Raw genomic sequence first — 55559 nt, forward strand, 5'->3', positions numbered from 1 at the left:
CGCCGACGGCGTCGGGCGGGCACACCATCGCCACCGCATCGACGACCTCAGGGGTGAGCACCTTCGCGGCCTCCACGGCGCCGCCCCTCGCGAACGCGTCCACCAGCGCCCCGTCCGGGATCGCCCCGGCGGCAAGGTATTCGGTGGTCGCTGGGTCGAACGCCGACAGCAGCTCTGCCACCTGGGTGCGAGCCGCCTGCATGTCGTCGGTGATGAACGCGGTGACCACCGCGGAAATCCGAAAGTCCTCCCGCGGGCGTCCGTTCTCGGCGAGTGTGGCCTCCACCCGCTGCACGGTGTCGGCCAGGTATGTGCGCGACGAGCCGGCGCTGAGGCAGACTCCGTCGGCGTAGCGGGCGGCGGTGTCGACCATCCGCGGTCGCACGGCCATGATGTCCAGCGCGGGCGGCGCGGCCAACGGGTTCAACGTGTAGTGCTCGAACCGGAACCCGGGGAAGTCGGCGGTCACCTCGTCGCCGGCCAGCGCGGCCGTGAGCGCACGGTGCAGCGCGATCGTCGACCCGATCGGCTTGTCGACCGACCTGCCGAGCCTGGCGATCATGTCCGGCACCCCGGTCCCGATGGCCGCCCGAACCCGGCCCGGCGCGATTTCGGCCAGCGAGGCCAGCTCCATCGCGGCCACGCCGGGGTGCCGCCCGGCGGCGCTGATCCCCATCAGGACCACTTCGAGCCGCTCGGTCTCCCGCAGGTACAGGGTCGCGGGCACCACCGCGTCGTGCGCGCAGATGTGTTCGGCGTACCAGAGGCCGTCGAACCCGCATTCGTCGGCGGCGCGGACGGCCGGGAGGTCGGCAAGGATCGAGCCGAATCCGGTAAACGACAGGCTGACTCGCACGGTCCGACCCCATCTCTTCCTGCCAGCTCCGCCGGATCGGGCCGGCGGTCCGGTCAACGTAACTCCGTCTGTGACACGATGTCAACGTTTATGTTGTACGTAATGTCCGAATGTGGGAGACTCTGCGGGTGACGACGCGACAGAGCGATCTGCAGGCGCGGCGGCGCGAGCACCGGCGCAACGCGCGACGGCGGCTACTGGACGCCGCCCATCGCCTCTTGGAGAGCCAGCCCTGGGCCGAGATCTCGCTGGACGACATCACCTCTGCGGCCGAGGTTGCCCGGACCGCCTTTTACCGGCATTTCGAGGATCGTCAGCATCTGCTGATGGCGATGCTCGACGACGTCGGGCTCGAGTTGGGTCACGTCGCCGACGAGTGGATGGCCGATCACGATGACCCGGCCGCCGATCTTCGGCGCAGCCTGGCCGACCTGACCGAAATCTTCGTCGAGCATGGCCGGCTCATCCAGGCCATCTCGGATACCGCGAGGTACGACCCGGAGATCAGCGAGCTGTATTCCGCGCTGGCGGAGGGACTTGTCACGGCAACCGCGCGCCGGATCGCAGCGGACATCGCGGCGGGTCGCAGCCACATTCCCCAGCCCCACGAGGTGGCGCGGGCCCTGACGTGGATGAACGAGCGCTACCTGCTGGCGTCGTTCGGGCAGCGGCCGTTCGCCGATCCCGCCGCTGCCACCGAAGCGCTGACCACCATCTGGATCAGCACGCTCTACCGGCAATCGTCGTGAGCCCACGGCTGCTGGTCCACGGCGGGTGTGTCTTTGATCCGGTCTCGGGGACGGCGGCCCCCGCCGATGTGGTCATCGAGGGTGCGCACATCGCGGAGGTGGGTCCGGGGCTGGACGGCGACACCGCACTGGACGCCACCGGACACCTGGTGGTGCCGGGCTTCATCGACTGCCACGTCCATGTCACGCTCGACGACGTCGACGTGCTGCGACTGATCCAAAGCCCGTTCTCGCTCAGGTTCTTTCACGCAGTGCGCAACCTGCGACTGACACTGCACGCGGGGGTGACCACCGTCCGCGACGCGGCCGGCGCCGACCTCGGCGTCAAACAAGCGGTGGCCACCGGGCTGATCGACGGACCCGATCTGCAGATCGCGATCGGGATGCTCAGCCAGACCGGCGGTCACGCCGACGAATGGATGCCGTCCGGGGAATGCGTGCACGCCCTGTGGCCGCCGTATCCCGGCTGCCCGTCGACGATCGTCGACGGCGCCGACGAGATGCGCCGCAAGGTCCGCGAATTGATCCGGGCCGGCGCCGATGTCATCAAGGTCGCCACCACCGGCGGGGTGATCAGCCCGCGCAGCGACCCCCGCCGAGCGCACCTCAACGCCGAAGAGCTTGCGGTGATGATGGCCGAGGCGCGAGCCGCGCGAGTCCACGTGATGGCGCACGCCCACGGCACCGACGGCGTCAAGAATGCGGTGCGGTGCGGCGTTCGCTCCATCGAGCACGGGGTGTACCTCGACGAGGACGCCGTCGCGATGATGGCTGACAATGGAACCTGGCTGGTGCCAACGTTATCCGCACCGCGTGCCATCCTGCGGCTGGCGCAGGCCGGGGCCGGCGTCACCGAGGCCACCCGGACCAAGGTGGCCGACGTGGTCGAGGCACACGACGCATCGTTGCGGCTTGCGCACGCGGCCGGGGTGCGCATCGCGATGGGCACCGACGCCGGGATCGCACCGCACGGGAACAACCTCGCCGAGCTCGAACTGATGCACGACCAGGGGCTCTCGGCGGTCGACGCGTTGCGCACGGCGACGACGTCAGCCGCCGAATTACTGGGCGCCGCCGATGAGATCGGCGAGTTGGCGCCCGGCAAGCGCGCCGACCTGGTGCTGTTGGAGGGCACCGACATCGGCGTGCGCGGCCTGTCCGAGCGGGTGCGGGCGGTCATCCACCGCGGCAGCGTGCATCTGGACACGATCCGGATTGCCGAGTACGCGTGAGCGAGGAGATTCGCCGGCGGTGGCTGCGCGGCGAAGCGGTCGCGGCAGCGACCGTGGTCCGGACGTGGGATTCCGCGCCCCGGCCGCCCGGCGCGATCATGTTTGTCGCCGAGGACGGTTCGGTCATCGGCAACGTGTCCGGCGGATGCGTCGAATCAGCAGTGTACGAAACGGCGCGCCGGGTGCTTGCCGACGGCGTGCCGGTGCTGCAGCGCTTCGGATTGGCCGACAACATCTTTGAGGCCGGCCTCACCTGTGGCGGCACCCTCGAGGTCTTCATCGAGCGGATCACCCACGACAGCTACCCGGAATTCGGCGAGGTCATCGGCGCCCAGCGGGAGCAGATCGTCGTCGCGACCACCATCCGGGCGGCGGACGCAGCCCAGGTGGGCCGGCGACTGATTGCCCGGCCCGGTTCGATCAGCGGATCGCTGGGCTCGGCGCGCATCGACGCGGATGTGGTGCGGACACTGCGCGAAACGCTACCCCCCGCGGTGCTGTGCTACCGCCCACCGGGCGGCGGTCTCGATGACGAGATCGAGATCTTCATGTCCGCGCAGCGCGCGCCGGCCCGGATGATCATCTTCGGGGCGATCGACTTCGCAGCGGCAACCGCGGGCATCGGCGCATTTCTGGGTTATCACGTCACCGTCTGCGACGCCAGAGCGGTATTCGCCACGCCCGCAAGGTTTCCCGATGCCGACGACATCGTGGTGCAGTGGCCGCACCGTTATCTGCGGGCGGAGCGGGAGGCCGGTCGCGTTGACGGTCGCACCATCCTGGTGGTGTTGACCCACGACCCGAAATTCGATGTCCCGTTGCTCGAGCTCGCCCTGCGTGACGAGGGCTGGGCAGAACGACCGGCGTATGTCGGCGCGATCGGCTCCCGGCAGACGCACGCTGACCGTACCGCTCGGTTGCGTGAAACCGGGTTGACCGAACAGCAACTCGCCCGGCTGCGGGCGCCGATCGGCCTTCACCTCGGTGCGATCACGCCCGAGGAGACGGCCGTGTCGATCGCTGCGGAGATCATCGCGGATCGCCGGGGCGGGTCCGGCTGCCGCCTGACCGGGACTGCCGCGGCCATTCACCCGTCGGCAGGACCGTCGCACAATGCCCTGCCGGGCCACCCGGGTGAACATGGTGCTGTGCTACCGCGCGAATATACGCAATCTGTATCCGACTTTGTCCTGGTCGATGCAATGGTGCTGTCCAATCCCTAGTGTCTATCGACATATCGATTCGTAGGTCAGAAGGACGGCATCATGAGTTTCGACGACGTATTGCGCTGGGACGGCGAATTGACGGTGACCCGTCACGACCCCGAAACCGGCACGTCCTTCGTCATCCGGGTGGACTCGACGCGGTTAGGCCAGGCCGCCGGCGGCACCCGCGCGGCGCAGTATCCGTCGCTCGCCGGCGCCCTGGATGACGCCGGGAAACTCGCCGGAGCAATGACACTGAAAATGGCGGTGAGCGGGCTTCCGATGGGCGGCGGCAAATCCGTGATCGCGCTTCCGGCGCCGCGCAAAGACATCGACCCGGCAACCTGGCAGCGGATCCTGCGGCTGCATGCCGAGAACATCGACCGGCTCAACGGCACCTACTGGACCGGGCCCGACGTCAACACCAACTCTGCCGACATGGATACCCTCAACGAGACCACCGAATTCGTGTTCGGCCGCTCAGCAGACCGCGGCGGCGCAGGGTCCAGCGCCGCCAACACCGCGCTCGGGGTGTTCGAAGCCATGAAGGCCACCGCCGCGCATGCCAGTCTCGGCGCCCTCGATGGACTCACCATTCTGATCCAGGGACTCGGTGCGGTCGGCGGCCGGCTGGCCCTGTTCGCCTCGGACGCCGGTGCCCGACTATTGGTTTCCGACACCGACCGTCAGCGGCTGGCCTGGGCTCGTGAATTCGGTTGCATCGTCGTAACTCCCGAAGAGGTGTCGACCACGCCGACCGACATCTTCGCCCCGTGCGCAATGGGCGGCGTCATCGACAGCGCAACCGCCACGCGGTTGCCGACCTCCGCGGTTGTGGGCGCGGCGAACAACATCCTCGCTGACGAGGGAGCCGGTGCGATTCTGCGCGAACGCGGCATCCTGTATGCGCCCGACTTCGTCACGAATGCCGGCGGCGCCTTCCACCTTGTCGGGCGCGAAGTGCTCGGGTGGGACGACGACACGGTTGCCCAGCACACCGGTCGAATCGGCGACACCCTGATCGAGGTCTACGCGATCAGCGCAGCCGAGGACATCACCACCGACGCCGCCGCGCAGCTGCTGGCCCGTCGCCGGGCTGACGAATCAAAACCAGTCGGCCGGTAGGCCGTTCCACTCCTCGAACACCAGCCAGGTCCGGGTCGACCGGATGCCCGCCATGCCGTGCAGTCGCTCCAGCACGACCGTGCGCAGTGTCGCATTGTCCGGGGCGCGCACCACCACGAGCACGTCGAAGTCGCCACCGACCAGGGTGAACCGCTCGACGAATTGCAGCGTCTTCAACTGTGCGGACAGGCCGCGCCAAGCGTCCTGTTGAATGGACAACGCGATCACCGCCGACGTCGCAAAGCCGGCTCTCTCCAGGTTGATTCGTGCGGTGAACCCTTCGATGATTCCCCGTTGTTCGAGCCGCTCGATCCGCGAGTACACGTGGGTGCGCGAGATGTGGGTGCGCTTGGCCAATTCCAGCATCGACACCCGGCCGTCCTTGACCAGTTCCCGGATCAGCCGCCGGTCCAGGTCATCCAGCTGGACCGGTGCTGTGGTGTCGTCGTCCATGTGTTCGCCGCCTCGCCCCATTCGATCGGTTCTGTGAACAGTATGCATGCAGAATCCCACGATCCAAGCCAATACATCGCCAAGAATCGGCGTGGTGGTGCATCGATGGCCCTAGATCCGCAGCATTAGGAGGGCAACTAGGCGAATCAGGAGGCAGTGGTGACGGTGGTCGAGCAGGTCGGCACGACCTACGCGAACTTTCTGCCGGCCGACGCTCCCGTGCAGTACCTCGACCCGGCAGGCCAGCCGACCGGCAGCCCCGCGAGATACCCTCGTCCGTCCGACCAGCGACTGGTCGGCATGTACCGAAACATGGTGCTGGGGCGTCGTTTTGACGAGCAGGCGACGGCGCTGACCAAGCAGGGCCGGCTGGCGGTGTATCCGTCCGCGCGAGGCCAGGAGGCCTGTCAGGTCGCTGCCGCAATGTCGCTGCGGGACGAGGATTGGCTGTTCCCGACCTACCGCGATTCGATGGCGTTGGTCACCCGGGGGGTGGATCCCGTCGAGATCCTCAGCATGCTGGCTGGTGACTGGCACTGCGGCTACGACCCGGCACGCCTCCGCACTGCGCCGCAGTGCACACCGCTGGCCACTCAGCTCCTGCACGCGACCGGGCTGGCGCACGGCCAGACCCGCAAAGGCACCGACGCCGTGGTGCTGGCGCTCTGCGGAGACGGCGCGACCAGCGAGGGCGATTTCCACGAAGCGCTGAACTTCGCGGCGGTCTTCGGTGCGCCGGTGATCTTCCTGGTACAGAACAACGGGTTCGCGATCAGTGTGCCTCTGGCGCGCCAGACGGTGGCACCGTCGTTGGCGCATAAGGGGATCGGATACGGAATCGGCAGTGAGCAGGTCGACGGCAACGATCCGGTCGCGATGCTCGCGGTGATGGACGAAGCGCGCAACTACGTGCTGGACGGCAACGGCCCCGTCATCGTCGAAGCGCACACCTACCGGGTCGAGGGGCACACCAATGCCGATGACCCGACCCGGTACCGGACCAACGACGAAGTGGCGCACTGGCGCACCAGGGACCCCATCGCCCGGCTCGACACCTACCTGCGCGCCGACGGCCTCATCGACGACGCGCACGTCAACGCCGTCGCCGCCGAGGCCGAAGAGCGCGCCGCGGCGCTACGAGCAGGGATGAACACCGAACGGCTCACCGACGCCGACGACCTCTTCCGGCACGTGTTCGCCGAACCGAGCAGTCAACTGCGCGAACAACAACGGCAGCTGCGAGCCGAATTGGCCGCCGAGGCCGGGGAGGGCTCACCGGCATGACCATGCTCACCATGGCGCAGGCCCTCAACACCGCCTTGCGTGATGCACTCGGCGACGACGAATCGGTGTTGGTCTTCGGCGAAGATGTCGGCGAGCTCGGCGGAGTGTTTCGGGTCACCGACGGCCTGGCCAAAGCATTCGGCAGGGATCGGTGCTTCGACACCCCGTTGGCCGAATCGGGGATCATCGGGTTCGCCATCGGCTTGGCGATGGCCGGTTTCCGGCCGGTGGTGGAGATGCAGTTCGACGCCTTCGCCTACCCGGCGTTCGAGCAGATCGTGTCCCATGTCGCCAAGCTCAGAAACCGCACCAGGGGAGCACTGTCGGCTCCGATGGTGATCCGGATACCGTTCGCCGGCGGTATCGGCGGGGTCGAGCACCACTGCGATTCCAGTGAGGCGTACTACGCGCACACCCCCGGGCTCAAAGTTGTTGCCCCGGCTTCGGTCGCAGACGCCTACAGCCTGTTGCGGCAGGCCATCGACGACCCCGATCCGGTGGTGTTCCTGGAACCGAAGCGACTGTACTTCTGCCGCGCCGACGTCGACCTCGAGCGCGGCGCCCCGATCGGACGAGCGCGAGTCCTCCGGGCGGGGCGCGACGCCACGATCGTCGCGTACGGCCCTGCGGTCGATCCGGCGCTGGCGGCCGCAGCCGCGGCCGCCGACGACGGGCGCGACATCGAAGTAATCGACTTGCGATCAATCGTTCCGTTCGACGACGAGACCGTCGCGGCATCGGTACGCAAGACCGGGCGATGCATCGTGGTGCACGAGTCCCAAGGATTCGCCGGCGTGGGAGCCGAGATTGTGGCCCGCGTGCAGGAACGCTGCTTCCACTACCTGGAGGCGCCGATGCTGCGCATCTGCGGATTCGACATCCCCTACCCGCCACCGAAACTCGAGCGATTTCACCTGCCCGGATGCGATCGGATTCTCGACGCGCTCGACCGTTTGCAGTGGGATGACCGCATCGAGATCGTCGCCTGAAGGAAAAGGAGTAAATCCGTGCTCACTGCAATCGGATCGTTAACGTTGATGCTAGTGCTCGTGCTGCTCCCGCTACTCATCCCAGCGCTCGTCACCATCGGACACGCCGTCGGCGCCGTACGGTTCCGCGAACCTCAAATCAGTCCCGCGGCGGAAACGGCGCCTTAGTGACCGACCAGACGTTTCTGCTTCCCGACCTCGGCGAGGGCTTGACGGACGCCGTCATCGCGGAGTGGCGAGTAAAGGTCGGCGACGCCGTGACGGTCGACCAGGTAATCGTCGAGGTCGAAACCGCCAAAGCGGCCGTCGAGGTACCGGTCCCGTTCGCGGGCACCGTGATTGAACTGCACGGCGAGGTCGGTTCGACTCTGGCCGTGGGCACTCCATTGATCACCGTGCGCGCCGAGGAGCGGGCCGGCTCGGGCAATGTACTAATCGGCTACGGGACCCACGAACCCGATCGTCCTCGTCGACGCCGCACGCCGGCGGTCGCGACGAAGGTGATCTCACCAGTGGTCCGTAAGTTAGCCCGCGACAACGGTGTTGACGTCACAAGCCTGCCAGGCACCGGCTTCGGCGGCGTCATCACTCGAGCAGACGTCGAACGCTCCCTCACCCAGCCCGAAACCAGCAGTCACGACGAACACCGCACCCCAATCACCGGCGTGCGCAAAGCCATTGCCGATAAACTCTCGACCAGCCGTCGGGAGATTCCCGATGCCACCACGTGGGTCGACGTCGATGCCACCGCGTTGCTGGACGCCAGACAGTGCATCCAGGACGCGGTGGCGCGCAAGGTCAGCCTGCTGGCCCTGCTGGCCCGGTTCGCCGTCGCGGCGCTGCGGCAGTTCCCCGAACTGAACTCATCGGTCGACACCGCGGCCACGGAAGTCGTTCGCTACCGGCACGTCAACCTCGGAATCGCGGCTCAAACCCCGCGTGGACTGATGGTGCCCGTTATCGAAAACGCCGACCAGCTTGACCTACTGAGGCTCTCGGATGTATTGACCGAAACAACGGCGATGGCCCGAGACGGCAAACTGCCACCCGCCCGGCTGACCGGGGGGACATTCACCCTGAACAATTACGGCGTCTTCGGAGTCGACGGATCCGCCCCGATCATCAACCATCCCGAAGCAGCACTCGTGGGTATCGGCCGGATCATCGACCGGCCGTGGGTGGTCGAGGGCGAAGTGACCGTGCGGAAAATGACGCAAGTGTCGCTGAGCTTCGATCACCGGGTTTGCGACGGCGGCACGGCCGGCGGATTCCTGCGGCTGTTCGCCGATTTCATCGAGAACCCGATCGCGGCGCTGGCGCGGTTGTGATGACTGATTCCGACGTGCTGATTCTCGGCGGCGGTTCCGCCGGCTACGCCTGCGCGTTACGGGCCAGCCAGCTGGGGCTCTCCGTGACCCTGATCGAGGCCGACCAGGTTGGTGGCACCTGTTTGCACCGCGGCTGCATTCCCACCAAAGCGCTGCTGCATACCGCTGAAGTCGCTGACGTGACCCGCGCCGCCGAATGTTTCGGTGTGCACGCAATTTTGGCCGGCATCGACATGGCGGCAGTGCACGACTACAAACAGTCGGTGGTCAACCGGCTACATACCGGACTGACCGGGCTGATCGATCGCCGCGGCATCACCGTCGTGCCCGGTATGGGCCGCTACGTCGGTAACCGCACCGTCGTCGTCGATGGCATTTCCTACACCGGGGGCGTGGTGGTGCTTGCCACCGGTTCGGCTCCCCGAGGCATCGCGAACATCCCGATCGGTGACCGGATCATCGACAGCGATCACGCCCTGCAGCTATCCGAAATCCCACGGACCGCGATCGTGCTCGGCGGGGGCGTGATTGGCGTCGAGTTCGCCAGCATGTGGGCGTCATTCGGCACAGCAGTGACGGTCCTTGAAACCATGCCTAGGTTGCTGCCGGGCGAGGATGAGTGGACCTCGAAGACGCTCGGACGGGCTTTGCACCGGCGGCGTATCACCGTCAAGACCGGCGCCACCGTCATCGGGGCAACGCAGAACGACGGTGGGGTAGCAGTGGAATTGGCTGATGGCGAGGTCATCGAGGCCGAGGTGCTGTTGGTCGCTGTCGGCCGTGAGCCCAGAGCGGCCGGGTTCGCCGAGGCCGGAATCGACATGGATCGCGGGTGTGTGACGGTCGATCATCGACTGGCGACCAACCATGCCGACGTTTACGCGGTCGGCGACCTGGTGGCCGGCCTGCAGTTGGCGCATCGCGGATTCGCGCACGGCATCTACGTCGCCGAGCAGATCGCCGGCCAAAACTCGGTGCTGACGCCGGATTATCTGATTCCGCGGGTGACCTACTCACACCCGCAGGTCGCCTCGGTTGGACTCACCGAGGCGACGGCGCGCGAGCAATACGGTGACGTCACCACACTTGTCTATGACCTCGGCGGCAACGGCAAGAGCCAGATCCTGCGAACGTCGGGCGGAGTCAAGGTGATTCGACGCGGCTCAGCTTCGGGCTGCGGGCCCGTGGTCGGGGTGCACATGGTGGGTGATCGCGTCGGCGAGCTGATCGGAGAGGCTCAGCTGATGGTTGGCTGGGAAGCATTGCCGACGGACGTTGCACCGCTTGTGCATGCCCATCCCACCCAGAACGAGGCGCTGGGCGAGGCGATGCTGGCATTGGCCGGCTCGCCGCTGCATGCCTAGCGCGTTGAGGCTCATTCGGCGAACAGCGCCATCGACGCGGTGAATGTATGCAACGAGTTGCCCCCCCTCAGCGTTGATTGGGTGTCGTGTTGCCGGATGTTCGTTTGGCGACCCGGGGGAGCGTCGGATTCTGTTGGCAGCGCCGCCCTACTGAGCTATCCCGGGCCCGTACGCATGCCCACCATCTGTGCAGCACGAAGCAGTTCGTCGTCGTACGCGACAAGGACATCCGCGCCGACGCGCATGGCGACCGTGAGGTGGATGGCATCAAGCGTGCGTAATCTGCCTGGCGCATTCGGAGCATCGTCGACGTCGGTCGAGTCCAATGCCACCAGGTTCACCAACGACAAGAAATCCTCTGCCGCGTCGATACCGATCTCTGGTTGGCGGTTGGCCTGGCAGAGGATTTCGGTCCGCAACAGAGCCGACGACACGATCGTGTGCCCCTGCTTCGCCAACCGATCGAGGTATTGCTGGGTATGCCGGGTCAGGGGCGCGATATCGGGATCTGGTGCAATTGTCAAGACCCGCAGCGCGGCCGAGGTATCCAGGTAGGCGATCACTCGCCCCGCATCTCAGACAGCACATCGAGCGCGTCGCGTTCTGACCGAGACGCGCGGATGTCGGAGAACCGCCTGGCCCTGCCCGGCCGCGCCACGCGCACCCTGCCGGCCGCGACCAGACGTTCATAGGGAGTCGCGGCGGGCGGGATCAGCACCGCCACAACTTCGCCATGGTTGGTCACCTCGATGACCTGGCCGTTCTTGACGTCATCGAGGATCTGTGACGAGTTGTTGCGGAGCTCGCGGTGCGCAATCCTTCGCACGACACACCTCCCTTCATCACGCGTAGCAATCGTAGCAGTCATCACCTTGGCTCGCGCTCAGTCAGGTAGCCCGCACCGCCGAGTGCCGCCGAACTCTGCTCGACCCGACCCGAACACGGTTGTCTGGGATGCTGAGCGAAGAGCGGAGCCACCGTTCGTCCCGCAATGCAGGGAGGCGCATGTACAGGTTTATCGCGATCGTCGCCCTCGGTGTTGTCGCCGTGCTCGCGGGCGTGGCCATGGAGGTCACCTCGTGGGCATGGTTGTGGTTGGCGCTACCGGCCGCGCTGTTGTTCGCCGTCGGCCTTTACGACCTGGTCCAGCCCTGGCATTCGGTGTTGCGCAACTACCCCGTCCTGGGGCACATGCGGTATCTGTTGGAGGCGCTTCGGCCCGAGTTGCAGCAGTACTTCATCGAACGCAACTTCGACGGGCGCCCCTATGACCGCGAGCGGCGATCGATCATCTATGAACGCGCCAAGGGCATCCACGGCGAGCAGGCCTACGGCACCGAGCGCGACATCGAGGAGGTGGGCTATGAGCACCTCGCGCACTCCGTGGCGCCGGTACCCGTGCCCGATGAGCCTCCTCGCGTGCTGGTGGGCGGGCCCGACTGCGGCCGCCCCTACTCGATGGCGTTGCTCAACGTCTCGGCGATGAGCTTCGGTGCGTTGTCGGCCAACGCCATTCGCGCGCTGAACAAGGGTGCGGCGCTGGGAGGGTTCGCGCACGACACCGGGGAGGGCGGCCTGACCCCCTACCATCTGGAAAACGGTGGAGACCTGGTGTGGGAGATCGGGTCGGGCTACTTCGGCGCCCGCACCCCCGATGGTCATTTCGATCCGCGGCAATTCGCCGACAAGGCCTCGCATCCGAACGTCAAGTGCGTGTCACTCAAACTCAGTCAGGGCGCCAAGCCCGGGGTGGGCGGTGTCTTGCCGGCCGCGAAAGTCAGCGACGAGATCGCCCGCTACCGCGGTGTTCCGGCCCACGAGAAGTGCGTCAGCCCCGCCTTCCACTCCGCCTTTTCCACGCCCCGCGAGCTGATCCGGTTCATCGCCCGCATGCGCGAGCTCGCCGATGGCAAACCGACGGGTTTCAAACTGTGTGTCGGCACCCGCATCGACATTCTGGCGATCTGCAAGGCGATGCTCGACGAGGGCACGACCCCGGATTTCATCATCGTCGACGGCGCCGAAGGTGGCACCGCGGCTGCGCCCCTGGAGTACGAAGACCACGTCGGCATGCCGCTCACCGATGGGCTGATGACTGTGCACAACGTGCTGGTCGGCACCGGTTTGCGAGACAGGATCAAGCTCGCCGCCAGCGGAAAGGTCGCCGGCGCCACCGACATCGTCAAACGACTCATTCAGGGTGCCGACTACACCAACGCTGCGCGCGCCATGATGATGGCCGCCGGCTGCATCCAGGCCCAGCGCTGTCATACCAACACCTGCCCGGTTGGCGTGGCGACCCAAGACCCCAAGCGGGCGCGGGCGCTGAACGTTGCGGACAAGAGCCTGCGCGTGCAGCGCTACCAGGAGGCGACGGTCAAGCAGGCGATGCAGATGATGGCCTCGCTGGGCGCCCACCAACCCGACGAACTCGCACCGCACATGCTGCGCAAGCGCATCGCTCCGTCCATCGTTCGGTCCTATGCAGAGTTGTACGAGTGGCTCGAACCCGGCCAGCTTCTCTCCGAGCCTCCCGAGTCGTGGGCCGCAGCCTGGTCGGCATCGAGTGCCGACACGTTCGTGCCCGCGGTGTCCACGTGACGCATAGGTCAACATGCTCGCACCGGTCGGTCTGACCCTTGATGTCCGACCAATCCAAGGTCCACGTGCCGCGGGCGACTAAGAAGGTCAAACGCGTTCCCATTCGGCGAACAGCGCCATCGACGCGGTGAAGGTGTGTAAGGCGTTGCGCCCGGCGATCGGGCCGATCTCCCCGCCGGCGAAGAACCCGGCCAGCGGAATCCCGCCCAGTAGGTCGGCGATCGTCGACGCATCGTGATCGGGGACGCCGAACATCCGCCGCCCGCGTCCGGTGCAGGTGAACAACAATCCGCCCACGGGACGCCCGGGGAGCTGCACCAGAGCCCGCTCGACGGTCTGGTGCAGGTCGTTATTGGCCCCTGCCGCGTCTCGGACCTGGAACTGCACAGTGGCGCCGACCTCGACCAGCTCGCCGACCTCGATCGCCCCGCTGGCCGGATCGGCGCCGAGCAGGCCGCGGATCAAAAAGTCACCCTGGCCGGGCGCCGCCAGGTGCTCGTCGCCGACGATCCCGATCCCCAGGCCGGTGCTGACCAGCTCTTGCTCGTCGCGCGGCAGCCCCTCGACGATCTCCTGCAACCGCTGCAGCGGCGTCCGGCCGCCCAGCTCGGTGATCACGTCGTCTTGGGCGGCGGTGACGATGTAGGGGTGACCGATCGGCCGGCAGCCCTGCGACACGACCGGGACCGCCAGCGCGCCGGGTAGCCGCACGCCGACCAGCCCGGCGGTCAGCACGTCGCGGTCGCGGAACAGGCGGGTCTCGCCGGGTCCCCGCCCGCCGCTGACCACTCCGCCCACGACGGAAGTGCCCGGCAGGTCGGCATTGAGGTGCTCGATGAGCAGATCTGCCGGGAACGTGTAGGGGTCGGGCAGCAGCAGATGCAAATCCGTTGCGGACCGGTCGAATTGGTAACCGGCGAGCAGCGCACCCGAGCCGGTGCGCACGAAGTCCAGCTCGAACGTTTCGGCGGGCAGCTCAGACGCCAGCCACACCACTACCGCGGGCTGGTCCTCCATCTCGTGGCGGCCGGCGACCACCGTCTGGGCCACGCACCCGATCAGCGCGGGCGGCGCCAGCGTCTCCTGCACCGCGGCCAAGACATCAGCGGCCTTGTCGGTGTGGGATCGCGAGGCGAGTAGCACGGCCAGCGACGGCGCCGCACCACCTAGCTCGTCGCGTGCCTGTGCCGCGGCTCGCACCGCGGCCTGCCGCGCGTCGGGCACGATGGAAACCCCGACTCCGATTCGCATCCCCCCATGATGCGCCGTCCGCGGCTAAGCGGTGGTCATGGTCGGTTCGGGGACGACAATGATGAGAGTGTTCTCAGCACAACGGGAGTTCATGGCGTACGGCCCGTCGTATTGGGCCGTCATCGCTGTGTTCGCGCTCGGCGCAGCGCTACTTGTCTGGGTCGGGCGCTCGCAGACCGAATCGCAAGCCCGGCGTCTGGGCCGCATCCTTGCGGCGGTGACGGCCGCGATATACGGCGCAATGCTGGTCTATTCACTGCTGCCGCCCACCATCAGCGAGTCGGTACCACTTCGCCTGACCGATCTCGCGACCATCGCGGCGGTCTGCGCGTTGTGGTCGCAGCGAGATTGGGCCTACGCACTCACCTACTACTGGGGCCTCACCTTGAGCACACAGGCGTTGATCTCACCGGTGCTGAAGAGTCCGGACTTCCCCAACTACGAGTTTCTCGCTTTTTGGGCGATTCACCTGCTTGTCGTCTGGGCGGCCATCTATCTCACGTGGGGCCGGAGAAAGCGGCCCACGTGGCGCAGCTACCGCTTTGTAGTGGTCGTCACGGTTGTTTGGGCAGCAGCTACCTTCACCTTCAACAGCATCGCGGGAACCAATTACGGCTTCCTGAACGGAAAACCGCACACCGCGTCCCTATTGGACGTATTGGGCCCGTGGCCGGTGTATGTGTTGAGTGCAGCGCTGCTCATACTCGTCGTGTGGGCTCTGATGACCTGGCCCTGGGAACGAACACAACGCTTGGTTCAGCTCCCGAGCGGTCGCTTCGCACGGTGGCGTAACCGCCTTACGTGAAGTGTGGTCGCGTGGTCGCGACTACCTGTCGGGGTCAGGCGCTTAAATGCATTCATGGTCTTTGCGGTTGTAATACAGGTGTATCTCGCCTGGCGTTTATATCCCTACTGATATAACATGGACATCGATCTGAAGCCCATCAGATGGCTCGGTACAACTCGTGATGACCTCCGCCAGCAACGTCCGTCCATCCGGTACGAGTTCGGCCAGCAGCGCCGTCGGTCCCGGTACGTACGAGATACGAGTGCAGGATGCCGACGGCATTGCGCGGCTTATGTACGTCGCCAAGTTCCACAACACGATTTGCATCCTTCACGTCTTCACGAAGAAGTCGCAGAAGACACCGAAGACGGATATCGACCTCGCCAGGAAGCGCTATCGAGAGGCAAGAGATGGCTGACAGCGTGTTCTACGATCTCGCTGAGACCCCAGAGGAGGCGGCCAACCTCACCGCGCGCGGCATGCTCATGATCGCGCTCGAGCAGCGGATCAGGGAAGAAGGTTGGACGCAGACCGACGCTGCCGCGCGTCTTCATGTGACCCAGCCCCGAGTTTCGGACCTCCTCAACGGGAAGATCAGCAAGTTCAGCCTCGACGCGCTGGTCAACATGCTCCAACCAGTTGGCCTGACACTCGATGTCCGACCGGTTGAACGTCCACCGGTACGGGCAGCGAAGAAAGCCAAAGGCCTCCCTGCGAATCGTCCAACCCGGACCGTGTCGAGCAAGCGCAAAGCGCTCAGCGCGCACTGACCAATGGCCGTAACCCCGACGCAGACGGTGGCATTGAAAAGTCGCTCATAGGCGGGCATTTCGCATAGTGGTCCGGCAACGTAACTAGTGTGACAGACGTGACCAAAATCAACCCGTGAGTGCGTCTATGCGGTAGCGGCTAACAGTCCACGGCGGAGTGTCGCGGATGGGCGTGATGGTGACCGTGATGCGGTCCTTGCCGGCCGTGAGCGACTCAGGTGCCAGGAACGTGTCCTCGAGCCAACGGTGCAAGGTGTTGCTGCGCGGCTGTAACCAGATCCCGGCGGGCATTCCGTCGATGGCAACGTCTGCTGCTTGATAGGCGGTTGCTTGGTCCGACGTGCGGCGCAGCAGGACACCGTGGTTGTCCGGACGGATTTGGGCGTCGAATGTGATCGGCGACAGTGTGGTTCGAACTAACCCGGCAACGGGGCGGGTGTCGTCGCTTCCCTCGTACGTGCTGACCAGCAATCGATCGGTGGCGCCGTCGTCGGTGTAGATGTGCAGGATTCGGCTCACCGGATCGCTGGGGTAGACATCGTCACTGAGCGTGGTGGTGTCGTTCGGGTGGGTGTAGAGGAATGCCGTTGAGCTGTAATTGGGTTGAACCATGTTGCGTTTGCCGTGCTCAATGCCGAATCGCAGTGCGGAGTGGTAGCCGATGGCGTCGGCGAACATGAGCCGATAAGCGGCGACACAGTAGCCGGCGCATCCGCCGGTGGCCGTGCGTTGATCGGGTTGGCCGGTGAATGGGGCGCTGAACCGCGTGCCGCCCTTGAAGTACCAGCCGCCCTCGTAGAAGTCCTCGGTGCCGGTGCCATACCACTGCGGAGACGCCGAACCGTCGGTGTACACGCGTTCGGCTCCTTCGAGAAAGTACGGGGCGTCAGCGCTGAACGCCGTTTGGATCCCCGAACCACTCATGGTCTGGCTGACGCCGACGAACTTGCCGTGACCCTGTTCATCGGCGAACACCCAATCCTGATCGGGCAGCGTCGCACCGGCATGCGAGCGTGCGGTGAAGTAGCCGGCGCGTCCGCGCTCGAGCGCGGGTGCCCATTGCGGGTCGGGTGTGGTCACGACGTCGCTGTCGATCCCCGACACGGGGTCGCCGGTCGTGTTGACCAGCCTGATGTGGGCGGTGCGGGCGAACGGCATGGGCCACCACTCCGACAACGACAACGACCCCGTGGGTTGTGGGACCGCGGCAAACATCAGCGATTGCACGGTCGTGACGCCCAGTCCGGCGCCGAAGAATTCGCCAACTGGCGAGTCGACCATGGTTTGGCCGTCGAACTCGATCTGAAGCCGCACGCCGGCCAGATCCGTCGACTCCGACAGTTGCAGCCGCAGCGCCGAAATCGTGCCCGGCCCAGTGGATTCCGCGATCATCGATGCGGCATTGGCGGGGAGCTCGATGAGCCGATTGGTATGTGTTGCGGTAGCTGGTGCTGGTTTGGGGTCGAGGGTGCCCGCGGCCCGGAGGGTCGCAAGCACATCGAGCGCGGGATCGGCAGCCGAGAAAGTGGTGACATCGTCGGCGGTGGAAAACCGGCGATAGTCGACGTGGTAGTACTCCAAATTCGATGCGACGCTGATCCGCATCGACTTTCGGTACGGCATCGGCACCTTGATGTACACGCCGCCCGGCGACTGCGCAGCGTTTGCCACCAGCGGCCACACGAATGGCGCACCCAGCGCGCCATCGACCACCGATTGCAGTGGCGCGTCGATTACCGTCTGCCCATCCAGCTCGATGCGCAGCGTGCCGATCGCGCGCACATCGCCGCCGTCGCGGGTGAACCAGATCGAATCCACCTCTCCGGCACCGCGATCCTCGGCGATGACGCAGCCGGCACCACCGGATGCCAAACATCCGCCGGTGCCGTTTCGGTTACCGGTGGAAATATCGAAATCGCCGCCGCTTCGGTCGAAGCTCGACACCTGCAGTGTCTGTGTGTCGTCGCTGAGGTACGGCAACCGATCCAGTCGGCGATAGGTGTCCCAGCCCACCAGCCTTTCGCTGGGTGTTGCGATAACCGGCTCGGCAGGCGCTGGGGCTGCGGCAACAACACCGGTCACCCCGAGCAGCAGTAATGCGACGATCGCAGACAACGCCCGACCAGCCACCGGCACAGCACCAAAGGCTACGGATCCGGGGGATTATCTGTCTGCGATTCCCGCCGCGGAGGGCTTCGGCAGACTGGTCCTCATGCAGATCCCATTCGCCGATGCGGTGCTCAACCGGTTGGGCCGCCGCGAGGCCGGGCTCGAAGTCATCGAGGAGATCGAGGACGAGGCCGTCGACACCCCCGATGCCGCTGACCTGCTGTCGGCCGAGCCGGCGCTGCTGCTGCAACGGATGGAAAACCGGCTCATCCGCCACCACCTGGCCAACCCGGAGGTGTTGAGTATCGAGGAGCTGCGCCGGCTGCGCTACATCCTCAACTTCGCCCGGCTCGCCGATTTCGAACCGGGAGCCGCAGGCCCGGGCGGCAGCCGCGGGCGCGGCGACGTCTCGGTGGGCGCCGAAGTCGGGCCGTGGCTGTCTCGGGTCGCCGACACGCTGTACGGGCCGCTGCGCGAGGAGCCGGATCCGATCACCGCGCTGCAGACGGCGCGCGAGGCGCTGGCGGCGCTGGCCGCGGACCAGGACGATCAGCGCTGCGTGCTGATCGAGCGGCACGGCAATGACTTCTCCGCCGCGGAATTGGACGCCGAGGTCGGCTACAAGAAACTCGTCACGGTTCTCGGCGGCGGCGGAGGTTCGGGTTTCGTCTACATCGGCGGCATGGAGCGGCTGCTGGAGGCCGGCCAGGTGCCCGATTACATGATCGGCGCGTCGTTTGGCTCGATCTTGGCCAGCCTGGTGAGCCGGGAGCTGCCAGTGCCGGTCGAGGAGTACATCGCGTGGGGCAAAACAGTGTCCTACCGTGCCATCCTCGGACCGGAGCGGCTGCGCCGCCGCCACGGCCTGGCCGGCATGTTCGCACTGCGCTTCGACCATTTCGCCCACGCCATGCTCACCCGCGAGGACGGTGAACGGATGCGCATGTCGGACTTGGCAATTCCGTTCGACGCCGTGATCGCCGGGGTGCGCCGCCAGCCGTATTCGGCGCTGCCGGCACGGTTTCGCCGTCCCGAATTGGCCGCACTGCAGTTGCGGTCGCTGCCGTTTCGCCCGATCGGTATCGGCGCGCAGGTGGCTGCCCGGATGTGGCAGGTGGCCGCCTTCATCGACTTGCGCGTCGTCAAGCCGATCATCATCGGCGCCGACGAGCCGGAGCGCGACTTCGACGTCCTCGACGCGGCGTCGTTCTCGTCGGCCATTCCCGGTGTGCTGCACCACGAAACCAGCAACCCGCGGATGATCCCGATCCTCGACGCCCTCTGCGAAGAAAAGGACGTCGCGGCTCTGGTCGACGGCGGCACGGCCAGCAATGTCCCGATCGAACTGGCGTGGAAGCGGGTGCGCGACGGACGACTGGGCACCCGTAATGCGTGCTACTTGGCGTTCGATTGTTTTCACCCGCAATGGGATCCGCGACACCTGTGGCTGGTGCCGATCACTCAGGCGATCCAGTTGCAGATGGTGCGCACTGTGCCGTACGCCGATCACCTCGTTCGTTTCTCGCCGACGCTGTCGCCGGCGAACCTGGCGCCCTCTGCCGCGGCCATCGACCGAGCGTGCCGGTGGGGACGCAACAGTGTCGAGGAGGCGATCCCGGTGACGACGGCGCTGTTGGAGCCGACGTGGTGGGAGGGCGACGGCCCGCCCGCTGCTGGGACCGCGACGCGTGCCAGGTCGGTGGCGTCGCCGATGAGCGCGGTCATGGCTGCGATTCAGGCTCCTTCCAGCCGCTTCGCGCGCTGGCGAGACCGCCTGACGTGACCATGATGGCCCCACCAGGCTGGACGCTTCCTGGTAGCGCTACCGTTCTTCCCACAACGCCGGCAGGCTTCCGCGAAATGTCAACGCAGCGCGTGCGGGAAGGACGCATGTACCGGTTCATCACGTTCGCCGTTCTCGGTATCGTCGCAGCGCTCGCCGGTGTGGCCACGGCGCTCATCTCGTGGGCGTGGTTGGCGTTGGCGCTGCCCGCGGCACTGTTGTTCGCTGTCGGGGTTTACGACCTGATCCAGCCGTGGCATTCGGTTTTGCGCAACTACCCGGTGCTGGGGCACATGCGCTATCTGCTGGAGGCACTTCGGCCCGAATTGCAGCAGTACTTCATCGAGCGCAACTTCGACGGCCGCCCCTATGACCGCGAACGGCGCTCGATCATCTACGAACGCGCCAAGGGCACCCACGGCGAGCAGGCATTCGGCACCGAACGCGACATCGAGGAAGTGGGCTATGAGCACCTCGCGCATTCGGTGGCGCCGGCGCCGCTGCCCGACGAGCCCCCGCGCGTGCGGGTCGGCGGCCCGGACTGCAGCCGCCCCTACTCGATGGCGCTGCTCAACGTCTCGGCAATGAGCTTCGGCGCGTTGTCGGCCAACGCGATTCGCGCGTTGAACAAAGGGGCCGCGCTGGGCGGGTTCGCCCACGACACCGGGGAGGGTGGTCTGACTCCCTATCACCTGGAAAACGGTGGGGATCTGGTCTGGGAGATCGGCTCGGGATATTTCGGGGCCCGCACCGCTGACGGCCATTTCGATCCGCAGCAGTTCGCCGACAAGGCCGCCCACCCCCACGTCAAATGCGTGTCCCTCAAACTCAGTCAGGGCGCCAAGCCCGGGATCGGCGGTGTGTTGCCGGCGCCGAAGGTCAGCGACGAGATCGCCGCCTACCGCGGTGTTCCGGCGCACCAGAAGTGCGTCAGCCCCGCCTTCCACTCGGCGTTTTCCACTCCCCGTGAGCTGATTCGGTTTATCGCCCGCATGCGTGAGCTCGCCGACGGCAAACCGACGGGTTTCAAACTGTGCGTGGGCACCCGCACTGACATCCTGGCGCTCTGTAAGGCGATGCTCGCCGAGGGAACAGCCCCGGATTTCATCATCGTCGACGGCGCCGAGGGCGGCACCGCGGCCGCGCCCCTGGAATACGAAGACCACGTCGGGTTGCCGCTCACCGACGGGTTGATGACGGTGCATAACGCGTTGGTGGGCACCGGCTTGCGCGACAAGATCAAGCTGGGCGCCAGCGGAAAAGTCGCCGGTGCCACCGACGTTGTCAAACGGCTCATCCAGGGCGCCGACTACACCAATGCTGCGCGCGCCATGATGATGGCCGTCGGCTGCATCCAGGCGCAGCGCTGTCACACCAACACCTGCCCCGTCGGCGTGGCGACCCAAGATCCCAAGCGGGCGCGGGCGCTGAATGTGGCCGACAAGAGCGTGCGCGCGCAGCGCTATCAGCAGGCGACCGTGCATCAGGCGATGCAGATGATCGCCTCCCTCGGCGCCCACGGGCCCGACGAACTCGCACCGCACATGCTGCGCAAGCGAATCGCCCCGTCCATCGTGCGCTCCTACGCCGAACTCTATGAGTGGCTCGAACCCGGCCAGCTGCTTTCCGAGCCCCCCGAAACGTGGGCCGCGGCCTGGTCGGCGGCCAGTGCCGACACGTTCGTGCCGACCGTGCGCAGTTGACGCAGGTTCGGGGTTGTTCATAACAGACCTGTTATGATAAAGGGGTGAGTTCCTACGGTGGGGATCTGATCCGCGAGGCGCGTCGGCGGGCCGGGCTGACCCAAGCCGAGTTGGCGACGCGGGCCGAGACGTCCCAGCCGGGAATTGCGCGTTGGGAGTCCGGCCGCACGGCGGTAAGCCTCGATGACGTGCTTCGCCTGGTGCGGCTGTGCGGCTTCGACCTCGAGGTCATGCTGGTGGCGCGCGACGACAGCGACATGGCTCAGGCGGCGCGGCTCGCCGACCTCACTGGCCAGCAACGCCTGGATCGGCACACGCGATTAGCGCGGCAGCTGAGGGCAGTGCGCGGCTGACATGGAACTCGATCTGGCCCGGCTGTTGGAGGTACTCGACCGACACCACGTGGTCTACGTGCTAATCGGGGGGCTCGCGGCGGTCTACCACGGCTCTCCGTTTCCGACAGAGGATATGGACATTGCGCCGGACACCGATCGGGCGAACTTGTCCCGACTGATTTCCGCACTCGCTGAGCTCGGTGCACGAGTGCGCACGGAGTCTGTGCCGGCGGGTCTGCCGTTCTCCGTCGATGTCGATTCATTGGCGGCCGTGCAGATGTGGAATCTCACGACCACTGCCGGTGATCTCGATCTGTCGTTCACACCGGCAGGGACTGATGGTTATGCAGATCTGCGAAAGGACGCGATCGTGGTGGAGCTGTACGGGGTGTCGGTTCCGGTCGCCTCGCTGGCCGACGTCGTTCGGTCGAAACAAGCGGCGAACCGTCCTAAGGATCAGCGTGTGCTTCCCACGCTCCGCAAGCTCCTTGCCCGGCGGGCCTAATCGGCGTACAGATCAAGCTCGTTACAGTCCGAGCGCGGCGCGCAGCCGACCGACGTCCATGCTGCCGCGGCTCGCCGCACCGGCCGGAAAACTGTCGAGCAGCTTGATCAGGTCGCCGCGCCGGGTCGGGTCGTCGGCGGCCTGCCGCGGGGTGTGGCCGCTGAGCGCGGGGATGGGCTGATCGAGCCACTTGGTCTCGTAGTCGCGGATGTATTCGTCGAGGGCGGCTGCTACCTGAGGATCGTCAGGATCAAGTCCGTCCTCATCGGTATCTGGCAACAGCTTGGCCAGATCAAGCTCCCGGGTGTCGTCGAGCACCGACATCGCCGGGTCGAGACGTGCCAGCGTGGCCAGCACGCGGTCCATCCGCTTCTCACTGTTGGTCTCGACCCGCAGTGCGTCGCCGTCGAGCAACAACGTAGCCCGAATCCGTTGTGTCCCATGAGTAGTGATGTGCTCGAACCACCGCAGTTCGTCACGATCGGCCCTGTCGTAGGTGTCGTCGAGCGTGGCCTCGATCCCGGCGGGGTCGCCGATGCGCACGGTGGCCTCGCACAGCGCCAGCGGATCGCCCTCGGTGTTGGTCAGCGTCGGTGGCGCGAACCGCCGGCTCAACTGCGCCACCAGCTCTACCGGGTCGGGCTCGCTGTCGAGTAGCTCGATCAGTGCGTCGCGCTCATGCAGCGCAACGGGTTCCAGCCCGCCGAAGATTTGCATGCTGTCTCCGGCTGGCACCACCCGCATGCATACCAGCTGCCCTGGTTTCAGCTGGCGGCTGGCCGTCCGCTCCCGCACCTCGTGGGTGTCGCCGGTACGCACGTCGCGCACGGTGAGGCCCTGCCCCGGGTGCACCTGCTCGATCTCGAAGACAGACCGTTCCGCCAGCAGCCATTGCTCGGCCAGCGCCCGCTCGTCGTCGGGCAGCAGTGACCCGCGCAACTCCAGGAACTCCGCGAACGCGCCGCCCTCGAAGAGCACGGCGTCGAGCACCAGCGGATCGCCCAGTATGTCCGGGTCGTCGTCGTATCGGAAGCGTTCATAGCTCACCTCGACCAGCAGGTCGTCCCAGCCGCAGAGCAGCGCGTGCTGGATGGCTTTGGCGTATAACCAGCTGGCGCGCTCGACCAGTGGCAGCTCTTCGTGTCCGAGATGGCATTTCTTGTACTTGCGGCCAGAACCGCACCAGCACAGTTCGTTTCGACCAAGATCGCGGCGGGACTCAGCGCGGTAGCGCTGTAGCAGTTCCACCAGCGGGTGGTCCGGCTCGGCGCCGGCTCGGCGCAGCAACGCCAACCCGCGCTCGGCGTCGCCGCGATCGGAGGCAATGCGTGCCAGATCGAGCAACGGCAACGGCCACTCGACATCCATCGACTCGGCGGCCAACAGCTCGCGTTCGGCAGCGTCGATGTCGCCGAGCCGCTCCAGCGCCACCGCGCGCAGCCAGCGCCACGCCACCCGCGCCGCGGGCGGCACCTTAGGTTCCAGCAACTCCGCGAACACGCCCAGCGCCGCTGCCCGGTCGCGGCTGTTCCCGACCGTCTCGTCCAGCAGCACCTCCGCCAGCTCCGGGTCGACAAGTACGCTTCCGAGCTCACCCACCAGACCGGCGGCCCGGTCGAGTTCTGGGCCCGCCACGCTTTCCCGAGCTGCGGTCAGCGCGCCCTCCAGCGGCTCGCCCTCGCTGGCGGTAACCACCAGCAACAGCGACACCTCGCTGTACAGCTTGATCAGCGTGTACAACGCGAATGCGTCGTCGGGGTCGAGTTCGTGTCGCTCAGCGAGCCGCGCACTCCCGCGTTCGAAATCCCAACGCCTGAAATCGAATCCACCGGGCGCGAGCCACTCGCCGCGAAGCGCTAGACCGTGGTCGTCGATGATCTCGCTCAGCGGCGGCGACGGCTCGGTGAACAGCACCGGATCCGCAACGCACGCCGTCCACACCGCCATGTCGACGAACGTGGGCTCGTCAGCGTCCAGCGTTGCCGCCAATGCCGGGCCGGCCGCGGTCGGCCCGACCGCCGTGAGTCGCTCGAGCGCAAGACCCTCTGCGGTCAGCCGCACCCCGACCAGGTCTCCGTCGGCCGCCCCCAGCGCCGCCAGCGTGCCCGCCTCCAGCAGCAGCACCGGAGACGCGTCGGCCACCTCGACCGGGATATCGCGCTGCTCGAGCAACTCATCGTCGTAATCGGCCACCACCAGCTGTGCTGTCGACCCGTCGACGAACCTCCGGTACTGCGTGTAGTCGCACAATTCGGTAATCGCGCCCAGGTCCGGGGTCACCGTGAGTATGTCGTAGGCGGTCTCGTCGGCGCCGAGCCGGTGGGTAAAGACTCGCCCGGCGAGCACCGTCGGCAGCCATACCCAGCGATCATCGACCAACTGCTTTGTCGGCCACTGCATTTCCATGTAAGCCGGCTTCGGTAGGTCCGGCTCGGCCACGCCGGCTTCCCGCAGCCGTTGCGCAAGCTCGTCGGTGTGCAAGGGACCGTGCTCGACCAGAATTCGTTCCAGGCCCGGGACCGGGTCGACCGTCTCCGTCACGGCGACCACCCTATGCCGTGCTGACCGGGTCGCGCACTCCATCGCCGGGCACGCACAGTGGGTGACTGGATCGTGTCGGCACCTAGGCCACAGACTCTGCCTAGTCGACGCGAAATCTCCCGACCGCGTCGCAAGGGTTCAGGGGAACGGCGTGGGTAATAGGGCGAACGTCATCATCGTCAACGATCAGGATTGGCAGCTTTATTACTCGCACTGGGCGGGCTGCCGCATGTTGGACGCGCTGGTCGCCGGGCCGGCGTTCGCGGTGCGGTATGCGCAGTCGCTACGGCGCTGCCCCAAGAATGAGTGTGCTCGCCGCGGTATGGCGCGACTATGCGATCGGTTGGGCCTACGACGGAAGCGCTGAACTGGCTGGATATGTCGGAGCCGATCTGCCGCGGCAGGCGCGGGACGGGCTACCCGAGCTGCGACTCGCCCGCGACCGAAATGCACTGTGTCATCTGGTTTCCCTAGTGGATGCGGATGGCAGACTTCGGCTTTGGCCGCTGTGGTGGCATCTCAGTCAGGCATGGCATGGGCCCGCTCTGATAGAGAGGCTGCCCGGCTGCGGCGTGGATCCGCGACCGGGTGTTTCAGAGCTTCTCGGACAGTCCGGCAGGGCAGGTTCTCAAACTCGCCGAACTGTTGGCCCCTGTCAAACCCGGTCTGGTGGTCAGCGACGACGCTGTGTCCGATTGCGCGGTTCGTCCGCGGACGGCCGAGTGGGCGCGCTTCGTCGAGGCGTGCCGTTCGTTGCGAAGCGGTCGCGCTGAGTCGGCCTGAAACCGGTGCAACGGGATCGAGCATCTCCGCATCATGATGCAGAGATGCTAGGATTTGGCGTGCGCACCACTATTGACCTCCCAGCGGACCTGCACAAACAGGCGCTCGCGATTGCGCGGGACACCCGCCGTAGCCTGAGTGAAACGGTCGCCGACCTCATCCGACGCGGCCTCAAAGCCGGCAGCACCACCGCGACCGCCACAGACCCCAGGACCGGGTTGCCTCTGGTGAGCGTCGGGACCGTGGTGACTTCCGAGGACGTGCGCTCCTTGGAGGATGAAGAGTGACTGCGCTGCTCGACGCGAACGTGCTCATCGCACTGGTCGTCAACGAGCACGTGCATCACGACCCGGCCGCGGAATGGTTATCGGCATCCGGCACAGGATTTGCGACGTGCCCGATCACACAAGGAAGCCTGGTCCGATTCCTGCTGCGCAATGGGCAATCCGCAGCAGCCGCGCGAGATGTCGTCAGCGCAGTCGAGAGTGCGGACCGTCACGAATTTTGGCCTGACAATATTTCTTTCGGCGACGTCGAGTTCGGTGGCGTGGTCGGCCACCGGCAGGTCACCGATGCTTACCTGGCTCAGCTCGCACGAAGTTGGGAAGGGCAACTGGCCACTCTCGATAGCGGGCTGGCACACCTGCACAGCGATGTCGCGGTACTTATCCCCACCGCGTTTTGATGCCCAGTTTGCCGCTGAAAGTCGCGTGGTCGCCGATGCGTCAGTACGTGCCACCGTCGGCGCCGCGCCCGGCGTGCTCACGCCACTTGCGCCAGCCACGCTGCGCAGCGAACGCGCCGACGACGGCGGTCACGCACCACACCGCTATCGCCGCATAGGCCAACGGCGCTGACCGATCCGCAATCGAGGCCCCCAGCGCGGTGTAGACGAACGCCCGCGGCACCGAGCCGATAAACGCCCCGACGGCCATCTGCCACAACGGAACTCCGAACGCCCCGAATGCATAGGAGGCGAGCGCGTCCGAGATCCCGGGGATGAAGCGCTGGCCGACGACGGCCCACAATCCGCGTCGTTCGATCAGCGCGTCGACGCGGTCGGCGCGTGTCGTTCCCAGCAGAGCCCGTGCGCTTTCTCGTCCAGCCCGGCGACCAACCAGGCTCGCGACGATCGCGGTCCCGACCGTCGCGCCCAGCGTCACGAACACACCGGCCACCGGACCGAACAGCACCCCGCTGCCCGCGGCCAGCACCGGGCCGGGCACGAACAACGCGCCAAGGACCGCCGATGCCAGCACATAGGTTAGCGGCGCCGCCGGCCCCGTCGCCGAGACCGCGCGCCGCATCTCCTCCACATCGATGACTCGCTTGACCGCTACGAGGTAGAACAGCACCAGGAGGAAGACCGCGAACACGGCGAGACGCACGATGTGGGGTCGCCGCGATGTCAGGGCGGAGGTGTCGTCCATGGTGACCGTGATTCTTCCGCATCGACGTCGGCGAGCGCGCAAAGCCGTCGCAACTGTCCTGCTTACCCTCGCCACGGCGTCCTCAGGCTGTACCGCGCACCCAACGGTAAGCGGCACGGACGCCACGCAGGCGCCGAACACCGCTCCCACTCACGACTTCCCGACAGTCGCCAAGCTGATCAACGATGCGATTGCGGCTGAGCGGCTGCCCGGTGGGGTGGTGGTGATCGGACACGCCGGCAACGTCGTCTTCCATCGGGCTTTTGGCTCACGCAAGCTTGCCGGCGAACCGGGGCTGGACGGATCGCCCGCACCTGCCGAGCCGATGACCGAGGACACAATCTTCGACCTCGCATCGCTGACCAAGCCGCTGGCAACGGCGACTGCGGTCATGCAGCTGCACGAACAAGGCAAGGTCGCGTTCGACGATCCCGTGCAGAAGTATTTGCCTGACTTCAACACGGCGAACGATCCGCGGCGCGCACAGGTGACGCTTCGCATGTTGCTGACCCACACATCGGGCGAACCGATCGACGTCAATCTCACAGACCCATGGGGATTGGATCGAGCGGATAGGCCAGAGGGCATTCATCGTGCGCTCACCACGCCGCTGCAGTCGGTTCCGGGTGAGGCCTTCGGTTACTCGGACATCAACTTCATTCTGCTGGGCGCGCTGCTCGAGAAACTCACCGGTGAGCCGGAAGATGTTTACGTTCAACGCCACGTATTTGGGCCGCTGGGCATGGCAGACACCCGCTATCGTCCACCCGCCGACCTGTTGCCGCGCATCGCGCCGACTGCGATGGACGACGGCCATCTGCTTCGGGGTACCGTGCATGACCCGACGGCGCGCCGCATGGGCGGAGTGGCCGGCAACGCCGGAGTTTTCTCGACGGCCCACGATGTCAGCGTCTACGCGCAGGCGCTGCTGGATCGGCTTGCGAACCGCCCCAGCGCTTTCCCGCTGACACAGGCGACTCTGGAGTTGATGACGACTCCGCAGCAGCCCGGGCACACGACCCGACAAGTCGACGCAGCCAACGCTGCTTTCCGGCAAGCCCGGAACTATCCAGCGATCAAGGGGCAGAACCTGTTCGGCCTCGGCTGGGATATCGACACGCCCTACTCCATGCCGCGCGGCACGATCTTTCCCATCGGCAGCTTTGGCAATACCGGCTTTACCGGAACCTCGCTGTGGATCGATCCAGGCTCAGACACCTACGTGGTCCTGCTCTCGAACGCAATCCATCTGCGCGGCAGTACACCGATCTCGGATCTACGCGGCGAGGTGGCGACGGCGGCAGCCCAGGCCCTCGGCCTGACGTAGGGTCGGAGCGTGGCGAGAACCGATAACGACACCTGGGAGATCACTGAGAGCGTGGGCGCGACGGCGCTGGGCGTGGCGGCGGCGCGCGCGGCGGAAACCGAGAGCGACGACCCGCTGATCAGTGATCCGTTTGCGCGGGTTTTCCTGGATACCGTCGGCGACGGGGTGTGGAATTGGTATTCCGCGCCGGAGTTGCCAGCCGAGGTCGTGGAAGCCGAACCCGAGTTGCCGCTGCGGCAGCAGGGCTTGGTCAACTATTTCGCTTCGCGGACCAAGTTTTTCGACACGTTCTTCCTCGAAGCCACTAGTGCGGGCATTCGCCAAGTGGTGATCCTGGCCGCCGGTTTGGACTCGCGGGCCTGGCGGTTGCCGTGGCCGGACGGCACGACCGTCTACGAGCTCGACCAGCCCAGGGTGCTGGACTTCAAATCGTCGACGCTGGCCCAGCACGGCGCGCAGCCGACCTGCAGTCGGGTCGGTGTCCCGGTGGACCTGCGCCACGATTGGCCAACCGCGTTGCAGCAGGCCGGTTTCGAGGCATCGGCGCCGAGCGCCTGGTCGGTTGAGGGGCTTTTGATGTACTTGCCGGCCGCGGCGCAAGACCTGCTATTTGCCCGCGTTCAAGAGCTCACGGCCGTAGGCAGCCGGATCGGCGTCGAAGCGCTCGCACCCAACTTCGCCGACCCCGACGCGATTGCGCAACGACGTGAGCGGATGGAGCGCGTCCAGGCGTTGATGGCCAAGGCGGATCCGCAGCGTGAGGTTCCGCGCAGCGACAAGCTGTGGTACTTCGAGGAACGCGAAGACGTTGGCGACTGGTTGCGCAGCCACGGCTGGGAAGCGACCGTGACGCCGACCGAAGAGTTGCTGGCCGGCTATGGCCGCGAACCTGCCAAGGACCTCGAGCAGGCCGCTCCGTGGAACTTGTTCGTGTCTGCGCAGCGGGCCTCGTGAACGACGGTGCGCCCACACGCCTCGGCACTACGGCCGCTGAGGCGATGGCCCTGCTCATCGAGGCGGTGGAGCAAATCCCTTCGGAGAGTTGGGATCAGCCGTCCAATCTCGATGGCTGGAGTATCCGGGACTTGGTGGGTCACGTCACTGGCAGTGCAGCCAAGATCGTGACGCTGGTCGAGGGCGAGGAGGTGTGGCAGTCGCCCTCCCAGCCGGATGACTGGACTTTAGAGGACCCGGCAGCGCGGCTTCGCGAGCTGGCTGGCCGGTTGCAGGACATCTTGCCAGGCGCGGACCTGGAGGCGACGCGGCCGTCGCCGCAGGGCGAGGTGCCGCTGCACCGCGCGCTGGCTTTCCCCGTAGCCGACCTGGCGATGCATAGCTGGGATGTGTACCGCTCACAGGGACGACTGATCGAGCTGCCGGACGGAGTGTTGGGGTTCTGCCGCCAATTGGTGGACTCGGTGCCCGACGAGATGATGCGACTTCCGGGCAGGTTCGGGCCGGCCCAACCCGCGCCCGAGGATGCGACACCGACTACCCGGCTGATGGCTTTTCTCGGGCGCTCGGTCGATCTCGGCTGACAAGTGGCGCTACCGCTTAACAGGTCTCGGTCCTCCGGCACCGCGAAATCGGTACCCACGGCGACCGACCCTGGCGATCGTGGTGTTACACGATCAGCACGCGCAGGTCGCGCGGCGCGGAGCCAGAATCTTGTCCGAGAATGTGGAACGCCGTCCGCATCGCGGCGTCGCCCTGACTGATATAGCGCGCCGCTCGCGCCAAGCCTGGGCCATCGTGGGTTTGCGTTGCCGAGATGCAGTACGGAAGCCCGAGATCGTAGTTAACAGCTGCCCGTTGCAGCGCGTTGGTCAGCACCGGCTCCGGGCTCGGCAGCTGTCGATGCAGATTCGCGACGGCGCCCACGGCGTTTTGGCAGGCCGCGCCGGTCCCGGGGATGTCGTGTTCAGCTGCGGCCGCGGCGATGTTGTTTCGAGCGGTGACCAGATCGTTGATCGACCGCTCGGATTCGGCGAGCCATGCGCCCATCGTCACGCGAACCGGCGGAGCCGATGCGCTCGACAGCGGGGTCGCAGCGCTTTCCGTTGAAACCGGTTGCCCAGTCGACCATCTGTACAGCATCCACGCCGACACCGCGACGGTGACGATCAACAACACGACGCTTCCCGTCGTCGCGATCTGTTGATCGCGTTGATACCTACTCGTGGCGTGAAGACTGGCTGTGGCCATGGCTGGCTTCCCTAGCTTTTTCGGCACGGTTGATCGCGGGGCGAAGACCTGCCCTCCTGCCGGGGTTCGACCGGCCAGGATCTACGACCGCGTGCTGTGCGTACCCACTCCTTCGGCGGCTAATCCTCGTATGTTCAATAAGCGGCTGGTCACATCAATCACAGGCGTACCTAGAAGTTGAGGTGTCCGTTATGCCCGCCTTTGAGCGACAAAGCGTTGCCGGCCTTCGTTTGTCGCTGATAGCCGGGCCCTCTCAAACAGCGTCATTTGCCATAACCGGTGTGGCTGGTAAGACGCCAGTGTCACGAGTGTCAGAAGTGTCAGCTTCGCCACTCGTCCGACCACGTGCGACGCCGGTTTGTCGCTGCGAGGCGGGCGCTTCGCCGATACCAACCCACGCGGTGACCTGTGTGACAGATGTTACGTTTGCAACCGTTTTCGCAAACCCGTTGCGCGGATCGCTCGCCGCTCGATTGCAGCGCGTACCGAAGCCTCGGTCCCGACCACGCGCACCTTTCGTTTCGCGCGAGTCAGCGCGGTGTAGAAAAGCTCCCGAGTCAACAACCGCGACTCCTCCGAGGGCATCAGAACTGTCACCTCGTCGGCCTGGCTGCCTTGGGATTTGTGGATGGTCATCGCGTGCATGGTCTCGACGTCGGACAGTCGGCTGGTCGAAAAGTCCAGTGGCCCCGCGGCACTGGCGATGACGGCGCGCATGCCATCAGGGCTCGCGACCACCACACCAATTTCCCCGTTGTAGACCCGCAGCCCGTAGTCGTTGGCGGTCACCAGCAGCGGGCGTCCGGCGTACCACTCCGACCAGGGCGGCAGGCCGGTCTCCTCCGACAGCCACTTTTCCACCTGACGGTTCCACTGCGACACGCCATACGGTCCGTGGCGATGCGCGCACAGCAATCGATGCTCATCGAGCGTGCCCAGCGCAACTTCCGAGGCGCCCAACAGGGCGGCCTCTCGCGTTCGCAGCGCATACGGGACGAGCACGTCGCGCAACAGCGCGGTCGGGTCCTCGGACTCGATCCACTCGACGTGCTCGCCGCCCGCCCGCAGCAGCTCGATCACCCGATCTGTGTCACCATCACGGGTTGCGGCGGCCAACGCGCCGATCGACTCACCGAATCGGTGTGACGTCTGCAACGAGGCCACCTGCACGTCGGCGCGCGCCGACAGACCGTCCACCAGGTCAGCCAGCACAGCCCCGGCCTCCACCGACGCCAACTGGTCGGCGTCGCCGACCAGAACCAGCCGGGTGCCCGGCCGCACCGCCTCCAGTAGTCGCGCCATCATGGTCAGCGACACCATAGACGTCTCGTCGACCACAATCACATCGTGCGGCAACCGATTTCCGCGATCATGCTTGAACCTCGACGACGTGTCGGGTCGGCTGCCCAACAGACGATGCAGAGTCATCGCCCGCAGTTCGCCCAGCCGTACCCGGTCCGCCTCGTCCAGCTTGGCCACCTCATGCGCGACGGCTTCCTGCAGTCGCGCAGCGGCCTTACCCGTCGGCGCTGCCAAGGCGATCCGCGGCCGCGAGGCGTCGCCGGCCTCAGACTGCTCGGCCGCCAGCGCCAGCAATCGGGCAACGGTGGTCGTCTTCCCAGTGCCCGGACCGCCGGTCAGCACCGTGATGGCTTGCGCCAGTGCGATGCGCGCCGCCGCGCGCTGCTCCTCGAAACCCGCGGGGAAAAGCCGCTCGAAGGAGGGCACTGTGGCCGTCGGCGTGGACTGCAGCAACGCGAGCAGGTCGTCGCATACCTGCTTTTCCTCGAGCCAGTACCGATCCAGGTAGAGCAGATCGCCGAGCAGTCGTAGCACTGCCGGCTCACCACAGAGCGGCGACGCGCGCACCGCCGTCATCCAGTCTTCGGCGTCGGGCCACGGTAGGTCAGCGATACCGACCTGCGCTTCCACATCGCGCAGATCCACGCACACCGAACCGCCCCGCACTGCGCGCACCACCACCGCGACCGCCAGCGTCACCTGCTCGTCAGTTTCGCCGGCGAGCGTGGTGAGGCGTTGCGCCACATGAATATCCGCAGCTGCGAAGACGCCGGACTCGTTGAAGATCCGCAGCAATCCGGCCGCCGCCACTGCCTCCACTGTCACGCGGCGGGCCTCCCCGCATCGAGCAGATCCGACAGCGCCACCACCAGCTCGGTGGGCGGTCGCCAACTGAACACCCCGCCGCCCGGAGTGTCGGCACCGCACATGCCGCGCACGAACAAATACAGCACGCCGCCGAGATGCACAGCCGGGTCGTAGCCCGGCTGCCGCCACCGCAGAAACCGGTGCAGCGCAGCCACGTACAACAATGCCTGCAGTGGATAGTCCGAGTGCAGCATGGCATCGGCCAAGCGGCGAGGCGTGTAGTCGGACGCGGCGTCGCCCAGATAATTGGTCTTGTAGTCGACCACCAGGTACCGGTCGGCAACACGTAACACCACGTCAACCGAGCCGGTCAGGTATCCACGCAACGACTGGTCAGCAAGCGGGGGTCCCGTCAACCGGTCGGCATAGGGCGCCAGCGGATCATCGGCCGACAGGTGCTCGCGCAGCAATGTTCCGATATCCGCCAACCGAATATCGGGCGCACCCGATCGCAGGTCCCCACCGGCCAGCGGGAACTCGAAGTCCAATTCCCGCAGGCGATCCCGCAGTCCGATCTGTCGCAGCGTCAAACCGTTGGCCAGCGGCCCCAACGGTGTGTCGTGCATCGGCACCATCGCCGTGGCCAGCACGTCCGGAGCCGCATCGACCGGCCACCATACCGAATGGCGCCGGATCTGCGACTCCAACTCGGCGGCAAGGTCCGCCGCGAACGGGTCAGCCGTCTCCAACACCGCATGTACCAGCGTGCCGAACTTTGCACCCCTTGGCAGATCTGCCATCGGCGACGGTATGTCGGGCCCGGATGCGGCCTCGCCCAACGGAATATCGCCGGTCTCGTCGTCGAGCTCAGTGACCTCCGGTTCGCTGCTGACTCCGGTGGTTTCGGCCACTCGGATCAGGCCCGAGTAGGAGGTACGCCGCCATGTGGTGTCGATACGGCGGTGGAAGTGGCGGTTGTCGAGGTCCGACGGTATCGGCTCGGGCCGCATCGAGGGTGCCCGGGCCACTACCGACTGCTCGATCACCGGACCGCCGGCGGCCTCCCACTCGCGCAGCCGGGCCATGGCATCGTCGTCGGAGATTTTCGCGGGCTCACACCGGTCGGGTACTAACGACTCACCCGGCCGGCGACCACGCAGCAGCCGCGACAGGCCGCCGTTGGGCTCGTGCCAAGCCGGTGACCACCATGCCACCACCTGCGACTGCGCGCGGGTCATCGCAACGTAGGTCAGTCGGCTGTCGTCGCTGGCGTCTTCCCGGCGGCCGAGTTTCTCGACCGTGTGGAAGTCCGGGCTGTCCTTGCCGCCGATGTGCAGGCAACGCACGCCCTCGTCGTGAAACAACACCACATCGCGGTCCTGAGTGCTGCGGTTGAACGCGAAGGGCAGATACACGATCGGGTATTGCAGGCCCTTGGCCGCGAACACTGTCATGATTTGTACAGCGGCGGCGTCGCTGTCGAGTCTCCGGTTGCGTTCGGTTGCGCCGCTGCGTTCTTCGCGTTGGGTGCGCAGCCAGTCGCGCAGACCCGGCAAGCCCAACCGCTCGCGATGCGCGACGTCCTGCAGTAACTGCGTCATGTGGGCCAGGTCGGTCATGTGGCGCTCGCCGCCTTGCCAGGACAGGATGCGATCACCCATGCCCTGCAATTGCGCGGCCTCGAAGATGGCCGCGACCCCGCGCTCCCGGGCATGCCCGGCCCATTCCCGCAGCGAATCGGCGACCCGATCGGTCAGTGCATCACCCCCGGCGGTCAACGATTCCGCGGTTTCGCCGAAGAACATCGTCGCGGCGGCCGCTCGCACCATTCCGGGGCGATGTGGTTGGTCGAATGCCTCCAGTAGGCAGAGCCAATCCTCGGCGGCATCGGACTTGAACACGTCGGAGTCGCCGGTGTAGACCGCCGGGACGCCCGCATCGCACAGTGCCGCAAAACATGCAGCTGCATCCTTGTGCGTCTCGACGATCACGGCGATGTCGCCGGCACGCAGCGGCCTACCGTCGAACGTCGCTCCGCTCGACAGCAGCGCGCCGATGTCGGCGGCCAGGTCGGCGCCGATATGTCGACGCAGGTCGTCGATCGCCAGATTCTGGATGCCGCTGCGGCCCAACGTCGCTCGTTGCACGACCCGTAATCGGAACGGGTCGCCCACCGGCGCACCCGCTAACCGGTGACCCTGGTGGTGGGCTTCGACATCCTCCACCACGATCGACTCGTGACCCAGTTGGGCACCGCGCAGCACCACCTGCAGCCGCTCGACGAGCGCCGCGTCGCTGCGCCAGTTGGTGCCCAGCGTCTTCTGCTCGCCCGCCGTCTCGGCAGCCCGAAGATACGTCACGATGTCGCCGCCGCGGAACGCATAGATGGCCTGCTTAGGATCACCGATGAGAATCACGGTGGAGCGCCCGCTGAACGCGCGGTCGATCACCTGCCATTGCACCAGATCGGTGTCCTGAAACTCGTCGACCATGACGATCGGCCAGCGTCGGTGCATGCGCAGCCGAGCGGGGGAGTCGTCGGTGGCCAGGGCCGAGGCCAACCGGATCAGCAGGTCGTCGTAGCCCAGGACAGGCCGACGCCGTTTGCGTGTTTCCAGCTCGGCCACAACGTCATTCGCGAAGCCGACGCAGACGGCCGCCCGCGAGCCGGGCTGCGGATCGCGTGGGCGCAACTCCGTCGACGGGTTGTTGACTACCTCGCGCGCCAGCCGCAGCGCGTGGCGATGCAGCAGCACCGGATCGTCGCGCTGTTGGCCGAAGTGCGCCAGGTACAGATCGTCGACGATCTCGGTGACCAGCTCGTCGAGGCTCTCCAACAGCGTGGCATTTGCCGCGGTGTCACCGGCCACGCCGAGCGACTTGAGCACCAGCTGGCAGAACTGGTGCGTGGTGGCGATCGTCGCTGCGTCGAAGCCGGCCAGCGCATCGCGAAGCCGCTGTTGGCGGACCGCGCGCTGATCGTCGGTCCCGTCCAGCAGATACGCCACCAACTGGTTGTCGCCGACGGTTGACGGATTGTCGAAAGCGGTAACGGCATCGGCGATTTGGCCGCGAACCCGCTCACGCAGCTCTTGGCTGGCCGCCCGGCTGAACGTGATGAGCAACATCTGGTCCAGCGTCGCCAGGCCCTCGGCGAGGTAACGGGTCACCAGACCGGCCAGCGCGAAGGTCTTGCCGGTTCCCGCGCTGGCCTGCAGCACCGTGGTGGACCGTTCAGCGGGCAGTGGGCCGCGCAGGTCGAAGCGCTCCATCACGATGGCTTCCTCTCGGCGCGCAGCATCGGCAGCCACAGCCGGGCGGCATACGCGCCGAGCCGGTTGTCTTCGCCGTCGTACTCCTCGCCCGGCCGCAGCGGTTGCATCAGATCGGCCAGCCGCGCGTTTTTGCCCCACGCCCGCACGTGGGCGGGTGCTTGGTCTTCGGCGGGATATCGGTTGGATTTCCACCGGTATTGCGCCTGGTCTACCGGATCGTCACCACAGTGCCGGGCGACCGCCCACGCATAGGAAGTCTTGATCGGCAACGGAATCGGCTCCCGTCGTCCCGCGTCATAGATCGCCACGAGTTCACGCAGTACCTCGACGGCGTCCTCGGGCGGCCAGCCCAGGCCCTCCACCCGCGGAGTGGTGCCCCGCTTGGGGCGCCCGATGCACACTGCCGACCAGTCACGGCTTGGGTCATGAGCGATCAACGCCAGCAACGGAATCCACGACTCGAGCAGATGTTTGCCGTCCAGCTTGGAATAGGTCACCGACACCAGGCGCTCGCCGTACACCGGTGACACCGTGCCGGTGAGCCGTCGCCCCGCGACAAGTTCGATGTCGACGTCGTAGGCCTGCGGGTTGATCTGACGGCGTTCCTGCGCCGCGGTCGCCAGCAGACCGGCCTGATCGCGAATCTCTTTGGCCTTGCGCCAACCCAACTGACCCGGCGGCAGCGTGCCGCGGCGCCACTCAGCCGCCCGTGCCTCATCCGGAGTCATCCCGCGCAGGATGTCGCCCAACATCCGGTCGCCGACCGTCCACTCCTCGAGGCTGTCGATATCCACCGGCATGGCGTCCTGCACACCGTCGACGTCGCGCGGCAGGGTGAATTCCAGCGCTCGGAAAAAGCCCTTCACCGGGTCTTTGAAGAAGCTGACGAGATCGGCGAGGATGACGTCAGCGGCAGGCGGTGGCGGTAGCGGTCCGGAAATGAACTTCGGCTGTTCGCTGCGCTCGCCGGTGGCCACACGCGCCGCCCGCAGCACGGTCGGGTCGAAGGTGAATGGGACGTCCGGCACCAGCTCACCGGGCATCACGTTGCGAACGTCGAAGGGCTGCAACGGATGTTCGACGACGATGCGGTCACGGACCTTGGCCGTCGTGGTCCTGTCGAGGGTGTCGAGCAGTTCAGCCAGCGGCACCGCGGGCGGGCGCGGCTGACCCGAGTATTCGTTGGCCCCGGTGTAGGTGATCACAAGCTTCTCGGTGGCCGCACCGATCGCGTCGAGCAGCAATTGGCGGTCCTCGGAACGGATGTCGCGTTCACCGGTCATCGGGTTGCGCGCCAATGCGTCGTCACCGTCGACGCTGCCCAGACGTGGGAACGCCCCGTCGTCGAGGCCGACCAGGCACACCACCCGGTGTGGCACCGAGCGCATCGGCACCATGGTGCAGACGGTCAGCGTGCCGGTGCGGAAGTTGGCCCGCGTTGGCCGGCCGGCGAGGTGCCGATCGAGCAGCGCCCGGATATCGGGCAGTCGCAAGGCAGTGTCAGCACGAGAACCGGCCTGCTCCAACACCTCCGCGAACTCACGCTGCATCTGGCTGGTCTGCCAGACGTCCGCATCGTCGACATGTGTCAGCAGCGTGATGCCGTGGGTCAGGGCGGCCAGCCACTCGCGTAAGGGACGGGCGCCGGTCAGCGAGTCGACGGTGGACTGCAGCCGGGCGACGAATTCGGCGAACTGGCCGGCCAATTGGACGCGGTTGCTGCTGACGTCGTCGAGGGGCAGCGTGTTGTCGATCCAGGCACGTGAGTCCTCGGACATCGCCACCCCGGCCAATACCCGGTCGATGCCGAATTGCCACGTGTTGTGCACGAAGTCGACGTGGTAGGGCCGACGGTGCTCCTGGTCGAAGCCCCATCGAATGTTGGCCTGGCGAACCCAGCGGGTGACGTTCTCCAGATCGTCATCGGTGAACTCGAAGCCAGCCCTGATCGGCGAGGCTTGCGCGAGGTTAAGCACCTCACTGGCGGTGACCCGGCTACCGGCCAGCGTCAGCAACTGCGCAGCCACACCGAGCAGCGGGTTGGTCTGGAACAGCGAGCGGTCGGCGAGTTTGACCCGCAGGCGGTGCGCAGGATGCGCGCCGTGTACCACGTCGCCGAGCCCGAAGCCGGCAACGATCAGCGGCGCGTACGTCTCGATGTCCGGACACATCACCAAGATGTCGCGCGGCTCCAGCGTGCGGTCGTCTTGCAGGAGGCCGAGCAACACCTCCCGCAGCACGTCGACCTGACGGGCCGGGCCATGGCAGTTGTGCACCTGCACCGAACGGTCGCCGGATTCGAGTTTCCGGCTTCCGGGCCGGACCGCGTTGGCGGCGATATCGGACTGTAGCCAACCGAGCAGAGTATCGGGTTTGGTTGCGCCGGTAAGGTATTCGTCGGACTGCAGATCCGCCGGCAGGCCGCGTTGAAGTTCGCGCAGATCGCGTCCGAGCGTCGCGAGCAGCGGATGATGGGCGTGACGGTGGCTGGTGTCCTCATGACGCGGCACCGAGCCGTGCATACCGCTCAGCGCCTGCCACAACGCATCGCTGGGGTGCGGCAGCCACAGGTGCAGATCGTGGTGGGTGGCCAGCGCTTGCAGCAGCTCGATGTCGGTCGATGCCAGCCGGGTGTGCCCGAACAGCGACAGCCGTGGCGGCAGCTCGCTCGGCCCGTCCTGCAGCCGGGCCACCGTCTTCTGATGCCGCATATGCGGGGGATCGGCGTCGATCGTGGCCACCAGCGCCCGCCACAATTCCGGCTGCCACGCGAGGTCGGCGTCGAGGCCTGTTGCATCGCCGTTCAGCCAGCCGATCAGCAGCTGTGGACGCTGCCGGGCATAAGACGCGAACAAGCCGGCGAGCCGGCGCGCCACCGCATAGCGCCGGCCGCGGCGTAACTCTGCCTCGGCGTCGTCGACATCGAAGTGACCCAAATGCGTTGCCAACGTGCGACACCACGGCTCATCCAACGAGCAGTCGATGACCTCCAGCAGCGGCCAGGTCATCGCCTCCGGCGACCACGGGTCGTCGTCGACGGTGCCGATGATCTCAGCGATCAGCGAGCCCGGGCTGCGAAACTTCACCCCCGCACACACTCCGTCGCCGCCGCGGTCCGCGCCCAGCACGTGCGAGAGCCGCTGACTGAGCCAGCGCTCCACGCCGCGCGCCGGAACCAGCACCAGTTCCTCGGCGAAGGGGTCGGGCAGCGGGTCCGCCAACAGCGCACCGAGTCCGTCGGCCAGCAGGTCGGTGCGTTCGGCACGATGGAGATGTAGCGCCATTGCGGTGCCACCATAGACGGGTCTACCGACAGTCACGGCCAGATCAGCGATTTGTCGTACGCCTGTGCCAATAGTGAGGGGTCAAGATGGAAGCCTGGGACGCGATCTGCGCCCGACGCAATGTGCGGCAGTACACGCAGCAGCCGGTGTCCGACGACAACCTGAACCGCATCGTCGAGGCCGGCTGGCGGGCGCCGTCGGCGAAGAACCGCCAGCCGTAGGACTTCGTCGTCGTCACCGATCGGGCTCAGCTGCAGGACCTTTCCACGGTGTGGCAGGGCGCCGGACATATCGCCTCGGCCGCGGCGGCCATTGCCTTGGTGATACCGGTTCCGCCGAATGACCGCCGCACGGTGACCGATCAGTACGACGTGGGTCAGGCCACGATGGCGATGATGATCGCGGCCACCGACCTGGGCATCGGCACCGGCCATTCGTCGGTCGGGGACCAGGACAGGGCGCGCGCCATCCTCGGGGTGCCCGACGATCACCTGGTGGCCTACTTGCTGGGCGTCGGCTATCCCGCCGATCGCGCGATTCGGCCGATCCGCAAACCGAATCGGCGGCCGTTTTCTGAGGTGGTCCACCGCGGACGCTGGTGAATCTTGAACGGTGTATGAGGGACTCCTAAATCCTGGCTAACTGCCCACGCAGAGCCGCTACCCTCGCACGATGACTTTCGGGGGACCGCAACCTGGCTACGGAATGCCGGCTATCGGCCCGCGCCCGCCGGCGCCACGCCGATGGCGATGGCTGGTCGTTGCGGGGCTCGGGGTGCTCGTCGGCGTTGCTGTCGGGGCGATGATCCCGATAGTCAGCAGCCATCAAGCGCACGGCTACCGCGTGGGTGACTGCGTGGTGGTGGAGCCGACGTCCGGCGGCGAGCTGCACACCACCCGCACCGGCTGCGATACCGACCCCAGTTTCACCGTGGCCAAGTTGGCCGACCGGGCAGGCGACTGCGCTGCCAACGGATACGACCGGTTCCGCCCACCCATCGCCGACACAGCTACCGCCAAATTGTGCCTGGTGCCCAACCTGGTCGCGGGCCACTGCTACCGCCTCGGGACAGCGGTCGGCGTCTGGGACTTGAGCAATTGCGCTGACCGCGGACCGACGACGATCAAGGTGAGCAGCCGACTCGAAACCGACAACGCTCAAGCCTGTTCGTCGGACGGTTACCTGCCCGCGCGGACCTATCCATCTCCACCACGGACCTACTGCCTGGCCGGCATCACGTAACTCGGCCTATAGGCTGAGTGCGATGCACCAGCACAAGGGCGACTACGGCATCGACGGATCGTTCAAGACGGTATCGGCGCGCGGACAGGCGATCGGCGTCGGCGTCCAGGCCGCAGCGCTACTGGGATGGGCTGCGATCAACTGGCGGCGCGGTAAGCGGCTGACGGCAGCGTTGGCCGCGACGGGCGGTGCCGGAATCATCGCCAGCGCAGCGCTTTATCTCTACGCCACCCGGGCCGGCAAGTTTCAAGCCTGGGACCGGATCCTGGACGGCTTGCGGCTGCGCGGCGACGAGACGGTGCTGGACATGGGCTGCGGCCGCGGTGCAGTGTTACTGGCCACCGCCAAGCGACTGCCCCGCGGCCGGGCGATCGGCATCGACCTGTGGCGCGCCGACCAGACCGACAACTCGCCGTCGGCCACGCTGAAAAACGCCGACCTGGAGAACGTCGGCGACCGCATCGAAGTGCGTACCGCCGACATGACCGCATTGCCGTTCGACGACAACAGTTTCGACGTGATCGTGAGCAGCCTGGCGATTCACAACCTCCCCACCCGCGATGGCCGGCGACAGGCGCTGCGCGAGGCGACACGAGTGCTGCGGCCCGGCGGGCGTCTCGCGATCGCCGACCTCTGGGAAACCCGCCACCACGCCGCGCAGCTCCGCGACCTGGGCTGGCAGGAGGTGCAACACCGCAACGTGGGATGGCGGATGTGGTATGGCGGACCGTGGACGTCCACGCGCTTGGTGACGGCGACCAAGCCAGTCTCGATACCATAGGCACCATGCGCGTTCGGCGATTCGGTGAGCTCGAGGCCGCGGTCATGGACCGGGTGTGGAATCGCGGCCAGCAGAGCACGGTCCGCGAGATCTTCGATGACCTGGCGCGCGACCGCGAGATCGCCTACACCACCGTGATGTCGACCATGGACAACCTGCACCGCAAGGGCTGGCTGCAGCGGGAACGCGCGGGCAAGGCTTTCCGCTACTGGCCGACGATGACCCGCGAGGAACACTCGGCGGCACTGATGCGCGACGCGTTCGACACCGGCGGCGACTCCGACCTGGTGCTGGCCGCCTTCATCAACCAGATGGATGAGAAGGAGTCGACGCGGGTGCGTGCCGCGTTGCGTCGCCTCATCGACGAAGGCCAGCAATGAACGCGACCGCGGTGATCCTGCTGTATGCGGCCGCGTTGACCTGGCTGGGGCCGCCGATGCTGCGACGGGTCACCGCCGGCGGTATTCACCCTCGTCTCGGTGTGGCGGCGTGGCTGACGGCGGTGGTCGGCGCGGTTGCGGCGTGGTTCGCCGCGTTGGGCGTCCTACTCGTCGATGCGGTCGCCAGTATGTGGCACCACTCGGCATTGATGTTGTGTCTCAAAGTACTTGGCTTCGCCGGTCATATCGGGGTGCCGCAGCCGATCGGCTCGGCGTTGGCGTTGGGTCTGCTTGTCACGGGCCTGGTCGTCACGCCGGTCGTTGCCCTCAACGTGGTGCGCCGGCTGCGACGGATGCGCTCGCGCAGCCGCCGACACGCGCTGACCGCACGGATGATCGGCCGGAGAACCGACCTGCCGGGCGTGGTAGTCGTCCCGGGCGAGGAAGCCGCGGCCTATTGTGTGGCCGGCCGCCCGCCTGCCGTCGTCGTCACCACCGCTGCCCGCGACCGGCTCGACGAGCCGCAACTCGCGGCGGTCCTTGCCCACGAAGCCGCCCACCTCACTGGCCGGCACCACGACGTGCTGATGGTGTTGCGGGCACTGGCCGCCGCCCTGCCGCGGCTACCGCTGTTTCCCGCCGCCGCCGACGGTGTGGCCGGGCTGCTGGAAATGTGCGCCGACGACATCGCGGTTCGCCGGCACGGCGCACTGCCGCTGCTGGGCGGACTGCTGGCTCTGGTGGGGCAGCCGCCGGTGGCGTCGGCTGCGCTCGGCGCCGCCGATTCGGCGGTGGTGGCCCGCGCGGAACGCCTGGCGCTCCCGGCGCCTGGCCGCATCCGTTGGCGTGACCGGCTGATCCTGACGTCGGTCATCGGCCTGTGGGCCGCTGCGCCGATGACGGTGCTGCTCACCTGCCATCTGTGACCGGTTCGCGGCGCCGTGTGCGCCAGACCGTCGCCGCGATCCCGGCGGCCACCAGCGCGGCACCCACACCCAACAACGGCCACACGCCCAGCCCTTCGACCTGGTGGGCCAGCCAGCCCTGAACACCGGCGGCGGTGTTGATGATCGGGTCGTCCGGGCCGGCGTTGGTGAAGTACAACCGGATTTCGTAATAGCCGTAGTAGGCGACATAGAGGCCGGTCAGCAACACGATCACGCCGACGATGCGATTCACGTATGGCAGCACGCGGCGGAACGCCGCGGTGGCCGACGAGCCGGCCAGCGCCACCGTCAGCGCGGCAACGCCGACCGTGATGGTCATCCCGGCCGCGTATGCAACGAAGGCCAGCACCCCGGAGAGTATCGAGCCCTGTTTGAAGGTGGTGCTGATGACCGCGAGAAACGGTGCGACAGTGCAGGATAGCGAGGCGACGGCGTAGCCGAGGCCGTAGCCGTACATCGAACCCAGCCGGGCCGTCGGCGCCCCGCCCGCCAGCTTGGGCACCACCACGCTGATGTCTTTGCCGGCCAGCAACCAGACCGCCAGGCCGATCAGCAACACGCCGATCACCACGGTGCCAAACGGCAGATACTTTTCTGCCGAGGCGATCACCGGTGAGATCGCCAGGCCGAAGACCCCGAAGACGGTCAGGAATCCGGCGGACATCGCCACGGTGGCCAGCCCGGCCCGGGCCAGCGCCGCCGACCGAGAGGTCTCCTGGCTGCCGGCGATCACCAAGCCCAAATAGCCGGGCAGAAAGGCGAATCCGCACGGATTGAGAGCCGCCACCAGCCCGGCGGCCAACGCGAAACCCAGCGCCGCCGTGTCGATCATCGCTTGCTCAGCGCGCTAACGCGCTCGGACAGCTGAGATTCGGTCATCGTGCCCTTGACGACGTCGATGCTGCCGTCCGGCCGGACGAACGCGTATGCGGGTTGTTGCGTCACACCGAATTTGGTCCACACCGCCGAATTGGTATCGGCCAGTTGGGTGAACCCGTCGACGTGGTACTTGTCGACGAATTCCCGCATGGCGGATTCGTCGGCGCGCGCGGCCACTCCGACGAACGTCACAGTCGGATTCGCCGCGGCGACTTTGGCCACCGTCGGCGCCTCGCGCTGGCAGTTGGGACACCAGGGCGCCCAGAACCACAGCACCGCGGTCTTACCCAGCAGGGTTTCGCCGGAGAACTGCCGACCGTCGAGGGTGGTCGCGCTGAACTGCAGCTGATCCGGCACGCCGTGGGTTTCGCCGGATGTCGGCTTGGAACCGCACGCGCCCACGACGAGCATGGCAGCGATCAGCATGGCGATCAGGCGACGTGACATCGCGATTCCCTCCGGTCGAGTGCTATCCGTACTACCTACGTACGTAGATAGTAGATGATGGCTCGGGTGACCGGCGACTGCGGCATAAGGGCATGCTGGGGGACATGACCAGAAACGAGATCACCGAGCAGATCGTCGTCGCTCGCCTGGAGAAGGGCTTGACCTGGCAGGAGTTGGCTGACGCCATTGACCGGCCGGTGGCATGGACCACCTCGGCATTACTGGGTCAGCAGCCGATTCCCGCCGAGTCGGGCAAGGTTCTCGTTGAGATGCTGGGCCTGGACGAATCGGCGGTCGCGATGCTGGCTGCGCCGCCGATGCGCGGCGGGTTGCCGACGGCGGTGCCCACCGACCCGACCATCTACCGGTTCTACGAAGCCCTGCAGGTCTACGGGCCGGCGATCAAGGAACTGATTCACGAGCAGTTCGGCGACGGGATCATGAGCGCGATCAACTTCAGCGTCGACGTGCAGAAGAAAACGCATCCGTCCGGCGATCGGGTGGTGGTGACTTTTGATGGGAAATTCCTGCCCTACGACTGGGTTTCGGGCGAGGAGCGATGACCGACGCTCCGCTGAGGGCCGACCTGGTCCTGTCCGGTGGCGGTGTCAAGGGTATCGGGCTGGCCGGTGCCATCGTCGCGCTGATGGATGCCGGCTACCAGGTGCCGCGGGTGTCGGGGACGTCGGCCGGCTCGGTTGTCGGTGCGATCCTGGCCGCCGGTGCCGATCAACTGACTCCCGCCGACGTCAAGAACCTGGCGATGACGTTGCCCTACCGCAAGTTCCTGGATCCGGGCCCCATTGAAAAGATCCCGGTGCTCGGCCCAGCCTGGGGTCTGATCAGCGAAGAAGGAATCTACAAGGGCGATTTCGCCCACGACTGGATCCGCAGTCAGCTAAAGAGTCTGGGTGTCAACACGTTTGGCGATCTTGCCCTCGACGACGACACCTTGCCGCCTGAGCGGCGCTACCGGTTGGTGGTCACCGTCGCCGACGTCACCACCGGCCAGTTGGTGCGGCTGCCCTGGGACTATCGCCGGCTCTACGGGCTGGATCCCGACGAGCAACTGGTCGCCGATGCGGTCCGCGCCTCGATGTCGATTCCGTTCTTCTTCCACACCGTCAAACTCACCAGCGCGGAGGGTGTGACATCGACGCTCGTCGACGGGGGAGTGCTGTCGAACTTCCCGATCGACTCGTTCGACCGGCCGGACGGCAAGCCGCCACGTTGGCCCACCTTCGGGATCACCCTGCTGCCCAACCTGCCCCAGGACAACGCCAAGGTGATTCCCGCGTTGGCGCCGCTGCATTGGCTCGGCGGCGGCCCGACCCTGCTGGAAAGCCTGATCACCACGATGATCGTCGGCCGCGATCAGGCCTACCTCAACCAACCGTGGGTCAGCGCACGCGCCATTCGCGTGGACTCGACCGACGTCGGCTTCCTCGATTTCGACATTTCCGACACGCAGAAAGAAGAGCTTTACCAACGCGGTTACGACGCGGCAGCGGCATTTCTGTCCACCTGGAACTGGGCCGAATACCGCGAACGCTTCCGGCGATAAAGGAATCTCATGGCTGACGACCCGAAAAATGCGGATCTCATCCTCTCCGGCGGGGGTGTGAAATTCATCGGTCTGGTGGGCGCGATCGTCGCGCTGATGGACGCCGGATATTCGTTCCCCCGTGCGTCCGGCGTATCCGGCGGCTCGGTGGTCGCCGCGATCATTGCGGCTGCGTCCAAAGGCGATCAGCTGACCAGCGCGGAAGTCAAAGAGTTGGGACTGTCTGTGCCGCTGTCGAAATGGCGTGACGCGGCGCCGATCCCGTTCCTCGGGCCAGCCTGGGGCCTGGTACGTGACACCGGCCTGTACCGCGGCGACTTCGCTCATGACTGGATCCGCGGCGAGCTGAAGAACTTGGGCGTCAGCACGTTTGGCGATCTCGCCATCGACGACGACAATCTACTCGAGGAGCGGCGCTATCGGGCCGTGGTCACGGTCGCCGATCTGACGACCGGCCAGCTGGTGCGATTGCCCTGGGACTACAAGCGGGTCTACGGCCTGGATCCGGACGAACAGCCAGTCGCCGACGCGGTGCGCGCCTCGATGGCCATCCCGTTCTTCTACCGTCCGGTCGCCTTGACCAGCGCCACCGGGCTGACGTCCACTCTGGTCGACGGCGGCCTGCTGTCGACCTTCCCGATCGATTCGCTGGACCGCCCCGACGCCAAACGGCCGCGCTGGCCGACCTTCGGAATCACGGTGATTCCCAAGCTGTTCGAGGGCATCGAGAGTGCGATCCCCGCGCTCAGGCCGCTGCGGCGCCTGCTTGGACCGCCGTCGCTGCTGGAACATCTGATCACCACCATGCTGATCGGCCATGACCAAACCCACCTGAGCGAGCCGTGGGTCAGTGCCCGCACCATCCGGGTGGTCTCAACCGAGGTGAGCGCCTTGGACTTCGGCATCTCGCGAGGCCGCCTCGAACAGCAATACGATCGCGGCTACGCGGCAGTCCACGACTTCTTGTCGACCTGGGACTTTTCGGCCTACCTCGAGCGCTTCCGCCGATACCAAGGCGTTTAGCGCGTGCCAACGGACTACAGCCCGAACTCGGCTGCCATCCCGTCGATCCCGGCGCGAATGCCGGTCAGTGCATCCGCGCGAGTCCGCAACTTCGTCGCGGCGTGTGCTTTCTGATGCAACGTGGCGAACTCCCGGGCGGCCTCGACGGCGCGCTCAAGCACCACCTCCGGCAATACGATCTCGTCGACAAAGCCCGCCGCGACAGCGGTTTCGCCGAAGAACGTCTTGGCCAGCCCGGCGGCCTGTTGGTAGGCCGATGGCGTCAGGCGCAGCTTCATGATCTCCAACGCCGCATACGGAATCGTCATCCCGATCGCGACTTCGTTGGCCTGAATGTTGTACGCGGGGGCGGCCACTCGATGATCACCACTGGACAGCAGGAACGCGCCCATCGCGATGGCGTGGCCGGTGCAGGCCATCACCACCGGCTTGGGATAGGACAACAGCCGATGCGACAACTCGAAGCCGCCCTTGAGCATGTCGATCGCTGGCTGCGTCTCGCCCGACGTCAGGACTTTTAGATCGAAGCCGCCGCTGAACACCCGGTCGTTGCCGGCGATCACCACCGCGCCGACGTTGTCGCGGTCGGCGTTGTCGAGCGCCTCCTGCAGGGCTTGCTGCATGGCAGGCCCCAGCGCATTGACCTTGCCGTCGTCCATCGTGATGATCGCGATGGACTCGTCGTGGCGATAGCTGACTGGGCCGCTCATGGGAGTTGATTCAATCACGTCGCCCGTTAGCTCCGGTGCTTACCGGCCTCCGCTTTGGCCCGGTCCCACCGCAGATGCACGTCGGTGGGATCGTCGAGTTGGCGGGCCCGCCACCGGTCCCGGGTTTCCTCCGCCGCGCGATTGATGCGTTCGATCTCGCTGCGGAACACGTCGGGCCGAGGTTCGGTGCTGGCGTAGTGGAAGTACGTCAACAGCCCGCGCAGCAGTTCCAGCTTCTCCTTTTCCCGGCTGGCCAGGTCGTGCGTTGTCATCAGCTCGACCCGCCGCACCGGCGGCAGGGCATCCCAGTCGAGCACCACCTTGGTCTCGAACGGACGCCGCTTGCGCTGCCAGAACTTCCACGCCGGCCGCTCCTCGGGGCGGTCGTAGTAGGTCACCGTGCCCGCGAACCGCGGCTCGATGTCGTCGCCGAGTTTGGCCCGGTTGAGCACCGAGTCCCACACCACCCGCCATTCCTGATTCGGCGCCAGCGTCGCCAACTCCTCAGGCAGCTTCATCTCGACGACGTCGGTGTAGCCATCCGCGGTGTTCTCATAGGCGGCGACGGTGGGCGGGCGCGGAAACGCGAAGCGGATGTTGTAGGCCGCGGTCTTGCCGAAGTTACGGACGACAAGTTCGATCACATGCCAGTCGGCGCCGTGCGGCTCCATCGACATGCCGATGTGCGGCCGGGTCTGCTCGATCGACACCTCACGATTGCGCCGCACCTGCCGGTTGGCCCACAGCAGCGCGAACACCCCGACCGCCAGCACCGCCCAGCTGCCCAATGCCACCCAGGTGTTGGAGCCTGACCCGGTCACCTCATGCCAGCGGTCATGGAACCAGCCCATCGAAGACCTCCGCGTATGCCACCGTTGATCGGGGACCGAAAATTCGCTGATGCGATCTTAGAGTGCGCTCAGCCGCCCATCATCATTCGCCACTGGTCGAGATTGGCCGGGCGGTAGACGTAGTTGGAACGCTTGACTTCCGACAGCGACGCACTCGGTTCAGCCGAATACCAGTGGCCGGGAAACACCGTCGGGTCACCGGCGAGCCCGGCGAGCTGCCGCAGGCTGCGATACATCTCATCGGAGTCGCCGCCGGGGAAGTCGGTGCGCCCGCAGCCCTCCAGAAACAGCGTGTCCCCGGCGACCAGCCGGCCGTCGAGCAGAAAGCACTGGCTGCCCGGCGTGTGGCCGGGCGTGTGCAGCAACTCGATGTCGATATCGCCGACGCTGACCACATCGCCATGCTCATGCGCGGTCAGATCCGCCATGCTGATCCCGGTGACTCGCGAAACCCACTGCGCCTCATGGGTATTCACGTGTACGGGCACGCTGGTGCGCTCCAGCAACTCGGCGAGGCCCTTGAGTTCGAAACCCATCATCGAGCCGCCGACATGGTCGGGGTGGTGGTGGGTGACCAGCACCCCCGAGAGCCGCATGCCGTCGGCTTCGAGCGCGTCGAGCAGATCCCCGGCGGCGTAGGCCGGGTCGACGACTACCGCGTCGCCGCTTTGACGATCGCCGATCAGATAGGCGAAGTTGCGCATCTGCGTCGCGAACATGTCGCCGGCGGCGAAGTCGCGCCCGGAGAGCAGTTGGCGGAAATACAGCCGGTCCGTGTCAGGCACCCGTCCAGCCTACGGCGCGGCCCGCCGCGCCTCGGCGGGCCTGCCTGAATGTTTGCCAGGATTTTGATGGTTCACGTTTCGCCAAACGGGTATCGTTGGTTAATGACGTTCCGCACGATCGAGATCGAGGTCGACAAAGCCCTCGTCGACGAGGTCATACGCAGATTTCATATGCACAGCACGCGGGAGGCGGTCAACCTCGCGCTGCGGACTCTGGTCGCCGGTGCCGACGCCTCCGAATCTTCGCTAGACGACGACGAGGTCGACGAATTCGGCAACCTGGACGCGCTGCGGCTGCACCGCTCCAGCGAGTCTGTGTGATTTGACCGGGCTTGTTGGCCGGGGTCCTTCCGGGGTTCCTGCGCGCCCTGTATCGCTGCCGGGCGGGTTTGGTCGGCCTGCGGCCCAGGCTGTACCCTCTTTTAGGCCGGAGGCCGACCCGAATGGTCGCTTCGGGCAAGGCCCCCTTAGCTCAGTCGGCAGAGCGTTTCCATGGTAAGGAAAAGGTCAACGGTTCGATTCCGTTAGGGGGCTCGGCGGACGCCGAGCAGGCAGGCGGCGCGTACCGAGGCGATGTAGCTCAGTCGGTTAGAGCGAACGACTCATAATCGTTAGGTCGCCGGTTCGAGTCCGGCCATCGCTACAGGACAACAACAAGACATGAGAAAGAGAAGCGGACGTGGCCTCCAGTACCGATGTACGGCCGAAGATCACTTTGGCGTGCGAGGTGTGCAAGCACCGCAACTACATCACCAAGAAGAATCGTCGCAACGACCCTGATCGACTCGAACTGAAGAAGTTCTGCCCCAACTGCGGCAAGCATCAGGCACACCGCGAGACGCGCTAGGTAGGCAGCCGTGGCGTTGGGTAAAAGCGTCGTCGGTGCGCACTATCGGTACCCCGACTATTACATGGTCGAGCGGGAGAAGATCCGGGAGTACGCCGTCGCCGTCAAGAACGACGACCCGTCCTACTTCGAGGAGAAGGCCGCCGCCGAGCTGGGTTACGACGGCCTGCTGTCACCGCTGACATTCATGTCGGTGTTCGGCTACAAGGCCCAAACGGCGTTTTTCGCTGACGCCAACATTGCGATCCACGACGAGCAGATCGTCCAGGTCGACCAGGTGCTGAAGTACCTGAAGCCGATCCAAGCGGGCGACAAGCTCTATTGCGACGTCTACGTGGACTCAGTGCGACAGGCGCACGGCGCCGACATCATCGTCACCAAAAACGTCGTCACCAATGACACGGGAGAGCTGGTGATGGAGACCTACACCACCTTGGCAGGTCGCGCCGGCGAAGAGGGAGAAGAGGGTTTCAGCAATGCCACGACGTGAGTTCAGCTCGGTGAAAGTCGGTGACCAGCTGCCCGAGAAGGTCTATCCGTTGACCCGGCAGGACCTGGTGAACTATGCCGGCGTCTCGGGCGACCTGAACCCGATCCACTGGGACGACGAGATCGCCAAGATGGTCGGCCTGGACACCGCGATCGCGCACGGCATGCTGACCATGGGCCTCGGCGGCGGCTACGTCAGCTCCTGGGTCGGCGACCCGGGCGCGGTGACCGAGTACAACGTGCGATTCACCGCGGTGGTGCCGGTGCCCAACGACGGCAAAGGCGCTGAGATCGTATTTACCGGCCGGGTCAAGTCCGTTGACGAGGACAGCAAGTCGGTGACGATCGCGATTACGGCCACCGCCGGCGGCAAGAAAATCTTTGGCCGGGCCGTCGCCTCGGCGAAGTTGGCGTAAGCATGCCGCTCAATACAGACATCCGGGGGATGATCTGGCGTTACCCGGACACCTATGAGGTAGGCCGCGAGCAGATCCGAAGTTTTGCCAGGGCCGTCAAGTGCGACGATCCGGCGTCCTTCGACGAGAAAGCGGCCGCCGAGCTTGGTTACGACAGCATCGTTGCTCCGCTGACCTTCCCGACGATCTTCGCCAAGCTGGTCCAGAACGACTTCATGCGCAGCGTCGATACCGGCTACGAGACGATGCAGATTGTGCAGGTCGACCAGAAGTTCATCTTTCACAAGCCGATCGTTGCCGGCGACGTGCTGCACGCCGAGATGGAGGTTCAGTCCGTCCACGAGCGGTTCGGCGCCGACATCGTGGTCACCAGGAACATCTGCACCAACGCCGCCGGCGAGATCGTGCTGGAGGCCTACACCACGATGATGGGTCACGAGGGCAACGACTCGGTCCAACTCAAGTGGGACATGGAGTCCGGCCAGATTGTCCGAACCGCGTGATTAGTACCTGAGACCGGCGTCGATGTACACTCGGACCTCGGGGTTTTCCCGTCACAAGCGCGCTTTCCGGTAGTCGACCAAGCGGAGGGCGCGCGTTCATGTGAAGCCCCGTGCGCGCAGGTTGGCCTGCCAACCGGCATAGGGGCGTAGCTCAACTGGCAGAGCAGCGGTCTCCAAAACCGCAGGTTGCAGGTTCAAGTCCTGTCGCCCCTGCTGACCATCGGATTCAGCGATGGTGGACACTGGAAGGTGACCACCCGAAGAAGCAAACAGAGGAGCATGCGGTGAGCGACGAGCGCGACGGTGCCGACGCAGCCGACGGCCGCACGGCGGTAGCGACCCGACCGCAGCGCCCCAGCGGCAAGCGGTCCCGCCAGCGGGCGGGGGACGTCGAGTCGTCAGCGGTCGAGCTCGGCAAGGACAGCGCCGAGGTCAAGAAGAAGAAGGCCAAGAAGACCAAGAAGTCGCAAAGCCCCAACCCATTCGCGTACGTCTACAACTACCTCAAGCAGGTTGTCGCCGAACTGCGCAAGGTGATCTGGCCCAACCGCAAGCAGATGATCACCTACACCTCGGTGGTGCTGGCCTTCCTGGTGTTCATGGTGGCGCTGATCGGCCTGGCCGATCTGGGTCTGGCCAAGCTCGTGCTGCTGGTGTTCGGCTGACGGACGCCCAGCGGGTTATAGAGAGGAACTGAGAGAACCGTGACTACCTCCGACGGCGACCAGCCCGTGGGTGAGACGGTCGACATCGAAGAGGCCTTGCAGGAGGCCACCGCCGAGTCCGGTCCGGACGCGGCGGCCGAGGCCGTCGCCCCCGAAGAGCCGGCCGAAGAGGTCGACCCGGCCGTCGCGCTGAAGGCCGAGCTGCGCACCAAACCCGGCGACTGGTATGTCATCCACTCCTACGCCGGATACGAGAACAAGGTCAAAGCCAACCTCGAGACCCGCGTGCAGAACCTCGACGTCGGCGACTACATCTTCCAGGTGGAAGTGCCCACCGAAGAGGTCACCGAGATCAAGAACGGTCAGCGCAAGCAGGTCAATCGCAAGGTGCTGCCGGGCTACATCCTGGTCCGCATGGACTTGACCGACGACTCGTGGTCCGCGGTGCGCAACACCCCGGGTGTCACCGGGTTCGTCGGCGCGACGTCACGTCCGTCGGCGCTTTCGCTGGACGACGTGGTGAAGTTCCTGCTGCCGCAGGGGCCGGCGAAGAAGCCGGCCAAGGGTGCGGCCGCCACCGCCGCCGCCGCCAGCGAGGGCGGGCTGGAACGACCGGTGATCGAGGTCGACTACGAGGTCGGCGAATCGGTCACGGTGATGGACGGGCCGTTCGCCACGCTGCCCGCCTCCATCAGCGAGGTCAATGCCGAACAACAGAAGCTCAAGGTGCTGGTGTCCATCTTCGGTCGCGAAACACCTGTGGAATTGACCTTTAACCAGGTCTCGAAGATCTAGCGTTAGCGCACGACGCCCGGCGACGATGCGGGCCGTCCGACGGCCCGAGGAGAAGCCGGGCAAATAGAAAGGAAGACCAACACCTCATGGCCCCGAAGAAGAAAGTCGTCGGGCTGATCAAGCTTCAGATCGAAGCCGGCCAGGCCAACCCCGCGCCGCCGGTCGGCCCCGCACTCGGCCAGCACGGCGTCAACATCATGGAGTTCTGCAAGGCGTACAACGCCGCGACAGAAAACCAGCGCGGCAACGTCATTCCGGTGGAGATCACCGTCTACGAGGACCGCAGCTTCACCTTTGCGCTCAAGACACCGCCCGCCGCCAAGCTGCTGCTCAAGGCCGCCAGCGTGGGCAAGGGCTCGGCCGAGCCGCACAAGACCAAGGTCGCCAAGGTGACCTGGGACCAGGTCCGCGAGATCGCCGAAACCAAGAAGGCCGACCTCAACGCCAACGACATCGAGGCCGGCGCCAAGATCATCGCCGGCACAGCCCGATCGATGGGCATCACGGTCGAATAATTCGGCCGGTGGGAGGGCCAGCTCCGGCCCGCTTTTCAACCACAACCAGGAATGGATAACCAATGAGCAAGAACAGCAAGGCATATCGCGCCGCCGCCGAGAAGGTGGACCGTTCGCGGCTGCACACACCGCTGGAGGCAGCCAAGCTGGCCAAGGAAACCTCGTCGACCAAGCAGGACGCGACCGTTGAGGTGGCCATCCGCCTCGGCGTCGACCCGCGCAAAGCCGACCAGATGGTCCGCGGCACCGTCAACCTGCCGCACGGCACCGGCAAGACCGCCCGGGTCGCGGTGTTCGCGGTCGGCGATAAGGCTGACGAGGCCACCGCCGCAGGCGCCGACGTGGTCGGCAGCGACGACCTGATCGAGAAGATCCAGGGTGGGTTCTTGGATTTCGACGCCGCGATCGCCACGCCAGACCAGATGGCCAAGGTCGGTCGGATCGCGCGGATCCTCGGGCCGCGTGGTCTGATGCCCAACCCCAAAACCGGCACCGTCACGCCCGACATCACCAAAGCCGTGAACGACATCAAGGGCGGCAAGATCAACTTCCGGGTGGACAAGCAAGCCAACCTGCACTTCGTGATCGGCAAGGCCTCGTTCGACGAGAAGAACCTGGCGGAGAACTACGGCGCCGCGCTCGACGAGGTGCTGCGGCACAAGCCGTCGTCGTCGAAGGGCCGTTACCTGAAGAAGATCACGGTCTCGACGACCACCGGCCCCGGCATTCCGGTCGACCCGGCGATCACCCGCAACTTCGCCGCGGAATAGTTTCCCTGGCGCGAGCAGACGCAGAATCGCACAAATGCCGCTCGGGTAATGCGATTCTCTGTCTGCTCGCCGCGCTTAGGTACCCCCGCATTCGGCGATCCGGCGGCGCAGAAACGCCCGTGCCGGCTCGGAGCCGGTGAACTCCAGCGCCTGACGGTAAAACCGCAGCGCCTCGGCGGCCTGCCCGTCGCGGCGAAGCAAATCGGCGCGAATCGGGGCCACCAGGCGGGTTAGTCGCGGATCGTCCTGGACAGCATCCAGCGCGGCTAAGCCGGCGGCGTAGCCGTCCCGAAAGCCCACGGCCAGCGCGCGATTGGCCCGCGCTACCGGTGAATCGGTGATCGCAAGCAACCGGTCGTAGGCCGCGCAGATCGTCGCCCAATCGGTGTGCTGCCAACTCGGCGCCGTGGCGTGCACGGCGGCGATCACCGCCTGCGGCAGATACGGCCCGGTCGATCCCTGCGCCAGCCGCAGCCGGTCCAGGCCGCGGGTGACACGGCCGCGGTCCCACCGACCACGGTCTTGTTCGTCCAGCGGCACCAGCGCCCCGGCGGTGTCGACCCGGGTCGCCCGACGCGAATCATGCAGCAGCACAAGGGCTGCCAATGCGTGAGCTTCCCGCTCATCAGGCATCAGGCTGCACAGCTCGCCCGCGAGCCGGACACCCTCGTCGCACAGCTCGTCGCGGATCGCCGACGGCCCTGCCGTCGACCAGTAACCTTCGGTGAACACCGAGTAGACGCACCCCAGCACATGCGGGGTGCGTTCGGGCAGCAGCTCGGCGGGCGGCACCCGTAACGGGATGTTGGCGTGCCGGATTTTGTTCTTGGCTCTGGTGATTCGCTGACCGACCGCGGCCTCGGTCTGCAGCAGCGCACGGCTGATCTCCGTCACGGTCAGCCCGGACACCAGCCGCAGTGTCAACGCCAGCTGCGAGGTTCGGTCAAGGGCGGGATGGGCGCAGGTGAACATCATCCGCAACTCGTCGTCGCGTACCGGGTGGACGTCCACCCGGTCGGTGCGCGCCCTGATCTCCTCGACCACCGCTGCCAATTCCTTTCCGGGACGCGAAGATTCGCGCCGTAGCCGATCGCGGGCGCGGTTGCGCGCCACCGTCAGCACCCATGCGCCGGGGTTATCTGGCACGCCGTCGCGTCGCCACGCCCGCAGCGCCTCGGCGAACGCCTCCTGGACGGCGTCTTCGGCGACGGTCAGGTCACCCGACCAACGGGCCAGCGCGGCCACCGCCGGGCCCCATTCCTGCCGGAAGACGCCGTCCAGGTCGGCCATGCGCTACAGGTGGGAGAGGCCGGCCAACTGACGCAACTGCACGGCCGAGGCGGGAATCATCTCGGCCAGTTTGACCGCCTCGTCCCGGTCGGCGGCCGACAGCAGGTAGAACCCGGTGGCGATTTCCGCGCCCTCGACGTACGGGCCATCCGTCAGTAACACCTGCCCGTCGCGCACCCGCACGGTCGTCGCCGTCGCAGGATCATGCAGCGCGGCGCCGCCGACGATGTGATCCCCCGCAGTAGCGGCGAATTCGCCGTGCCGCGCCGCCTCCTGC

Annotated in this window: 57 protein-coding genes, 3 tRNA genes and 1 pseudogene (2 of these 61 only partly in view); 42 read left to right on the forward strand and 19 right to left on the reverse strand. The window is 66.2% G+C overall.

Annotated elements, in window-relative coordinates:
- Positions 1-856 carry the 5' portion of an LLM class flavin-dependent oxidoreductase gene (locus AC5Y5W_RS08665; protein WP_500009903.1) on the reverse strand. Its footprint begins 131 nt before the window's first position, so 856 of the gene's 987 nt are visible here — the first part of the coding sequence; the start codon lies at positions 854-856; the stop codon falls past the left edge of the window.
- 128 nt (positions 857-984) lie between these two features.
- Between AC5Y5W_RS08665 and AC5Y5W_RS08670 the strand changes: the two genes are divergently transcribed.
- Genes AC5Y5W_RS08670 through AC5Y5W_RS08685 form a run of 4 tightly spaced genes read left to right on the forward strand, consistent with a single transcriptional unit; the run spans position 985 to position 5167 of the window.
- The gene (locus AC5Y5W_RS08670; RefSeq protein WP_500009901.1) at positions 985-1605 is read left to right on the forward strand and encodes a TetR/AcrR family transcriptional regulator; all 621 of its coding nucleotides are present in this window, start codon (positions 985-987) and stop codon (positions 1603-1605) included.
- Positions 1602-2837 carry a metal-dependent hydrolase family protein gene (locus AC5Y5W_RS08675; protein ID WP_500009900.1) on the forward strand — a complete coding sequence of 412 codons (1236 nt, stop codon included), beginning with the start codon at positions 1602-1604 and terminating at the stop codon, positions 2835-2837. Before AC5Y5W_RS08670 ends, AC5Y5W_RS08675 begins: the two co-directional genes overlap by 4 nt.
- Positions 2834-4060, forward strand: a complete 1227-nt coding sequence (locus AC5Y5W_RS08680) for an XdhC family protein (protein ID WP_500009898.1) — start codon at positions 2834-2836, stop codon at positions 4058-4060. Before AC5Y5W_RS08675 ends, AC5Y5W_RS08680 begins: the two co-directional genes overlap by 4 nt.
- Before the next feature lie 42 nt (positions 4061-4102).
- Positions 4103-5167 carry a Glu/Leu/Phe/Val dehydrogenase dimerization domain-containing protein gene (locus AC5Y5W_RS08685; protein ID WP_500009896.1) on the forward strand — a complete coding sequence of 355 codons (1065 nt, stop codon included), beginning with the start codon at positions 4103-4105 and terminating at the stop codon, positions 5165-5167.
- Here the strand turns inward: AC5Y5W_RS08685 and AC5Y5W_RS08690 are convergent.
- The gene (locus tag AC5Y5W_RS08690; RefSeq protein WP_500009895.1) at positions 5147-5620 is read right to left on the reverse strand and encodes an Lrp/AsnC family transcriptional regulator; all 474 of its coding nucleotides are present in this window, start codon (positions 5618-5620) and stop codon (positions 5147-5149) included. The two genes, AC5Y5W_RS08685 and AC5Y5W_RS08690, sit on opposite strands and share 21 nt — an antisense overlap.
- 159 nt (positions 5621-5779) lie before the next feature.
- Between AC5Y5W_RS08690 and pdhA the strand changes: the two genes are divergently transcribed.
- The 4 genes from pdhA (at position 5780) to lpdA (ending at position 10585) form a co-directional block, all read left to right on the forward strand.
- Positions 5780-6904, forward strand: a complete 1125-nt coding sequence (pdhA, locus tag AC5Y5W_RS08695) for a pyruvate dehydrogenase (acetyl-transferring) E1 component subunit alpha (protein ID WP_500009893.1) — start codon at positions 5780-5782, stop codon at positions 6902-6904.
- Complete coding sequence (locus AC5Y5W_RS08700) at positions 6901-7893, forward strand: alpha-ketoacid dehydrogenase subunit beta (protein ID WP_500009891.1); 993 nt, start codon at positions 6901-6903, stop codon at positions 7891-7893. The genes pdhA and AC5Y5W_RS08700 overlap by 4 nt, the downstream gene beginning before the upstream one ends.
- Positions 7894-8060: 167 nt before the next feature.
- On the forward strand, positions 8061-9221 hold the full coding sequence (locus AC5Y5W_RS08705) for a dihydrolipoamide acetyltransferase family protein (protein WP_500009890.1): 1161 nt from the start codon (positions 8061-8063) through the stop codon (positions 9219-9221).
- A complete protein-coding gene (gene lpdA / locus AC5Y5W_RS08710; RefSeq protein ID WP_500009889.1) occupies positions 9221-10585 on the forward strand; it encodes a dihydrolipoyl dehydrogenase in 1365 nt (454 codons plus the stop codon). Before AC5Y5W_RS08705 ends, lpdA begins: the two co-directional genes overlap by 1 nt.
- 155 nt (positions 10586-10740) lie before the next feature.
- Here lpdA and AC5Y5W_RS08715 read toward each other — a convergent pair whose 3' ends face one another.
- Entirely contained in the window at positions 10741-11148 is a 408-nt protein-coding gene (locus AC5Y5W_RS08715; protein WP_500009887.1) for a type II toxin-antitoxin system VapC family toxin, read from the reverse strand.
- Positions 11145-11411 (reverse strand): type II toxin-antitoxin system Phd/YefM family antitoxin, encoded by a 267-nt coding sequence (locus tag AC5Y5W_RS08720; RefSeq protein WP_499895523.1) that lies wholly within the window; start codon positions 11409-11411, stop codon positions 11145-11147. Before AC5Y5W_RS08720 ends, AC5Y5W_RS08715 begins: the two co-directional genes overlap by 4 nt.
- A 179-nt stretch (positions 11412-11590) precedes the next feature.
- Here AC5Y5W_RS08720 and AC5Y5W_RS08725 point away from each other — a divergent pair, with 179 nt between their 5' ends.
- Positions 11591-13186: an FMN-binding glutamate synthase family protein gene (locus tag AC5Y5W_RS08725; RefSeq protein ID WP_500009886.1), complete on the forward strand. Its 1596-nt coding sequence runs from the start codon at positions 11591-11593 to the stop codon at positions 13184-13186.
- Between the two features lie 87 nt (positions 13187-13273).
- Here the strand turns inward: AC5Y5W_RS08725 and AC5Y5W_RS08730 are convergent, their stop codons facing one another.
- Positions 13274-14437: an FIST signal transduction protein gene (locus tag AC5Y5W_RS08730; protein ID WP_500009885.1), complete on the reverse strand. Its 1164-nt coding sequence runs from the start codon at positions 14435-14437 to the stop codon at positions 13274-13276.
- A gap of 58 nt (positions 14438-14495) precedes the next feature.
- On the opposite strand from AC5Y5W_RS08730, the gene AC5Y5W_RS08735 reads away from it, so the two are divergent.
- From AC5Y5W_RS08735 to AC5Y5W_RS08745, 3 genes are all read left to right on the forward strand, one after another.
- Positions 14496-15242: a YwaF family protein gene (locus AC5Y5W_RS08735; protein ID WP_500009884.1), complete on the forward strand. Its 747-nt coding sequence runs from the start codon at positions 14496-14498 to the stop codon at positions 15240-15242.
- A 163-nt stretch (positions 15243-15405) separates the two neighbouring features.
- Positions 15406-15642 (forward strand): type II toxin-antitoxin system RelE/ParE family toxin, encoded by a 237-nt coding sequence (locus tag AC5Y5W_RS08740; RefSeq protein WP_500010015.1) that lies wholly within the window; start codon positions 15406-15408, stop codon positions 15640-15642.
- Complete coding sequence (locus tag AC5Y5W_RS08745; RefSeq protein WP_500009882.1) at positions 15635-15994, forward strand: helix-turn-helix domain-containing protein; 360 nt, start codon at positions 15635-15637, stop codon at positions 15992-15994. Before AC5Y5W_RS08740 ends, AC5Y5W_RS08745 begins: the two co-directional genes overlap by 8 nt.
- Before the next feature lie 108 nt (positions 15995-16102).
- Here AC5Y5W_RS08745 and AC5Y5W_RS08750 read toward each other — a convergent pair whose 3' ends face one another.
- Complete coding sequence (locus tag AC5Y5W_RS08750; RefSeq protein WP_500010014.1) at positions 16103-18100, reverse strand: glycoside hydrolase family 172 protein; 1998 nt, start codon at positions 18098-18100, stop codon at positions 16103-16105.
- A 106-nt stretch (positions 18101-18206) separates the two neighbouring features.
- Here AC5Y5W_RS08750 and AC5Y5W_RS08755 point away from each other — a divergent pair, with 106 nt between their 5' ends.
- From AC5Y5W_RS08755 to AC5Y5W_RS08770, 4 genes are all read left to right on the forward strand, one after another.
- Positions 18207-19886 (forward strand): patatin-like phospholipase family protein, encoded by a 1680-nt coding sequence (locus AC5Y5W_RS08755; protein WP_500009880.1) that lies wholly within the window; start codon positions 18207-18209, stop codon positions 19884-19886.
- A gap of 107 nt (positions 19887-19993) precedes the next feature.
- Complete coding sequence (locus AC5Y5W_RS08760) at positions 19994-21589, forward strand: FMN-binding glutamate synthase family protein (protein ID WP_500010013.1); 1596 nt, start codon at positions 19994-19996, stop codon at positions 21587-21589.
- Between the two features lie 44 nt (positions 21590-21633).
- Entirely contained in the window at positions 21634-21942 is a 309-nt protein-coding gene (locus AC5Y5W_RS08765) for a helix-turn-helix transcriptional regulator (protein ID WP_500009879.1), read from the forward strand.
- 1 nt (position 21943) lies between these two features.
- Positions 21944-22429, forward strand: coding sequence for a nucleotidyltransferase domain-containing protein (locus AC5Y5W_RS08770; RefSeq protein ID WP_500009877.1), 486 nt, complete (start codon positions 21944-21946; stop codon positions 22427-22429).
- Between the two features lie 21 nt (positions 22430-22450).
- On the opposite strand, the gene AC5Y5W_RS08775 is transcribed toward AC5Y5W_RS08770, so the two are convergent.
- The gene (locus AC5Y5W_RS08775; protein WP_500009876.1) at positions 22451-24970 is read right to left on the reverse strand and encodes an SEC-C metal-binding domain-containing protein; all 2520 of its coding nucleotides are present in this window, start codon (positions 24968-24970) and stop codon (positions 22451-22453) included.
- A gap of 151 nt (positions 24971-25121) precedes the next feature.
- Between AC5Y5W_RS08775 and AC5Y5W_RS08780 the strand changes: the two genes are divergently transcribed.
- The 3 genes from AC5Y5W_RS08780 (at position 25122) to AC5Y5W_RS08790 (ending at position 26438) form a co-directional block, all read left to right on the forward strand.
- A complete protein-coding gene (locus AC5Y5W_RS08780; protein WP_500009875.1) occupies positions 25122-25337 on the forward strand; it encodes a hypothetical protein in 216 nt (71 codons plus the stop codon).
- 475 nt (positions 25338-25812) lie between these two features.
- Entirely contained in the window at positions 25813-26040 is a 228-nt protein-coding gene (locus AC5Y5W_RS08785) for an antitoxin (RefSeq protein ID WP_500009873.1), read from the forward strand.
- A complete protein-coding gene (locus tag AC5Y5W_RS08790) occupies positions 26037-26438 on the forward strand; it encodes a TA system VapC family ribonuclease toxin (RefSeq protein WP_500009872.1) in 402 nt (133 codons plus the stop codon). The genes AC5Y5W_RS08785 and AC5Y5W_RS08790 overlap by 4 nt, the downstream gene beginning before the upstream one ends.
- A gap of 40 nt (positions 26439-26478) precedes the next feature.
- Here the strand turns inward: AC5Y5W_RS08790 and AC5Y5W_RS08795 are convergent, their stop codons facing one another.
- Positions 26479-27183, reverse strand: coding sequence for a TVP38/TMEM64 family protein (locus tag AC5Y5W_RS08795; RefSeq protein WP_500009870.1), 705 nt, complete (start codon positions 27181-27183; stop codon positions 26479-26481).
- Between AC5Y5W_RS08795 and AC5Y5W_RS08800 the strand changes: the two genes are divergently transcribed.
- The 3 genes from AC5Y5W_RS08800 to AC5Y5W_RS08810 are packed head-to-tail and all read left to right on the forward strand — an operon-like array spanning position 27182 to position 30048.
- The gene (locus AC5Y5W_RS08800) at positions 27182-28510 is read left to right on the forward strand and encodes a serine hydrolase domain-containing protein (protein ID WP_500009869.1); all 1329 of its coding nucleotides are present in this window, start codon (positions 27182-27184) and stop codon (positions 28508-28510) included. The genes AC5Y5W_RS08795 and AC5Y5W_RS08800 overlap by 2 nt on opposite strands.
- Before the next feature lie 9 nt (positions 28511-28519).
- Positions 28520-29464: a class I SAM-dependent methyltransferase gene (locus AC5Y5W_RS08805; RefSeq protein WP_500009868.1), complete on the forward strand. Its 945-nt coding sequence runs from the start codon at positions 28520-28522 to the stop codon at positions 29462-29464.
- Positions 29461-30048, forward strand: a complete 588-nt coding sequence (locus AC5Y5W_RS08810) for a TIGR03086 family metal-binding protein (RefSeq protein WP_500009867.1) — start codon at positions 29461-29463, stop codon at positions 30046-30048. The genes AC5Y5W_RS08805 and AC5Y5W_RS08810 overlap by 4 nt, the downstream gene beginning before the upstream one ends.
- 85 nt (positions 30049-30133) lie before the next feature.
- Here the strand turns inward: AC5Y5W_RS08810 and AC5Y5W_RS08815 are convergent, their stop codons facing one another.
- From AC5Y5W_RS08815 to recC, 4 genes are all read right to left on the reverse strand, one after another.
- Positions 30134-30715 carry a hypothetical protein gene (locus tag AC5Y5W_RS08815; RefSeq protein WP_500009866.1) on the reverse strand — a complete coding sequence of 194 codons (582 nt, stop codon included), beginning with the start codon at positions 30713-30715 and terminating at the stop codon, positions 30134-30136.
- Positions 30716-31135: 420 nt separating this feature from the next.
- A complete protein-coding gene (gene recD / locus AC5Y5W_RS08820) occupies positions 31136-32842 on the reverse strand; it encodes an exodeoxyribonuclease V subunit alpha (RefSeq protein ID WP_500009865.1) in 1707 nt (568 codons plus the stop codon).
- Positions 32839-36096, reverse strand: a complete 3258-nt coding sequence (recB, locus tag AC5Y5W_RS08825; RefSeq protein WP_500010012.1) for an exodeoxyribonuclease V subunit beta — start codon at positions 36094-36096, stop codon at positions 32839-32841. The genes recD and recB overlap by 4 nt, the downstream gene beginning before the upstream one ends.
- On the reverse strand, positions 36096-39383 hold the full coding sequence (gene recC / locus AC5Y5W_RS08830; RefSeq protein WP_500009864.1) for an exodeoxyribonuclease V subunit gamma: 3288 nt from the start codon (positions 39381-39383) through the stop codon (positions 36096-36098). Before recC ends, recB begins: the two co-directional genes overlap by 1 nt.
- Positions 39384-39469: 86 nt before the next feature.
- Between recC and AC5Y5W_RS08835 the strand changes: the two are divergent.
- The 5 genes and pseudogenes from AC5Y5W_RS08835 to AC5Y5W_RS08855 all read left to right on the forward strand — a co-directional run bounded on the left by AC5Y5W_RS08835 (position 39470) and on the right by AC5Y5W_RS08855 (position 42712).
- Positions 39470-39985, forward strand: a pseudogene (locus AC5Y5W_RS08835) (nitroreductase family protein).
- 70 nt (positions 39986-40055) lie between these two features.
- Complete coding sequence (locus tag AC5Y5W_RS08840; protein ID WP_499895551.1) at positions 40056-40625, forward strand: hypothetical protein; 570 nt, start codon at positions 40056-40058, stop codon at positions 40623-40625.
- 22 nt (positions 40626-40647) lie between these two features.
- The gene (locus AC5Y5W_RS08845; RefSeq protein WP_500009863.1) at positions 40648-41406 is read left to right on the forward strand and encodes a class I SAM-dependent methyltransferase; all 759 of its coding nucleotides are present in this window, start codon (positions 40648-40650) and stop codon (positions 41404-41406) included.
- Between the two features lie 5 nt (positions 41407-41411).
- The gene (locus tag AC5Y5W_RS08850; protein WP_500009862.1) at positions 41412-41786 is read left to right on the forward strand and encodes a BlaI/MecI/CopY family transcriptional regulator; all 375 of its coding nucleotides are present in this window, start codon (positions 41412-41414) and stop codon (positions 41784-41786) included.
- A complete protein-coding gene (locus AC5Y5W_RS08855; protein ID WP_500009860.1) occupies positions 41783-42712 on the forward strand; it encodes a M56 family metallopeptidase in 930 nt (309 codons plus the stop codon). The genes AC5Y5W_RS08850 and AC5Y5W_RS08855 overlap by 4 nt, the downstream gene beginning before the upstream one ends.
- Here AC5Y5W_RS08855 and AC5Y5W_RS08860 read toward each other — a convergent pair.
- The gene (locus tag AC5Y5W_RS08860) at positions 42696-43565 is read right to left on the reverse strand and encodes a cytochrome c biogenesis CcdA family protein (protein WP_500009858.1); all 870 of its coding nucleotides are present in this window, start codon (positions 43563-43565) and stop codon (positions 42696-42698) included. The two genes, AC5Y5W_RS08855 and AC5Y5W_RS08860, sit on opposite strands and share 17 nt — an antisense overlap.
- Positions 43562-44059, reverse strand: a complete 498-nt coding sequence (locus AC5Y5W_RS08865; protein WP_500009857.1) for a protein disulfide oxidoreductase — start codon at positions 44057-44059, stop codon at positions 43562-43564. The genes AC5Y5W_RS08860 and AC5Y5W_RS08865 overlap by 4 nt, the downstream gene beginning before the upstream one ends.
- Before the next feature lie 104 nt (positions 44060-44163).
- Here AC5Y5W_RS08865 and cynS point away from each other — a divergent pair, with 104 nt between their 5' ends.
- From cynS to AC5Y5W_RS08880, 3 genes are read left to right on the forward strand one after another with little or no spacing between them, the layout of a single operon-like run.
- Positions 44164-44622 carry a cyanase gene (cynS, locus tag AC5Y5W_RS08870; protein ID WP_500009855.1) on the forward strand — a complete coding sequence of 153 codons (459 nt, stop codon included), beginning with the start codon at positions 44164-44166 and terminating at the stop codon, positions 44620-44622.
- Positions 44619-45623 carry a patatin-like phospholipase family protein gene (locus tag AC5Y5W_RS08875; RefSeq protein ID WP_500009854.1) on the forward strand — a complete coding sequence of 335 codons (1005 nt, stop codon included), beginning with the start codon at positions 44619-44621 and terminating at the stop codon, positions 45621-45623. The genes cynS and AC5Y5W_RS08875 overlap by 4 nt, the downstream gene beginning before the upstream one ends.
- A gap of 9 nt (positions 45624-45632) precedes the next feature.
- On the forward strand, positions 45633-46646 hold the full coding sequence (locus AC5Y5W_RS08880; protein WP_500009852.1) for a patatin-like phospholipase family protein: 1014 nt from the start codon (positions 45633-45635) through the stop codon (positions 46644-46646).
- A 14-nt stretch (positions 46647-46660) separates the two neighbouring features.
- On the opposite strand, the gene AC5Y5W_RS08885 is transcribed toward AC5Y5W_RS08880, so the two are convergent.
- The 3 genes from AC5Y5W_RS08885 to AC5Y5W_RS08895 form a co-directional block, all read right to left on the reverse strand.
- On the reverse strand, positions 46661-47356 hold the full coding sequence (locus AC5Y5W_RS08885; protein WP_500009850.1) for a crotonase/enoyl-CoA hydratase family protein: 696 nt from the start codon (positions 47354-47356) through the stop codon (positions 46661-46663).
- A 26-nt stretch (positions 47357-47382) separates the two neighbouring features.
- Entirely contained in the window at positions 47383-48207 is an 825-nt protein-coding gene (locus AC5Y5W_RS08890; protein ID WP_500009849.1) for a DUF8453 domain-containing protein, read from the reverse strand.
- Between the two features lie 68 nt (positions 48208-48275).
- On the reverse strand, positions 48276-48926 hold the full coding sequence (locus tag AC5Y5W_RS08895) for an MBL fold metallo-hydrolase (protein WP_499888823.1): 651 nt from the start codon (positions 48924-48926) through the stop codon (positions 48276-48278).
- A 168-nt stretch (positions 48927-49094) separates the two neighbouring features.
- Here AC5Y5W_RS08895 and AC5Y5W_RS08900 point away from each other — a divergent pair, with 168 nt between their 5' ends.
- The 12 genes from AC5Y5W_RS08900 to rplA all read left to right on the forward strand — a co-directional run bounded on the left by AC5Y5W_RS08900 (position 49095) and on the right by rplA (position 53992).
- On the forward strand, positions 49095-49313 hold the full coding sequence (locus tag AC5Y5W_RS08900) for a type II toxin-antitoxin system VapB family antitoxin (RefSeq protein WP_500009848.1): 219 nt from the start codon (positions 49095-49097) through the stop codon (positions 49311-49313).
- A gap of 140 nt (positions 49314-49453) precedes the next feature.
- Positions 49454-49526 (forward strand) — tRNA-Thr (locus tag AC5Y5W_RS08905).
- Between the two features lie 35 nt (positions 49527-49561).
- Positions 49562-49635, forward strand: a tRNA-Met gene (locus AC5Y5W_RS08910).
- 36 nt (positions 49636-49671) lie between these two features.
- The gene (gene rpmG, locus AC5Y5W_RS08915; RefSeq protein ID WP_003898538.1) at positions 49672-49839 is read left to right on the forward strand and encodes a 50S ribosomal protein L33; all 168 of its coding nucleotides are present in this window, start codon (positions 49672-49674) and stop codon (positions 49837-49839) included.
- 10 nt (positions 49840-49849) lie between these two features.
- Complete coding sequence (gene hadA / locus AC5Y5W_RS08920; RefSeq protein WP_500009847.1) at positions 49850-50329, forward strand: (3R)-hydroxyacyl-ACP dehydratase subunit HadA; 480 nt, start codon at positions 49850-49852, stop codon at positions 50327-50329.
- The gene (gene hadB, locus AC5Y5W_RS08925; protein WP_500009846.1) at positions 50316-50744 is read left to right on the forward strand and encodes a (3R)-hydroxyacyl-ACP dehydratase subunit HadB; all 429 of its coding nucleotides are present in this window, start codon (positions 50316-50318) and stop codon (positions 50742-50744) included. The genes hadA and hadB overlap by 14 nt, the downstream gene beginning before the upstream one ends.
- A gap of 2 nt (positions 50745-50746) precedes the next feature.
- Positions 50747-51247 (forward strand): (3R)-hydroxyacyl-ACP dehydratase subunit HadC, encoded by a 501-nt coding sequence (gene hadC, locus AC5Y5W_RS08930; RefSeq protein WP_500009845.1) that lies wholly within the window; start codon positions 50747-50749, stop codon positions 51245-51247.
- Between the two features lie 140 nt (positions 51248-51387).
- A tRNA-Trp gene (locus AC5Y5W_RS08935) sits at positions 51388-51460 on the forward strand.
- A 71-nt stretch (positions 51461-51531) separates the two neighbouring features.
- The gene (secE, locus tag AC5Y5W_RS08940) at positions 51532-51912 is read left to right on the forward strand and encodes a preprotein translocase subunit SecE (protein WP_499888440.1); all 381 of its coding nucleotides are present in this window, start codon (positions 51532-51534) and stop codon (positions 51910-51912) included.
- 39 nt (positions 51913-51951) lie between these two features.
- Complete coding sequence (nusG, locus tag AC5Y5W_RS08945; protein WP_500009844.1) at positions 51952-52707, forward strand: transcription termination/antitermination protein NusG; 756 nt, start codon at positions 51952-51954, stop codon at positions 52705-52707.
- Positions 52708-52793: 86 nt separating this feature from the next.
- Entirely contained in the window at positions 52794-53222 is a 429-nt protein-coding gene (gene rplK / locus AC5Y5W_RS08950; RefSeq protein ID WP_065013540.1) for a 50S ribosomal protein L11, read from the forward strand.
- A gap of 62 nt (positions 53223-53284) precedes the next feature.
- Complete coding sequence (gene rplA, locus AC5Y5W_RS08955; RefSeq protein ID WP_499888434.1) at positions 53285-53992, forward strand: 50S ribosomal protein L1; 708 nt, start codon at positions 53285-53287, stop codon at positions 53990-53992.
- Between the two features lie 75 nt (positions 53993-54067).
- Here the strand turns inward: rplA and AC5Y5W_RS08960 are convergent, their stop codons facing one another.
- Together AC5Y5W_RS08960 and AC5Y5W_RS08965 are read right to left on the reverse strand one after the other, a co-directional pair.
- On the reverse strand, positions 54068-55282 hold the full coding sequence (locus tag AC5Y5W_RS08960; protein ID WP_500009843.1) for an RNA polymerase sigma factor: 1215 nt from the start codon (positions 55280-55282) through the stop codon (positions 54068-54070).
- A 3-nt stretch (positions 55283-55285) separates the two neighbouring features.
- Positions 55286-55559: the 3' end of a YciI family protein gene (locus AC5Y5W_RS08965; RefSeq protein WP_499888429.1), read on the reverse strand. It continues 425 nt past the right edge of the window; only the last 274 of its 699 coding nucleotides appear in the window; its start codon lies off the right edge, out of view — the gene reads right to left on this strand; the stop codon is at positions 55286-55288.

It is taken from the genome of Mycobacterium sp. NGS51 (assembly GCF_059812525.1).

Coding starts and splice junctions, on each gene's coding strand:
- AC5Y5W_RS08685 (WP_500009896.1), top strand. CDS start 4,103: ATGAGTTTCGACGACGTATTGCGCTGGGACGGCGAATTGACGGTGACC.
- AC5Y5W_RS08690 (WP_500009895.1), bottom strand. CDS start 5,620: ATGGACGACGACACCACAGCACCGGTCCAGCTGGATGACCTGGACCGG.
- AC5Y5W_RS08700 (WP_500009891.1), top strand. CDS start 6,901: ATGACCATGCTCACCATGGCGCAGGCCCTCAACACCGCCTTGCGTGAT.
- lpdA (WP_500009889.1), top strand. CDS start 9,221: ATGACTGATTCCGACGTGCTGATTCTCGGCGGCGGTTCCGCCGGCTAC.
- AC5Y5W_RS08725 (WP_500009886.1), top strand. CDS start 11,591: ATGTACAGGTTTATCGCGATCGTCGCCCTCGGTGTTGTCGCCGTGCTC.
- AC5Y5W_RS08730 (WP_500009885.1), bottom strand. CDS start 14,437: ATGCGAATCGGAGTCGGGGTTTCCATCGTGCCCGACGCGCGGCAGGCC.
- AC5Y5W_RS08735 (WP_500009884.1), top strand. CDS start 14,496: ATGATGAGAGTGTTCTCAGCACAACGGGAGTTCATGGCGTACGGCCCG.
- AC5Y5W_RS08740 (WP_500010015.1), top strand. CDS start 15,406: ATGACCTCCGCCAGCAACGTCCGTCCATCCGGTACGAGTTCGGCCAGC.
- AC5Y5W_RS08745 (WP_500009882.1), top strand. CDS start 15,635: ATGGCTGACAGCGTGTTCTACGATCTCGCTGAGACCCCAGAGGAGGCG.
- AC5Y5W_RS08755 (WP_500009880.1), top strand. CDS start 18,207: ATGCAGATCCCATTCGCCGATGCGGTGCTCAACCGGTTGGGCCGCCGC.
- AC5Y5W_RS08760 (WP_500010013.1), top strand. CDS start 19,994: ATGTACCGGTTCATCACGTTCGCCGTTCTCGGTATCGTCGCAGCGCTC.
- AC5Y5W_RS08770 (WP_500009877.1), top strand. CDS start 21,944: ATGGAACTCGATCTGGCCCGGCTGTTGGAGGTACTCGACCGACACCAC.
- AC5Y5W_RS08800 (WP_500009869.1), top strand. CDS start 27,182: ATGGTGACCGTGATTCTTCCGCATCGACGTCGGCGAGCGCGCAAAGCC.
- AC5Y5W_RS08795 (WP_500009870.1), bottom strand. CDS start 27,183: ATGGACGACACCTCCGCCCTGACATCGCGGCGACCCCACATCGTGCGT.
- AC5Y5W_RS08815 (WP_500009866.1), bottom strand. CDS start 30,715: ATGGCCACAGCCAGTCTTCACGCCACGAGTAGGTATCAACGCGATCAA.
- recB (WP_500010012.1), bottom strand. CDS start 36,096: ATGGAGCGCTTCGACCTGCGCGGCCCACTGCCCGCTGAACGGTCCACC.
- recC (WP_500009864.1), bottom strand. CDS start 39,383: ATGGCGCTACATCTCCATCGTGCCGAACGCACCGACCTGCTGGCCGAC.
- AC5Y5W_RS08840 (WP_499895551.1), top strand. CDS start 40,056: ATGACTTTCGGGGGACCGCAACCTGGCTACGGAATGCCGGCTATCGGC.
- AC5Y5W_RS08845 (WP_500009863.1), top strand. CDS start 40,648: ATGCACCAGCACAAGGGCGACTACGGCATCGACGGATCGTTCAAGACG.
- AC5Y5W_RS08850 (WP_500009862.1), top strand. CDS start 41,412: ATGCGCGTTCGGCGATTCGGTGAGCTCGAGGCCGCGGTCATGGACCGG.
- AC5Y5W_RS08855 (WP_500009860.1), top strand. CDS start 41,783: ATGAACGCGACCGCGGTGATCCTGCTGTATGCGGCCGCGTTGACCTGG.
- AC5Y5W_RS08860 (WP_500009858.1), bottom strand. CDS start 43,565: ATGATCGACACGGCGGCGCTGGGTTTCGCGTTGGCCGCCGGGCTGGTG.
- AC5Y5W_RS08865 (WP_500009857.1), bottom strand. CDS start 44,059: ATGTCACGTCGCCTGATCGCCATGCTGATCGCTGCCATGCTCGTCGTG.
- cynS (WP_500009855.1), top strand. CDS start 44,164: ATGACCAGAAACGAGATCACCGAGCAGATCGTCGTCGCTCGCCTGGAG.
- AC5Y5W_RS08875 (WP_500009854.1), top strand. CDS start 44,619: ATGACCGACGCTCCGCTGAGGGCCGACCTGGTCCTGTCCGGTGGCGGT.
- AC5Y5W_RS08880 (WP_500009852.1), top strand. CDS start 45,633: ATGGCTGACGACCCGAAAAATGCGGATCTCATCCTCTCCGGCGGGGGT.
- AC5Y5W_RS08885 (WP_500009850.1), bottom strand. CDS start 47,356: ATGAGCGGCCCAGTCAGCTATCGCCACGACGAGTCCATCGCGATCATC.
- AC5Y5W_RS08890 (WP_500009849.1), bottom strand. CDS start 48,207: ATGGGCTGGTTCCATGACCGCTGGCATGAGGTGACCGGGTCAGGCTCC.
- AC5Y5W_RS08895 (WP_499888823.1), bottom strand. CDS start 48,926: ATGTTCGCGACGCAGATGCGCAACTTCGCCTATCTGATCGGCGATCGT.
- AC5Y5W_RS08900 (WP_500009848.1), top strand. CDS start 49,095: ATGACGTTCCGCACGATCGAGATCGAGGTCGACAAAGCCCTCGTCGAC.
- hadB (WP_500009846.1), top strand. CDS start 50,316: ATGCCACGACGTGAGTTCAGCTCGGTGAAAGTCGGTGACCAGCTGCCC.
- hadC (WP_500009845.1), top strand. CDS start 50,747: ATGCCGCTCAATACAGACATCCGGGGGATGATCTGGCGTTACCCGGAC.
- rplK (WP_065013540.1), top strand. CDS start 52,794: ATGGCCCCGAAGAAGAAAGTCGTCGGGCTGATCAAGCTTCAGATCGAA.
- rplA (WP_499888434.1), top strand. CDS start 53,285: ATGAGCAAGAACAGCAAGGCATATCGCGCCGCCGCCGAGAAGGTGGAC.
- AC5Y5W_RS08960 (WP_500009843.1), bottom strand. CDS start 55,282: ATGGCCGACCTGGACGGCGTCTTCCGGCAGGAATGGGGCCCGGCGGTG.